Genomic DNA, 41,802 nt, shown 5'->3' on the forward strand with positions numbered 1-41,802 from the left:
CCCATCGGTACCCGGGTGACGACCCCGGCACCGACCACCGAGCCCACCGGATCACTGGCGAGGATCAGCCCGACAACGAAGGCTCCCGCGGGGAGCTCGGCGGCGTACGGAGCGGCCAGGCCCTCGGGGATCACCTACAGGCCAGCCAGCATCTTGAACCCGAACAACGCGAGCGCGCCCGGAGCCGCCCGGATTGCCCCAGGTCCAGCCCCGAGCCAGACCGCCAGGCGAGTGGTGGCAGGCTTGCCGAGCCCGGCCGCGGCCTTCCGCTTCTTGACGCCGAACCGCACGGGAGCAAGAACGTCACCGCGTCGATTGCCATGCCCCAGTACGGGCCCGGTCAGAGCGATCGCCAGTCCCCCGGCGCCGAAGCCCACCACCTGGGCGGACTGCACGGTGATGTTGCGGACGCCGAGGGCGGCCAAGCATCGACAGCTGCGCGGCGCGTAACGGTCCACCAGCGATAGTGAGTACCACCAGGAGTCGACAAAGGACCACGAACGGGACGCCGGGAATCGCCATCGGCAAGGCGATCGCGGCCCTGAGCAGGTCGCAGACGACCATCACGGTCCGGCGCGGGTACCGATCGGCGAGCCCGGACAGCAGCGTCCCCCGATGAGGGTGAGCAGGAACGTCAACCCGTACTCCAGACCGGTGAGCCCCACCGAGTTGGTGCGCTCGTAGACCTGGGCGGACAGCGCGACCCTGGCCCGCTGATCTCCGGCCTGGGACAGCGCTTCGGCGGCCCACATCGCCCGGAATTCGCGCACGGCCAAGGCCGACGACAAGGATCCCCGCCTGGCCGCTCGTCCCATCCCGCCCCAGCCCCCTGGCCCCAAGCGGATTCGCCCAGGGTAACCAGTTCGAGTCAGACTGTCGGCAATTCCGGCGAAATGCCGGGCTTCGGGGTGGGGACCCGGTGCGGGCAGCGCGTGCGCGGCCGTCCGCACCGGGTGGTCGTTGCCTACTTCGCGACCGCGGTGATCAGTTCGCCACCGGTGGTGTCACCGGAGAGCTCCCAGAACATCGCGCCGCCGAGCCCCTGGCTCTTGGCGTAGCTGATCTTGCCCGCGATGGTGCTCGGAGTGTCGTAGCTCCACCAGTTGTTGCCACACTTGGCGTACGCGGTGCCCGCGACGGTGCCGGTGGCCGGGCAGGTGCTCTTGAGCACCTTGTAGTCCTCGATGCCCGCTTCGTAGGTGCCCGGGGCCGCGCCCGTGGCCGTGCCGCCGGGGGCCGCCTGCGTGACGCCGGTCCAGCCGCGGCCGTAGAACCCGATGCCCAGCAACAGTTTGTTCGACGCGACGCCCTTGCTCTTCAGCTTCTGGATGGCCGCGTCGGTGTAGAAGCCCGCGGTCGGGATGCCCGAGTACGTGCTCAACGGCGAGTGCGGGGCCGTCGGGCCCTGTGCCGCCCAGGCGCCGAAGTAGTCATAGGTCATGACGTTGTACCAGTCGACGGACTTCGCGGCGCCCGCGTAGTCGGCGGCGTCGATCTTGCCGCCAGCGGTGCCGTCCGCGGTGATCGCCGCGGTGACCAGCTTTGAACCGAACTTCGTCCGCAGCGCGGACATCAGCTTGGGAAGCGCCGCCGCGCCGCTGGTGTCGCAGGACAGGCCGCAGGCGTTGGGGTACTCCCAGTCGATGTCGATACCGTCGAAGACCCCGGCCCAGCGCGGGTCGTTGACCAGGTTGTAGCAGGAGTCCGCGAACGCCGCCGGGTTCGCCGCGGCCTGCGCGAAGCCGCCGGACCAGGTCCAGCCGCCGAACGACCAGATCACCTTGAGCCCGGGGTGCTTGGCCTTCAGCTTCTTCAGCTGGTTGAAGTTGCCGCGCAGCGCGCCGGCGTCCCAGGTGTCCGCGCCACCGTCGACGCTGCCCGCCGCGTCGTAGGCCTTGTCGTAGTCCGCGTAGGAGTCGCCGATCGCACAACCACCGTTGGTGACGTTGCCGAAGGCGTAGTTGATGTGGGTCAGCTTGCTCGCCGAGCCGGACGTCTCGATGTTCTTGACGTGGTAGTTCCGGCCGTAGACACCCCACTCCGTGAAGTAGCCGACGACCTTGCCGACCGAGGCGTTGACCTGCGCGACGCCGTCCGCGGCCGCCGGGGCCGCGAGGGCCGGATTGGTGGCCGAGGCCGGAGCGGCGAGCGCGAACGCCATCAGCGCCGCGACCGCGGTGCTACAGATGGCGGCGAAGCTTCGCCTGTTCAGCTTGGACATGCCTACTCCCTTCGGGATCACCATGGGTGACCTGTCGGGTACGGAGGGGACAACGTCAAGTTAAATGGACTAGACCAATGAGTCAATGGTTCGGACCGACTAAAGTAGGGCGAATCGGACCAATATGCCTTGACAGCAATATGCTCGATAGAGCATCTTTCCAGGGTGATGCAGACTTTCGACGTGCTCGCGGAACCCCGGCGGCGCATGATTCTCGACCTCCTCCGCACCGGCGAACGCTCGGTCGGCGAGCTCGTCGAGCAGATGGACCTCAGCCAGCCGGCGGTCTCGAAGCACCTCCGGGTGCTGCGTGAGGCAGGCCTGGTCACGGTCCGTGTCGCGGCCCAGCGGCGGTGCTACCGGCTGCGTCCCGAGCCGCTCGCGGAGGTCGACGCGTGGCTGGCGCCGTACCGCGAGTTCTGGGAGGGCCGCCTCGACGCGCTGGAACAGCGCCTGGACGCGACCGAGTAGGCGGCCCTGGATCGCAGCTCCGTGAAGGCTGGTTCAAGAGCAGCCATTCCCAGGGCGGGGCGGAGAGCAACTGCCCGCGCGGCTCTCATCTCGTGCCCGATTCCCGGCTCAGCCGGCGGGCAGGGGCTCGAACGTCACGCCGGTTTCGGCGGCCCGCCGTTCGCCCCATTCGTACAGCGCCGTCAGCGCGGGGCGGAGGCGGTCCCCCTCCTCGGTGAGGCGGTATTCGACGTGCGGGCGACGACCTTCGAGGCTTTCGCGGCGGACCAGGCCGTCCGCTTCGAGTTCGCGCAACTGCTGGGTGAGCATCTTCTCGCTGATCGCGGGCACGCGGCGGCGCAGTTCGCCGTAGCGGTGCACGCCCTCCTTGAGGTGCGCGAGGATGACAGGCTTCCACTTGCCGCCGATGACGTCCACGGCCAGCTCGACAGCGCAGTAGTAGCGCTTCACCACGTCCTCCTTGTCACGCACCCTTGTTACGCACCCTTTGTCACGCACCCTTTGTCACGCACCGAAAAGTACGTGGTTGCCCGCCCGCGCGGCCGGTGGTTGCCTTGCCAGATGATCGTCGAATACCTGCGCTACACCATCGCCGAGGACAGGTCCGTCGAGTTCGAAACCGCGTACGCGCTGGCCGCCGAGTCGCTCGCGAAGGCGTCCCAGTGCGCGGGCTACGAGCTCAGCCGCTGTGCCGAAGACCCTACGCGCTACATCCTGCGGATCACCTGGACTTCGGCCGAAGACCACCTCGAAGGTTTCCGCCAGGGGCCCGAGTTCGCGGCCTTCTTCGCGGCCATCCGGGCATACGTGTCCGATATCGAGGAGATGCGCCACTACGAGGTGACGGCCGTCGCCGGGGAGGGTGGTGCGCGGCCGCCGACGTTGTACGACTGGGCCGGTGGCCGTGCCGCGCTGGAGAAGCTGCTGGCGGTCTTCTACGGCCACGTGCGCGAAGATCCGCTGCTGGAGCCCGTTTTCCGCGGGATGGACGCGCACCACGCCGAGCACGTCGCGGCCTGGCTCGGTGAGGTGTTCGGCGGCCCGGCGGACTACAGCGCGGGCCACGGCGGGCATCCGCACATGATCGGGCGGCATCTGGGGCGCGGGATCACCGAGCCGCAGCGGCGGCGCTGGGTCACGCTGCTGCTGGACGCGGCCGACGAGGTGGGGCTTCCCGCGGATCCCGAGTTCCGCGCCACTTTCGCGGGTTACGTGGAGTGGGGCAGCCGTCTGGCGGTGCTGTTCTCGGCGCAGGGCGCCGAGCCGGACGTGCACGAGCCCGTGCCGCACTGGGACTGGGTCCGGCCGCCTTGGCAGCCCGCGACCTGACTGCCCCTGAAGGCCACCATGACGGCGTTAGACGCCGTCATGGTGGCCTAATGGGCATTTGACAAGCTCAGCCGAAGAAGACTTCGGCCTCTTTGTAGCGCTCGAGCGGCACGGTCTTGAGCTCGGCCGTGGCCTCCGCGAGCTTGACGCGGACGATGTCGGTGCCGCGCAGGGCGACCATGACGCCGAAGTCGCCGTCGGCGACCGCGTCCACCGCGTTCAGGCCGAACCGGGTCGCGAGCACGCGGTCGTACGCCGTCGGCGTGCCGCCGCGCTGGACGTGCCCGAGCACGACGGCGCGGGACTCCTTGCCGGTGCGGTGCGCGATCTCGTCGGCCAGCCAGGTGCCGATACCGCCGAGCCGGACATGCCCGAACGCGTCCTTCTCGCCGGTGAGCAGCCGCTCCTCGCCACCCTCGGGCAGCGCGCCTTCGGCGACGACGATGATCGGCGCGTACTCGCGCTCGAACCGGCGCTCGACCCACTTGACGACCTGGTCCACGGAGAACGCGCGCTCCGGGGTGAGGATGACGCTGGCGCCCCCGGCGAGGCCGGAGTGCAACGCGATCCAGCCCGCGTGGCGGCCCATGACCTCGACCACGAGCGCGCGGTGGTGCGACTCGGCCGTGGTGTGCAGCCGGTCGATCGCCTCGGTGGCGATGGAGACCGCGGTGTCGAAACCGAAGGTGTAGTCGGTCGCGCCGAGGTCGTTGTCGATGGTCTTGGGGACCCCGACGACGCCGATGCCGTCGTCGGTCAGGCGCTTCGCGACGCCGAGGGTGTCCTCGCCGCCGATCGCGATGAGCGCGTCGACACCCTGTTCGGCGAGGTTCGCCTTGATCTTCTCGACGCCGCCCTCGACCTTGTACGGGTTCGTCCGCGAGGACCGCAGGATGGTGCCGCCGCGGGTGAGGATGTCCTCGACGTCGTCGAGGACGAGCGGCCGGCTCTCGCCGTTGAGCGGGCCTTGCCAGCCGTTGCGGAATCCGACGATCTCCCAGCCCTGGACCTCGATGCCCTTGCGCACCACAGCGCGGATCACCGCGTTGAGCCCCGGGCAGTCGCCGCCGCCGGTCAGCACACCGACACGCATCAGAAAGACCTCCGTCTGTGTTCCGTGGAGATGACAGTCACATTCCAGGCCAGCGTAGCGGGAGCTCTCTGGATCGGTGCAGGGCGTACCACCTGCCGGATCGGTCCGTCCGGCGGTTGTGCTAGCTTGACTCTCGTGCAGCGCTATTACTGGTTTACGGAGCCGGCCCCGGGTGGGCACGGCGGCGTGAACCTGCGCTGATCCCACCCCGAGCCGGAATCTCCACACCGGCTCGAGGCGTTTCGCGGGTCGGTTCATCCCTGAGAGGAACCCACTCCGCATGTCGCCCTCAGCCGAAACCCTGATCGCCCTCGACGGTCAGCGGACCCAGGCCATCAATCCCCTGCTGTCGCCCGCGATGCTGCGGCACGAGCATCCGATGACCTCCCGGGTCGCGGAAACCGTGCTCAGTGGGCGCGCCGGCACCGTCGACATCCTCGAAGGCCGTGACGACCGGCTGCTCGTGGTCGTCGGCCCGTGCTCGGTGCACGACGCCGAGGCGGCGCTCGACTACGCCCGCAAGCTGGCCGCGAAGGCCGGTGAGTTGCGCGGCGAACTACACGTGGTCATGCGTGTCTACTTCGAGAAGCCGCGCACCACGCTGGGGTGGAAGGGGCTCATCAACGACCCCGGTCTCGACGGGTCCTACGAGGTCAACAAGGGCCTGCGGCTCGCGCGGCAGCTGCTGCTCGACGTCTCCGAGCTCGGCCTGCCGGTCGGCTGCGAGTTCCTCGACCCGATCACCCCGCAGTTCATCGCCGACACCGTGACCTGGGGCTCGATCGGCGCCCGGACCGCCGCCAGCCAGGTGCACCGTCAGCTGTGCAGCGCGCTGTCGATGCCGGTGGGGATCAAGAACTCGACCGAGGGCGACGTCCAGGTGGCCGTCGACGCCACCCGCGCGGCGGCGGCGAGCCACGTGTTCCCCGGGATCAACCCCGACGGGCTGGCCGCGCTGCTCACCACGACCGGCAACCCCGACTGCCACGTGATCCTGCGCGGCAGCGCCGCCGGGCCGAACTACGACGCCGCGACGATCTCGGACACCCTCGCCCGCCTGCGCGAGCAGGGCCTGCCCGAGCGCGTGATCATCGACGCGAGCCACGGCAACAGCGCGAAGGACCACGTCCGCCAGGCCATTGTGGTGCGAGAACTCGCCGCCCGAATCGCCGGGGGCGAACAGGGCATTTCGGGCCTGATGCTGGAGAGCTTCCTCGCCGCCGGCCGCCAGGACCTGACCCTCGGCCGGTCCGAGGACCTCACCTACGGCCAGAGCATCACCGACGCCTGCATGGACTGGGACACGACGTCCGAGCTGCTGGACACGCTGGCGGCCGCGGTGGTCACCCGCCGCTGACACCCTCGCGCGTGGGAGGGTGTCAGCGGGACTCGGGTGTCATGAAAGGGTCTTTGAGGACAAAAAGTGTCCGGAAAGACCCTTTCATGACACTCACGAGCGCGCCGAGCGGGGTCAGCCCCGGCGCCAGACCTCTTCGATGACCTGCCAGCGCTCGAGGTTGTGCTTCGCGTCGGCCAAGGCGTCGTGGGCGTCGGTCGGGGCCGCGGGGAGCTTTGGTTTGCCGGTGTCTTCCCAGCGCTGGCGGAGGTCGCGGGTGAACCGGGGCAGCTGCCTCGGCAGCGCGGGCATCGGGCCCCACAGCTGGGCCAGCGCGACGTGGTCGTATGCGGCGAACCAGGCCCAGAGCTCGATGCCGCCGGGGGGCTTGCCGAAGAACTCCAGCAGGTCGGCGCGGATGCGCTCGCGGCTACGCCAGGACGGGTCGGCGGGCGAGGGGAGCTTGGGGAGGACGTTCTCGCGGACCCAGGGACCGGCCTTGCCGGGGTCGAAATCGGTGGAGACCGCGTAGAACTCGCGGCCCCGCTCGTCCACGACACCGATCGAAACAAGATCGATCGTCAGGCCGTCCTCGATGAATTCGGTGTCGTAGAAAAAGCGCACTGCGGCACCCTAGTGGGCTAGCCGACCTTGCTTTCGGGCACCCGGGCGGCGTCGCGGGCCGAGGGCTGGGCCGGGACCTTCGGCCGGAGGCCGGCAGCGTCCGCGGCCAGCAGTTCCTTCGCCTTGGCCGCGTAGATGTCGACGTACTCCTGGCCCGACAGCTCCATCAGGGCGTACATGATCTCGTCGGTGATGGACCGCTCGATGAACCTGTCCCCCGCCAAGCCGTCGTAGCGGGAGAAGTCGAGCGGCTCGCCGAAGCGCATCTCGAGGCGGCGCGGCCACCACATCTTCGAGCCGATCGGGTTGACCTTGTCGGTGCCGATCATCGCCACCGGAACGACCAGGCCACGCGACTCCAGGGCGATCCTGGCGACGCCGGTCTTGCCCTTGTACAGGCGGCCGTCGGGCGAGCGGGTGCCCTCGGGGTAGATGCCGAGCAGGTGTCCCTCGCGGACGAGCCTGGTCGCGGTGTCCAGCGCGGCCTGCGCGGCGTTGCCGCCGGACCGGTCGATCGGGATCTGGCCGATGCCGCTGAAGAACCACTTCTTCAGCCTGCCTTTGAGGCCCTTCTCGGTGAAGTACTCGGACTTGGCGGGGAAAGTGACCTTCCGCCTGACGCGCAGCGGCATGAAGAACGAGTCGGCGACGGCCAGGTGATTGCCTGCCAGGATCACGCCGCCGGTCTCCGGGACGTTCTCGGCGCCGACCACCTTCGTCGGCCAGAGCAGCTTGAGCAGCGGCCCCAGAAACACGTTCTTCATCAGCCAGTACAGCACCGCGCTTTGTCCTCCCGGCAGCTCAGCCCATGTTCAGCAATGGACAAGCCTACGAAGGACCACCCTCCGCGCACAACGGGAGTCGCCCGGTTACGCGCGGCCAGCGATCGATCTCACACCGGGTCCACCACGATTCCGGTGCCGGGGACACGCCCACAACGTCCCCCGGTCGTGCGAACATAGGGGACCTACGCCAAGCACACGGAAGGCGATCGCAATGAGCGTGCTCGCCGGCGCGGAACCGTTCACGCACACCGGTTCGACCGAAGTCGGGTTCCTGCTGTGCCACGGGTTCACCGGAACCCCGGACAGCCTGCGGGCCTGGGGGGATCACCTGGCCGAGGCCGGTTTCACGGTCCGCTGCCCCCTGCTGCCCGGACACGGCACCACCTGGCAGGAAATGAACCGCACGCAGTGGACGGACTGGTACGGCGCCGTCCGCGAAGAGCTGCTCGCCCTGTTCACGACCTGCGAGACCGTGTTCGTCGCCGGGTTGTCGATGGGCGGGACGCTGACACTGCGCCTGGCCGAGGAGTTCGGCGACCGGATAGCCGGGATCGTGCTCGTCAACCCCTCGGTGACCACCCTGCGCTGGGACGCGAAGCTGCTGCCGGTCCTCGCCAGGGTGCTGCCGTCGGTGCCCGGCGTCGGGAACGACATCGCCAAGCCCGGGGTGACCGAGCTGGCATACAGCCGCACGCCGGTCCGGGCGGCGGCGAGCCTGAGCAAGCTGTGGCGCCTGGTGCGCGACGACCTGCCGAAGGTGACCCAGCCCGTCCTGCTGCTGCACTCGAGCGTCGACCACGTCGTGGAGCCGGTGAACTCGCGGCTCATCCTCGACGGCGTCGGCAGTACGGACGTCACGGAAGTCCTGCTGGAGAACAGTTTCCACGTCGCCACCCAGGACAACGACGCCGAGGAGATCTTCACGCGTAGCGTGGACTTCGCCCGGACGGTGCGCCGGGCAGGACAGGTGGACGCGGGATGAGCCGGGGCAAGGGCGCTGACGGGCCCGAGGACGTCGACGCGACGTTCGCCGAAATAGTCGCCGACCTGCGGGCCGAGGGGGTCGGCCTGTTCCCGGACGAGGTCGGCGACGAGCCCACCGCACGCGCGCCGGAAAAGGTCTCGCGGCCCGAGCCCGCCGAGCAGGAGTCCGGCTGGCGCGGCGGCGGCGGCGCCTGGGAGAAGACCCTTTTCGAGGACGACCCGGCCGCGGACGAAGAGCATTACGTGCCCCCGGAGCCGCCTCCGCTGCCCCGTCCCCGCAAGGGCGCGTTCGTCGTGCTGCTGTTCCTCTTGGTGGGCCTGCTGCTGCTGATCGCGCCCGCGGTGGTCGGGCTCAGCAACGCGCTGGGGACCCCGCTGGGCATCCTCGCGCTGGCCACCGGCATCGCCCTGCTGCTGCTCCGGGTCCGCCAGGGCCCGCCGCCCGGCGCCGACCCGAACAACGGCGCCCAGGTCTGAACACCCGCGCGACCATGCACCTCGAGTTCACCCCATCGCGCCGTTCGACCGTCGGTGTCGAATGGGAACTGGGGCTGGTCGACCGGCGCAGCGGCGAGCTGGCCTCGATCGCCGAGCGGATCCTCGAGACGGTGCGCCCGGACGGGGTGGACGAGCATCCCAAGATCAAGCAGGAGCTGCTGCTCAACACCATCGAGGTCATCACCGGTGTCTGCACGACGATCGCCGAAGCCAAGGCCGACCTGGCGGAGTCACTCGACCACCTGCACAAAGTGATCGACCCGCTCGGCGTCGAGCTGTTCTCCGCCGGGACGCACCCGTTCTCGAACTGGTACCAGCAGAAGGTCACCGACAAGGCGCGCTACGCGAAGCTCATCGACCGTACCCAGTGGTGGGGCAGGCAGATGCTGATCTACGGCGTGCACGTCCACGTCGGGCTCGACCACCGCGACAAGGTGCTGCCGGCGCTCGACGCGCTGCTCAACTACGCGCCGCACCTGCAAGCGCTTTCGGCCTCGTCGCCGTACTGGGGCGCGGAGGACACCGGGTACGCGTCGAACCGCGCGCTGATGTTCCAGCAGCTGCCCACCGCGGGGCTGCCGTTCCAGTTCCGCAAGTGGTCCGAGCTGGAGACCTACACCGAGGACATGTTCACCACCGGAGTCATCGACCACTTCTCGGAGATCCGCTGGGACATCCGCCCGGCGCCGCACTTCGGCACCATCGAGATGCGCGTGTGCGACGGGCTGCCGACGCTGGAGGAGGTCGGCGCGATCGCGGCGCTCACCCAGTGTCTCGTCGACGACTTCAGCGAGCGCCTCGACGACGGCGAGATCCTGCCGGTGCTGCCGCCGTGGCACGTGCAGGAGAACAAGTGGCGCGCGGCGCGCTACGGCGCCGAAGCGATCGTCATCGTCGACTCGGCGGGCACCGAGAAGCTGGTCACCGACGATATCGTCCTCCTGCTGGACCGGCTCGAGCCCGTGGCGCGGCGGCTCGACTGCGTCGACGAGCTCCGCTCGGTGGAGACGATCCTGCGGCACGGCCCGAGCTACCTGCGCCAGCGCGCGGTGGCCCGGCAGCACAACGGCTCGCTCAAGGCCGTCGTCGCCTCCCTGGTCACCGAGCTGCGCGACGGCCTCCCCCACCTCTGACCCGCCCCCGCAACCCCCGCGCCCCTCGCGACTGGATCCGTGCCCCTGAAGGCCACCTTCACGGCGTTTTACGCCGTGAAGGTGGCCTTCAGGGGCAAGCGGGGAGGGTCAGGTGAGGGCGTCGAGGGTGGCGAGGAGGGTGGCGGGGCCGAGGGTCATGGCGCCGAGGGTTTCGACGCGGGTGCGGAGCTCGCGGTCGGCGGTGACCACCAGGACGTGGTCGTCCGGGCGCGCGGTGAGAGCCGACTGAGCGGTCGCGACGATCGTCGCGTCGCCGTCGGCCGGGGCCGCGATCACCTCGACCCCCGGGACGGGGTCCAGGCCGCGGGCCTGGCCCTCGACGACGAGCCGGACGCGCGGCCACCAGGACCATTCGGGCCCGGCCACGCCGGTCAGCGCGGTGTCCTGGCGGGACAGGGCGGCGAGTTTGTCGCGCAGGCGGGCAGCGGCGGCGAGGCGGTCGCGCCACCAGCCGTCCGGGCGGGAGCCGACGACGTTGGCGCCGTCCACGATCAGGACCAGCTCACGGCCCAGCTGAGATCGCAGGCCTGGCCAGGCGGACGCGAAGTCGCTGTGCAGGCGGAAACCCGCCACCTCGTCCGGCGGCACCCAGCGCAGCTCGGCGCTCTCCGCGTTCGCGACCCGCTCCCCCACCGGACCGGTCACCGCGGCCAGGACAGTGGTGTAGCGCCAGTTCCCGTGATCGACGAGCGACGCCGACAACGTCCGCACGGCGTCGAGCGGGACGGCGGCTTCTTCACGCGCCTCGCGGGTCGCCGCCTCACGCGGGGTCTCGCCCGCTTCGACCGCTCCGCCGGGCAACGCCCAGGTCCGGCCGTGGTGGACCCACCAGGCCCGGCGCTGCAGCAGCACGCCGCGCTCGGGGTCGGTCAGCAGCAGTCCGGCCGCACCGTTGAGGCCCCAGTGCCGATGCCCGTACACGCACCTGACGAAGCCGTTCCCGTCCTTGGGCGTCACGGTTCTAGCCTGTCACACCGACTTCGGCGCCGGGAAGCTTCGCCGCGTCCATGGCCAGCGCCGCCGCGCCGACTATCGCGGTGTCGTCACCAAGGTGGGCGGTCCGGATCCGGGCGAGCGGACGATGCCCGGCGCCGGTGATCGCGCCCGCGTAGTGCTCGCGCGCCTCGTCGAGGAACAGCGGCGCGGACTCCGAGACCCCGCCGCCGATCACGATGATCTCCGGGTCGAACACGTCCGCGACCAGCGCCAGGCCCTTGCCGAGCCACTTCGCCAGCTCGGCCATCGCCCGCTGGGCGATCGGGTCGCCGTCCCGCGCGGCGCCGGCGACCCGGCGGCCGGTCACCGAGCCCGGGTCGCCCGAGGTCTCCCTGGCCAGCACCGTCGACCGGCCGGGGTGGCTGGCCAGCAGCTCGACCGCGGTCGCCGCCAGCGCCGTCCCGCTGCAGTAGCGCTCCCAGCAGCCGTACTTCCCGCACGGGCAGGCCCGCCCGCCGGGCACCACGGTCAGATGTCCGAGTTCCGGCGCGACGCCGTGCGCCCCGCGGTAGATCCTGCCGTCGAGCAGCAGCCCGGCGCCGATGCCGGTGCCGAGCGCGACCAGCGCGGCCACGTTCGCGCCCCGTGCCGCGCCGAACCGGTGCTCGCCGACGGCCGCGGAGTTGGCGTCGTGCTCCAGCGTCACCGGCAGGCCGACGCGCTTTTCGATCCGCTCGGCCACCGGCGCGTCGCGCCAGGACAGGTGCGGCGCGAACATCACCGTCCGGCGGTCCGTGGCCACGAACCCGGCGACGGCGAGGCCCACCGCGACGACGTCGTGTCTGTTGCGCAGGTCCTCCACCACCCCGGTGATGGCGTCCTCCAGGGCGTTCTCCTCGCCCGGGGTGCCGACCCTCGCCGTGTCCAGCAGTGATCCCTGCTCGTCCACCACGCCGGCGCGCACACTCGTGCCGCCGACGTCCACTCCTATCGCCAGCACTCAGCTCTCCCGATCCGGCTGCCACTCGCCTCGCCTGAGCACGGGAATGTGCTGCACGCGGGCTGATGTCGTAGCCCCCACGGCTTCTTCACGTTCTTCACGGGCGGGCCGCGGCGCGGGCTGGAAACCCGGCATGTGCACCCCGCCTTCCGGCTCCCAGCGGTCGGCGAGCACGGCGCGCAGCAGGGCGACCAGCTGCGCGGCCTGCTCCATCAGCCGGGCCGCGAACTCGGGCCGCTCGCCCCGCACCACGGCGACGATCGCGCAGAGCGGGCACCAGCCACAATTTTCCATCGACGCGTCGTCGGGGAGCTGGTCCGCCGTCTTGCCGTGCCCGGCGGCGACGACGCCCTCCAGCCACGGCGCGGCGCGCTCGACGACCATCTCGACCAGCAGCCGGATCTCTTCGGTCAGGCTGGGTCCTTCGTGCTGTTCGCTCACCCGTGTCCCCGGTTCCCGGCCAGGCTCACGACCAGGCCGTGCGCGTCGGACTCCGCACCGGTGATCCGGCACGGACGCAGCAGCTCCGGCAGGGCGATGAGCCTGCGGAAGCCGTCCACGGTGATCGCCAGGTCATCGTCGACGCGGGCGAGATCGACTTCGGCGTCCTGGCCCAGCGGGACCGCGACCCGCAGCTGGTACCCCTCGCCGGACTCGGTCACCTGAAGCAGGGGCGAGACGCCTTTTCCGTTTCCGGCCAAGGGATCCTGCCCGTGGTAGAGCTCCTGCGCGATCTCCAGCAGCGCGGCGAGGCCGACCGGCTCGACCGCCCGATGCTCCACGCGCCGCACGAGGCCGGAGCCGAAACCGGCCTCGGTGAGCTCGGCGAGCACGGCGTTCTGCTGGGTGCGTCGCGTGCGCATCCAGGACGCGGCCGCACCGCGCCAGAAGCCGGGCGCGGGCATCAGCCGGTTGGCGATCAGGCCGTCGACGCGGATCCCGCGCAGCGCCAGCGAGCTGAGCGTGCGCCGCGACTCCGCGACGACCATGCGCTCCGGTGTCAGCACGAGCCGCACGGTGGTCACGGACGGATCGGTGAGCAGCGTGCGCAGCGACTCCAGATGCGTCCCGAGCCGGTGGACAGACTCGACGACACGACTGCGCTTGCCCAGCTTCGGCTGCCAGCCGAACACCCTGGTCAGATAGCCGGAGATGGCCTCCGGCAGCGCGAGCAGCCGCAGGGTCTCGGCGGTGGGCCCGCAGTCGACGACCACGACATCCCAAGGGCCGCCCTCGGCGAGCCGCTGGACCTCGGTCAGCGCGAGGAGCTCGTCCACCCCGGGCAGCACTGTGAGCTCTTCGGCGTCGAGCGAGTCCAGGCCCGCGCCCGCCAGCGACGAGCGCAGCTCTCGGCGCAGCTCGTGCCAGGTGCTGTCGACCAGACCGCGGGAATCCACCTGCACGGCGGAGAGCAGCGAATCCACTTCGGACGGTTCCGCGCCGAGCGGGCGGCCGAAGGCGTCGCCGAGGGAGTGGGCGGGGTCGGTGGACACGACGAGGGTCTTCCTGCCGCGGCCGGCGAGGGCGGCGGCGGTGGCCGCGGCGAGCGTGGTCTTCCCGACACCCCCCTTGCCGGTGAACAGCAGGATCCGCAAGGTGCTAGCCCTCGACCCGGCGCTTGAGCTCCTTGAGCGCGGTGTCCATGACCATCTTCTCCGCCTTGCGGCGCAGCAGGCCGATCATCGGCAGCGCGAGCTCCACCGAAAGGGTGTACGTGACCTTGGTGCGGCCGCCGGACAGCGCCTCGAGTGCGTACCGCCCGTTCTGCGCCTTCTGCATCTGGCCCTTGACCAGGTGCCAGCTGACGCCACCGCCGTCGGCGTCCCACTCGTACTCGAGTGTGTAGACGTCCTTGATCGGGCCGGCGTCCAAGGTCAGCTTGACCTGCTTGGCGCGGCCTTCGGCGTCTTCGGCGAGCACCTCGGTCTGCCGGACGGCCTTGGCCCATTCCGGGTACGCGGGGAAATCGGCGATCACCGCCAGCACGCGCTCGGGCGCGGCGTCGACCTCGATGGACTGTGTGGACTGCTCGGCCATGGGTCGAAGCGTAGCCGGAGCGGTTGGTTACCAGCGCAGCACGTACGGCTGCCCGGTCTCCTTGAAGTGACCTACGTTACGGCACTCGGTCCGCCCGAGGCGGGTGCGCGGCGCGAGCGGCTGGTGGACGTGGCCGAAGACGGACCATCTCGGCTGGTCGCGGCGGATCAGCTCCAGCAGCGCCGACGAGCCCATCTCGGAGCGCCGGGCGACGACGTCGTAGGTGAGGTCGGGCACCGCGGGCGGGATGTGCGAGCACAGCACGTCGATGCCGGTCAGGGCGCCGACCGCGCCGTCGAACTCCTCGCGGGTGCGCAGGTACGGCCGCCAGGCGCCGTTGCGGCGGGGCACGACGCCGTCGGGCAGCAGCGCGCCGCCGACGAAGCCGAGGCGGAGGCCACCGACCTCGACACTCTCGCCGTCAAGGATCCGGATGCCCTCGCCGGCGAACTCGGGCCACAGGGCGGGCGTGTCGACGTTGCCGGGGGTGGCGTAGGTCGGCACCGTCATGGCCGAGAACAGCGTCGCGTACTGGTTCCGGATGGCTTCGTCGACCGCCGCTCCCGGGTCTTCCAGGCCCGACCAGAGCTGACGGGCGAAGGCGACCGTCTCGTCACGGGTGCCTTCACGGCGCAGGCGGGCGAACACGCCGACCTGCTCAGCGCCGAACAGGGCGCCCATGATGCCCTTGTCGTGCTCGCGGTAGTCGACGAAGTCCAGCAGGTCACCCAGGACGATCAGCGCGTCGGCGCCCTCACCGGCCCGCTTCAGCGCGTCGGCGTTGCCGTGCACGTCGGACACGACGTGAACCCGCATGCCAGCTCTCCCCTATTCGGCTCGCGGGGCGACACCGGGTTCGCGCCCGTCCTCGAGGATCTCCTTCAGGCCGAGCGCGATCGCCTTGGCCGCACGGGCCCGCTTGTCGAACTCCCGGCGCAGCTCGCGCGGCGTGACCGCGCGGGGCTCACCGGAGGGCCCAGCCGGGGTGGCACGCAGGAAGTAGTGCAGCAGCGTGCCGTCCAGGACGGGCTCCAGCCAGATCTCCATCGTACCGACGAGCGCGCCGCGCACGGTCCAGCGCAGGCCCTCGTCGCCGCGGTCGGTGTACACCTCGAGCACGAGGTCCGGCCAGTAGCGCGCCCACGCGCGTGGATCGGCGAACGCGGCGGTTACCGTGCCGGGCGGTACCACTATGAAGGTCTCGTCGACAAGGTCGAGAGCGGGTGGCGCCTGATTCACACCGGGCAGAATCTCATGCCCTCGCCCCGGGTGGGCGATCAGCATGGTCTTAAGGTGCACATCACGCTAAGTTGACTGGCGGGTAACACCGGATGACCGCACAGCACGCGTTAGACACGGAGGTCCACGTGCGCGAATACAGCGCCCCCGCCGCCAAGCCGGTGCCGGACGAGGAAAACCTCGCCGACGTCGTCTGGGCGAACGCCGAGCGGTTCTCAGACGTGGTGAGCTTCCGCCGCCAGGTCGACGGCACCTGGCTCGACGTCACCGCCAAGGACTTCGCCGCTCAGGTGCTGGCCGTGGCCAAGGGCCTGGTCGCCGCCGGGATCGGCAAGGGCGACCGGATCGGGCTGATGTCCAAGACCCGCTACGAGTGGACGCTCGCCGACTTCGCCATCTGGGCGTCGGGCGCGGTCACCGTGCCGATCTACGACACGTCCTCGGCCGAGCAGGTCCACTGGATCCTGTCCGACTCGGCCGCGAAGGGCGTCTTCGTCGAGACCGACGAGCACCGCGCGACGCTGGAGAGCATCGCGGGCAGGCTCGAGGTGCTGGAGCACACCTGGCAGATCGAGACCGACAAAGCGCCCGCGATCGACGCGCTCACCGCGGGCGGCGCCGAGATCACGGACGACGACCTGCACACCCGCCGACGCTCGGTCGGCGCGGGCGAGCTGGCGACGATCGTCTACACCTCCGGCACCACAGGCCGCCCGAAGGGCGTCGAACTGACCCACCGGAACCTGCTCTCGGAAATCCGCGGCGCCATCCTGGCCTTCCCGCAGCTGATGGAGCAGGGCAACTCACTACTGGTGTTCCTGCCGCTGGCGCACGTACTGGCCCGCGCAATCGCGGTGACGGCACTGAGCGCACGCGTAACACTGGGACACACCTCGGACGTAAAGAACCTGGTAGCCGACCTGGGCACGTTCCGCCCGACTTTCGTGGTCGCGGTACCCCGCGTGTTCGAAAAGGTCTACAACTCGGCCAAGCAGAAGGCCCACGGCGACGGCAAGGGCAAGATCTTCGACGCCGCCGAAGCCACGGCGGTCGAATACAGCCAGTCCCAGGACAAGGGCGGCGCCGGCTTCGCTTTGAAGGTCAAGCACACCCTGTTCGACAAACTGGTCTACGGCAAACTACGCGCGGCCTTGGGCGGCCGCTGCATAGCCGCAGTCTCAGGCGGCGCCCCACTGGGCGCCCGCCTGGCGCACTTCTTCCGCGGCATCGGCGTCCCGGTCTTCGAAGGCTACGGCCTGACCGAAACCTCGGCCGCGGCGAACGTCAACACCCAGGACGCCTTCCGCGTGGGCACGGTCGGCAAGCCGGTGGCGGGCACCTCGGTCCGCATAGCCGACGACGGCGAAGTCCTCCTGAAGGGCGGAGTCGTCTTCGCCGCCTACTTCAACAACCCACAGGCAACGGCCGAATCCCTGACAGACGGCTGGTTCCACACAGGCGACCTAGGCGAACTGGACACCGACGGCTTCCTGAAAATCACCGGCCGCAAGAAAGAAATAATCGTCACCGCCGGAGGCAAGAACGTAGCCCCCTCCGGCCTGGAGGACTCGATAAAGGCCAGCCCCCTGATCAGCCAGGCCATGGTGGTGGGCGACCAGCGCCCCTTCATCGGCGCCCTGGTCACGATCGACGAAGAGTACTTCCCCACCTGGAAGTCCCAGCACAACAAGCCCACGGAAGCGACAGTGTCAGATCTCGCAAACGACACAGACCTCCGAGCCGAGATCCAGCGGGCAGTGGACGAGGCCAACAAAGCGGTCTCCCACGCCGAAGCGATCAAGAAGTTCACGGTCCTGCCAAACGACTTCACCGAAGCAGGCGGCGAAATCACCCCAAGCTTAAAACTAAAGCGAAACGTAGTAAACAAAAACTACGCCACCAACATAGACGCCCTCTACCAAAAATAGCGCCACCCCAACCCCAAAACACGACACAAACGGACCCTTCAAGGCAGAAACGCCTCAAAAGGCCCGTTCATCCCACCCGCCCCACCCCCACCCCACCATCAACCATCACACAAAACCCACCACAACACCCCCAACAAAAACCCAACCCCAGCAGTCCGCCCCAACCACAGCGTCTCCCCGAGCCCTGCGAGGGGAGACTTCACCGCCGCGCGCCCTCTTTCAGGCCCGCCAGGGCCTCCCAACTCGCGACGGCAGGTCGCCCCCCTAAAAGCAAAAGCCGCACTTACGCTGGAAGCCGGGGCGACCTGGCGGCGCGAGTTCGTGAGCGCGCTGGCCAAAAAACACAGGCTTCTAACCGCACCTCACGACGCAACCAAAAACCCGCACCGCCGCTGAGCACCAGTAACGACCCAGCGGCGCACGCAAGCCCGCTAACCGCACCTCAGGACTAAACCAAAACCCGAGCATCCCAGTCAATGTGGTGGTTATACAACCACCCACGCTCACCGTCGGCATCCCGCCCGCCGCTGGCGGCGACCAACCGCTCAACCCGCCCCCGTCGCAATCCCTCATAGGCAGCAAAAGCCCCGGCCGTATCCGGCAGATCCCGCAGGCATTGCGCGAGCACAACACTGTCCTCAAGCGCCATCGAAGCCCCCTGCCCAGCAGCAGGCGAAGCCGCATGCGCGGCATCACCCACCAGCACCAACCGCTCCCGCCACCACAAGCGGGTACTGGGCACCTCGTAGGAATGCCCCCCGAAAACCTCATCCCCGGTGGAAGCAATAATGTCGGCAGCCGGAATCGGCTCCCCCTCGAAAGCGGCAAAAGCCTGCTCACGCCACCGATCAGCGGTCAGCGGACCGTCCCGATCCCCGTCAGCAGCAGGAAGCCGCGCAAACCAGTAGGTCGACTCATCGGGAGCACTCGTATACCCAAAGGCAGCATTCCGTCCCTGAACCATCCGATAGATCCCCGGCGCCAGCGGAAAACCACCGCCGCGGGTGTACCCATAGACAACGTTCAAGCCGGTAGACCGCGGCTCAAGCGCGTCAGGATCGATAAGCGTCCGCACCACAGACCGAAGCCCATCGGCCCCGACCAGCAGCTCCCCCTCAGCCGATCCCCCGTTGGCGAACCGCGCCACCACCCCACCAGAAGAGACATCGGCAGACACAAGGCGCTTACCCGGATAGAACGAGACCCCCCGCCGCCGAGCCTCCTCCTGAAGCACCCGATAGAGCACGGACCGAGTGAGCGTCCGAGGCCCGTCAGGCCCCAGCTTGTCGAAAGCCCGCGCACGGAGCACCTGATTATCCGGCGAGACCAGCTCCACCCCGGTCGCGGCGAAGGAGTTCTCGACGACGGGCCTATCAGCACCGATGGCCCGCAGCGCGTCCATCCCGTTGTGCATGATGGTGAGAAAAGCGCCCTTGTCCTCACCGCCGGACTCGTACGCCTCGTACACGCCGACGTCAAAACCCACCTGCCGTAGCGCCATCGCGGTGACCGTGCCCGCGATCCCGCCACCGATGACCAGAATTCCCACCGAGACTCCCTAGATCGTCCGTCCCCATCGAACCTACCCAGAAAGCCCCTGAAGGCCACCATGACGGCGTTTAACGCCGTCATGGTGGCCTTCAGGGGCAGTGGCCTGAACTCGGCGGCCGGGCAGGAACGTCGTCAGGCCGGTTCGCGCGCCGGGGCAGCGGCGGCGAGCCGTTGACGCGGCGCCAAGGCTTGACCAGCTCCTGACGTTGGATGCCGTCGGCGTCGGTGGGCTGGATGTTGGCGCGTCCGTGCGTGACGACGCCCTGGTCGTCGTCCGTGCTGCCATCGAGGCTGTCGCGAGCGTCAGAGATCTTCGCGCGCTGCGGTGGATCAGCTGCCGTACGAAGGGTTTCCGAACACGAGTGGTTCCTCTCGTCGTTGCCGAAAAGTTGCCCGATCGCAGGGCTTTCGGAACCACTCGTGCTCAGGGTTGGGCCACTTGGTGGACTAGACCACTTACGCCCCGCCGCTGGTGTTGATGTCGCCGTTCACCCCGTGCGGGAAGAACCCGCCGGACTTGACCGAGGCCGGGTTGAGGTAGACGACGTTGAGCACGCGGTCGGCCGTGCGGCTGAAGGCGATGCCGTTGGCGTCGGTCGGCTGGATGTTGGCCCGCCCGTTGAGCACGGCGCCCTGGTCGTCGTCGGTCGGCCCGTCGAGGCTGTCACGCGCGTTGGAGATCTTGACCGAGGCGTCCGCCAGGTCGCGCTCGAACAGCTGGGACCGGATGAGCCCGGCGTGGTACGCCTCCACGGCCAGGATGCCGGCCGCGGCTTCGAGATAGGTCTTGTTGCTGATCAGCGGGGCCGCGCCCTTGTACGCGGTGACGCCGACGTCCTCGAAGATGAACGCCGCGAGCAGGAAGTTGTTCTCGTTGGCGTACGGGTCGAACGTCTGGTTGGCCTTGATGAGCCCAGCCGCGCGCGCGGCCGCGGTGAAGCTGTTCTTGATGTCGATCTGCGGGCGGGACACGGCCGAAGCGCCGAGCGCGGTCCGCAGGAACTTCACGTGCGCGAGCTCGTCACCGGCGATCTCCTGCGCGAACTGGCGCAGCGCCCTGCTCCGGAAGGGCACCCGGCGGCCGCCGGTGACCCCGCCACGGGTGCCCGTGCCGGTGGTGAGCTTGTCATCGAGCCCGCAGCCGTTCACGGCGTACGAGTAGAACTCCGCCTCGAGGTACTCCAGGTTCAGTGCGAAGTTGAGCACGGCCCCGTCGCTGGGGCCGTCCGCGGCTGCGGTCGCCACCTTGCCGGCCGCCATGGCGGATGAACCGACTCCGCCGAGGTACCCGGCGCCGACGACGCCGAGACCGACAGCTCCCGCGCTCTTCAGGAAGCGGCGGCGGTCGCTGTCGTTCTCGGCACTTCGGCTGATCAGTTCACGAACGAACGGCTTTCCGAACACGAGTGGATCCTCTCGTCGTTGAGCAACTCGGACGCCCGGCCTCAGGGCGTTCGGAGCCACTCGTGTCCCGGCTTGCCACGATCGACTGAAGATCTTGGTCGCTACCGCTCAGGCGGTCTGGGCCGCCGCGAGCCGCACGCAGACGACGAGCCCGCGGATGGCCTCCTCGACCTCCGCCAGCTCCGGGTAGGTCGGCGCGATGCGGATGATCCGGTCTTCCGGGTCGTCGCCGTACGGGTGGGTGGCGCCGGCGGGCGTCAGCGCGAGCCCGGCCTCCTTGGCCAGCCGGACGATCTCCTTGGCGGTGCCCGCGGGCACGGTCAGCGAGATGAAGTACCCGCCCGACGGCTTCGTCCACGACGCCAGCCCGCTGTCGCCGAGCTCCTCGGTGAGGATGCGGTCGACGGCGTCGAACTTCGGTCCGATCAGCTCGCGGTGCTTGCGCATGTGCGCGCGGACGCCGTCCTCGTCCTTGAGGAAGAGGGCGTGCCGCAGCTGGTTGACCTTGTCGGGGCCGATGGTCCGCTTGCTGATCTTGCCGATCCACCAGGCGAGGTTCGCCTCGGACGAGCCGAGGAAGCCGACCCCGGCACCCGCGAAGGTGACCTTCGAGGTCGAGCCGAAGACGAACGCGCGGTCGGCGTTGCCGTTCTCGGCGCACAGGGCGAGCACGTCGGCGATCTCGGCCTCGGTGTCGGTGAGGTGGTGCACCGCGTAGGCGTTGTCCCAGAAGATCCGGAAGTCGGGAGCGGCGGTGGTCATGGCGGCGAGGCGGCGGACGGTCTCGTCGCTGTAGGTGACGCCGGTGGGGTTGCTGTACTTCGGCACGCACCAGATGCCCTTGACGGCCGGGTTCTCGGCCACGAGACGCTCGACGACGTCCATGTCCGGGCCGTCGCCGGTCAGCGGGACCTGCACGAGCTCGATGCCGAACCGCTCGGCGAGCGCGAAGTGCCGGTCGTAGCCGGGGACCGGGCAGAGGAAGACGATCCGCGGCTCGTCGGCCCAGCGGCGCCCGGCGCCCGGCATCGGGCTGAGCAGCGCCTGCACGATCGAGTCGTGCATGAGCTCGAGGCTCGAGTTGCCCGCGGCCAGCAGCTGGGCGGCGGGGACCTGCAACGCTCCGGCGAAGATGCGGCGGAGTTCGGTCAGGCCCTTGAGGCCGCCGTAGTTGCGGACATCCGTGCCGTCCTCCGCCTTGTAGTTGCCTTCCCCAGGCAACGTCAGGAGCTCGTTGGAGAGGTCCAGCTGCCGTGGGGACGGCTTGCCGCGGGTGATGTCCAGGGAGAGGCCGCGGTCGACGAGGGCCGCGTAGTCGCGGCGGGCGCTGTCGACGTCGACAGGAACAGTGGTCATGGCGTCCACGCTAAACCCGGCGCCCGAAACGCTTGACACGTGGTCCACGTCACCCTCCGTGCAGGCGCTAGCCTGAGCCATGCTCAGCACACCGCCGGAGAGCCGCGTGCTCGTCGTTCTCGCCGATCACGGACAGTTCTACCTCCAGGACCTCGACGCCCACGACCGGTGGATGCGGACCACGGGCGCCCACGCGGACCTGCCCCCGGCGGGCTGGACGGCCGAAGCCGTCAACGTTCACCGGATCGGGGTGGAGCCGCATTCGCTCTCGATCGGCACCGCCCGCTCCGACCACGTCGAGACGACGCTGCGATTCTGCGAGTCCGCGCCCCCGCTCGACCCGGAGGCCGAGCACAGCGTCGAGGCCGATCTCGAGCTGCTCGGCGACGACCTCGCGATCTACGGCCCGGCCGACGATCCCGGCCGCGAGCAGCACGTCCCCGCCACGGCGGGTGGCTACCGCGTCCGCGTCTCCTACGTGCCGTCGGAGCCACCGGCGCTGCGGAACGAACACGAGGCCGGGGACTACTTCCACTACGCGATCGACCTGTGGCCACGTGTGACGCCCACGGCGCTGGAAGTGCTCAAGCAGGGTCCCGACCCTTGGTGACGTTCACAGCGCGGTGAGCCCAGAGATCCTCCACCGCCCGTCGACGCGCCTCGCGGTGACGGCCAGCTGGGCGCCCGCCGACTCTGGCGCGCCTCCGCCGGGCTTGAGCGTCTGCTGGTCGAGGAACAGCAGCAGGGTCGCGTCGTCACCACGCAGCTCACGGACCCCGATCGAGCGCACGGTGGTGGTGCGCACCAGCTTCTGGTCCTCGGCCCGTTTCCGCGCGGCCGTGAACTCGTCGCGGTACTGCCCGACCGCCTCGCCGGTGAGCACGTCCGCGGCGGCGCGATCGGTCCTGGCGAGGTTGGCGTAGTCGTAGGAGAAGATCGCCTTGACCCCGGTGCCGACCTGGTCGGACACCTCGGCCGACTCGGCGGCGTCGACCAGCGCGGTGTTGTCCCCCGAGCTCAACGCCCGCGCCTGCAGTCCGGACCACACCGCGAAACCGAGTGCCAGCACGATCACCCCGACGAGCGCGGGCAGCAGGTTCGCCCGGAGGTTCATCGCCCGGCCGCCTGGACCGCGGTGACCTTCCAGCCCCCTTCGCCGCGCCGCAGGTCGACGGTCAGCCTGCTGACGTTCGGGGCGGGCGCGCCACCGCCGGTGCTGACCCGCACGTCGAGCACGGCCATCAGCCGGGCGGTGCCCGCGTTCGGGTCCAGCTCGGTGACCGCCGCCTGCTTCAGCTCGGCGGTCGCGATGGTCTTCGTCGACGTCGCCCGGTCGAGCTGCGACTGCCGGTCACCGGTGAGGTCCTGGCCGAGCTGCCCGGCGGTGGCGGCGATCCAGCGGTCGACATCGCGGGCCCCGGCGCGGTAGTCGAGGGTGTTGAGCACGACCAGCTCGTCGGAGGCGGCCGCGACCACGGCGTCCCGCTCGCGGCCGCGCGACGACGCCTCGTCGTGCGCCGCGCGCCACCATGACCAGCCGAACCAGGCGGCGGCCGCCACCGACACCACCGCGAGCGCGATCAGCCCGCGCACCAGGGGATCCCGGCGCATCACGACCCGCCGAGCAGCTTGCCGAGACCGCCGGGCGCGCCGCCGGTGAGCAGGCTGAGCACGCCGGGAAGCTGGCTCTGCTGAACGGTTTGCGGTGTCTGCTTGGGCTGCTCCGGCACCGCGGCGGGTTTACCCGCGTAGGGCGCGTTCTGCGAGCCGCGGACCCCGGTCGCGCTACCCGGCGGCTCGGCGCAGTAGGCGTTCAGGTTGACCGGAGCCTCGGTGAGATCGTTGGCGGGCCGCTGTTTCGTGCCCTCGTAACCCTTGGTGCATGAAACCGGGTCGAAGAAATTGAGCACCACGCCGAGATGTCCCGTGCCGTCCGGCGAGGTCGACGGCGCGAAGGCCGAGATGATCGGGTACGCCACCAGCAGCTCCTCGACGGCGTCCGTGCGCGCCGAGGTGATCTGGGCCGTGGTCAGCGCGTTGGCGAACAGGACACCCAGGTCGGTGCCGGAAACCGCGAGGACGTCGCTGATCTGGCGGCTCAGCTTCGGCGCTTCGTCGAGCACCCGCCGCAGGTCCGGATCGGACGTCTTCAGTTGCCCGGCGAGGGTTTTCAACCCGCTGGAGAACGCCCGGATGTTCGCGCCCTGCCGTTGCTGGGTGTCGAGCACCGTGTGCGAATTCGACAGCAGGCCCTGGGTCTGCGGCAGGTACTGGGTCGCCGTCACGGTCAGCGAACCCGTGCTGTCCAAGAGCTTCCGCAGGTCCGGCCCGGCTCCGGCGAAGGCGTCGTACGTCTCGTCGACGACCATGCGCAGCGAGTCCGGGTGCACACTGGACACCAATTTGTCCAAATTGGACAGTACGGTGTCCGGGGAGAGCGGGATGGACGTCCGGTCGGTGCGGATCACCGAACCGCCGGCGAGGTAGGGCCCGTTCTCGTGCTGGGGCCGCAGGTCCACGTACTGCTCCCCCACCGCCGAGCGGTTCGCCACCGCGGCCTGGGTGTCGGCGGGGATCGGCGGCGCGCCCGGGTCGATGTCGAGGCCGACGTCGACGCCGTGCTCGGTCAGGGTCAGCGAGGCGACCCGGCCCACCGCGACCCCGCGATAGGACACCTCCGAGTTGACGAAGACTCCCCCGGAGTCGACGAGTTGCGCGGTGACCACGTAGCCGCGTGAGCCGAACAGCCGGTCGAGTCCCGCGTACTTCCCGCCCGCGTACCCCACGGAAACCACCGCGATGAGCACGAAGACCAGCAGCTGGATCCGGGTCTTCCTGGTGGTCATCCGCCACCTCCGAGCAGCGTCCCGAGCACGGTGCCGAGCCCGCCCAGCAGGCCGCCCGGGGCCGTCGGCGTCCCCGGCAGCGGGGTCAGCGGCGGCGCGATGTTCGGCAGCGGGAGCGGCGGGGCCGCGCTGCCGTTGGTGAGCGGCACCGCGCCGGGGGTGCCGGTGCCCTGGCCGCCGGGCAGGCCGATGATCGGCTGCGACGAGTTGCCCAGGTTCTGCAGCAGGGTGTCCAGATCGAGGTCGATGGTCGCCTCGACGTTGGCGTAGTCGCCCTTGATCACGTTGCCCGCGTAGTCAGGGAACGGGTAGGTGAGCAGGATCTGCAGGGCGTTGGGCAGGTTCTGCCCGGCCTCGCCGAGTTTGCGCAGCGTCGGCTGCAGTGCCTTGAGGTTGGCGACCAGCTGGTCGCGGCTCTTGTTCACGGTGTCGACCGCGACCCCGGACAACGTGTTCAGCGCCTGCAGCATGCCGACTAGCTGGTCGCGCTGGTCGGTGACGACCTTGAGCCCGGGGGCGAGGTTGTCGAGTGCGTTGGTGAGGTTCTGGGTCTGGCCGTTCAGCGTGCGGGACAGCCTGTCGAGCCCGTCGATCGCGCGCAGGATCTCGCCCTTGTGCGCGTCGAGCTGGGTGGCCAGTTCGTCCACATGGGACAGCAGCGCGCGGACCCCGGTCTCGTTGCCGGCGAGCGCGTCGTTGAGTTCGTGGCTGATCTTCTGGATCTGCTCGACGCCGCCGCCGTTGAGCAGCAGCGAAAGCGCGCCGAGCACCTCCTCGACCTCGGGGTTGCGGTTAGTCCGCGCGAGGGGGATCTTCGCGCCGTCGGCGAGCTTTCCGGCTGCCTTCTCCGCCGTCGGGGCCCGCAGCTCGACGAACTTCTCCCCCAGCAGGCTGGACTGACGCAGCTCGGCGGCCGCGTTGGCGGGCAGCGGGATGTCGCCGTTGACGACCAGGCTCACCCAGGCCGTCTTGGTGTCGGGCGCGAGGTCGATCTTGTCGACCCGCCCGACCGGGACGTCGTTGACCTTGACGCTGGCCTGCGGGACGAGGTCGAGGACGTCGGAGAACTGCGCCGTGACGTGATACGGATGGTCCCCGACGTCCGCGCCGCCGGGCAGCGGCGTGTTGTACAGCCCCGAAAACCCGCCGTCACTGCACGCCGCGAGCGCCAGCACCCCGGCCAGCACCCCCGCCAGCCTTTTTCGACTGCCCCTGAAGGCCACCATCACGGCGTCTAACGCCGTGATGGTGGCCTTCAGGGGCAACTGAACGCTCATTTGGGGGCTCCCGAGAGCTGGGTGAGGACGCCGACCAGTGGCAAGGGCAGGGGTGGGAGTTCGCCCTGCTGGAGGGACGAGAGGACTTGGGGGACGGACGGGAGTTTCAGGGTGCCGTCGAGGATCGGGGCGAGCTGCTTGCAGATACTGCCGAGCGTGTCCGGGACCTGCTTCGGCGTGCCCGCGCTGATCAGGCGGCACACCGTGAGGATCGGCGGGTTGGTGATCTCGTTGAGGTTGTCGCGCACCGCGATCGTGCCGGACGCGGCGTCGTAGGAGTTGATGAAGTTCGTCGCCCCGACCGGCGCGATGTCGAGCACCTCGGCGAGCGACGCCCGCTGGTCCACGAGCACCTTCGTCAGCCCGGCAAGTTTGTCCACATTGGATTCGAGCAGGTCCTTGTTCTCAGCCACGAACGACTGGACGTCTCCCAGCGACGTCGCCAGTGAGCTCAGCGCGGCCCCGACGTCGGCCGAGTCGTCGGCGAGGAACCCGCTGACGTCGGCGACCCGGCCGTAGAACTCGTTGAGCTGCTGGTCGCTCTCGGCCAGCGCGCCGGTGAAGGAGTTCAGATTGGACACTGTCGCGAACAGGTCGCCCTTCGAACTGTCCAGGGTCCGCGCCAGTTCGGCCAGCCGGGTGACCGTGGTGTTGAGGTTCTTGCCGTTGCCGTCGAGGTTCGCCGCCGCGGTATCGAGCACGCCGGACAACGCGCCGTTCTTGTTGGCGCCGTTGGGTCCCAGCCCGGTAGCGAGCTTGTCGAGGCTCGTGTAGAGGTCGTCCAGCTCGGCGGGCGTCGCCGTGTGGTCCTTCGCGATCACCGTCCCGGTCGCCATCTGCGGGCCCGAGTCGTACGCCGGGGTCAGCTGCACGTACCGGTCGCTGACCAGGCTCGGCGCGACGACCACCGCGCCCGCGTCGGCCGGGATCGGCACGTCGGAGTCGACGCGCATGTCGACCTTCACCGCGTCGCCGTGCGGGGTGACGCCGGTGATCTCGCCGACCTTGATCCCCAGCACCCGCACCGAAGAACCGGCGTACAGCCCGACGGTCTTGCCGAAGTACGCGCTGACGCGGGTCCCCCCGGCGTCACGGAACACGAGCCACAGCCCGGCGGTCAGCAGCAGCGCCAGTACGCAGGCGAACCCCAGCCAGGTCACCAGGCTCCGGCCCGCCCTGGTCTCGATGGTCATCGTCCACCCACCCCTTGGTTCGGCGCGGCGATCGGCGGCGTGCAGCCCTCCGGGTTGATCGACAGGCCCAGCGGCGTCAGCGTCGGCGGCAAAAGCCCGCACAGGTAACCCTCGAACCAGCGGCCGTTGCCGGTGGCGTTGGCGCCGACGCGGGCGAACGGCGCCATCAGCTGGAGGCTCCGGCCGAGGTTGTCCTGGTTGCGCTGCAACACATCGGTGACCTTCCCGAGTTTTTGCAGCGTCGGCTTGAGCTGCTGCCGGTTGTCCGCGACCAGCCCGGACAGCTGCGCCGAAAGCTGCTGAGCGCCCTTGAGCAGCCTGCTGATCGCGTCGCGCCGGTTCCGCAGCTCGGTGAGCAGCAGGTTGCCGTCGTTGATGATCTTCCGCAGCTGCGCGTTGCGATCGGACAGCGTCTTCGACACCTTGCTCGTGTTGGCCAGCAACGTCTTCAGGTCCCCGTCGCGTGAGGACACCGTCTTGGACAACGACGAAAGCCCGGTGAGCGCGTCCTTCATGTACTGCGGGCTGTCCTTGAGACTGTCCGACAGCACGGTGAAGCTCTGCGCGAGCTGCTGGGTGTCGATGTCGCCGACCGTGGTCGACAGCTGCTGGAACGCGTCCTGCAGCTCGAACGGGGTCCTCGTACGCGCCAAGGGAATCGTCGTGCCCGGGTCCTGCGTGCCGGTGCCCTTCGGCGACAGCGCCAGGTATTTCTCACCGAGCAGCGTCTTGATCTCGATCGACGCCGAAGTCGCGTCCCCGACCCGAGTGCCCTTGACGCGGAACTTGACCAGCACCTTCTTGCCCGCCAGCTCCACAGAGGACACTTGACCGACCTTGACCCCGGCGACCTCGACCTCGTTGTCCGGCGCGAGCCCGGCCGACTCGCCGAAGTACGCGGAGTACGTCGTGCCGTTGCCGAACAGCGGGATCTCGTCGGAGAAATAGGTCGACACCACGATCAGCACGATGAGCACCAAGGTCACGCCGCCGACGGCGGCCTGGTTGCGGTCCTTGAGCCGTTCGCGGGGGGTCCAGGGGGGCTTGCCCCCAGGCCGGGGCCTGGGGTTCGACCCCAGACCATCGAGCCGTTTGCGGGGGGTCCAGGGGGGCTCGCCCCCAGGCCGGGGCCTGGGGTTTGACCCCAGAAGATCGAGCCGGGTCACGGGCCGCACCTCTCCGGTCGCTGCGTGGTCGGCAGCGGCACGACCGGCACCTCGATGTTGAGCGACGAAATGCCCACCCGGCCGGTGATCCCGCACAGGTAGTAGTTGAACCAGCTGCCGTAACTCAACGTCCGGGTGAACTTCCGCAGGTTGCCCGGCAGCACTTGCAGCAGGTGGTCCAGCAGCGGCTCGGAATCGCCGAGGTTCCGCGACAGCGTCCCCAGCTGCGCGACGTCGTCCTTCAACGCGGGACGCGCGTCCGCGAGCAGCCCGGACGTCGTCACCGCGAGGTCGCCGAGCGCGGTCACCGCGTCGCCGATCGGCTTGCGCTGCTCGGCCAGCCCGGTGACCAGCGCTTGCGTCTGCTCGATCAGGTTCCCCAGCTGCGGGCCGTGCGCGTTCACCGTGCCGAGCACCGAGTTGAGGTTCGTGATGACGTCACCGATCACCTTGTCCTTGCCCGCGATCGCCGAAGTCACCGACGCGGTGTGCGCGAGCAGGCTGGCGATCGTGCCCCCCTCGCCCTGGAACACCTGGATGATCTCGTAGGACAGCTTGTTGACGTCCTCGGGGTTCAGCGCCCGGAACAGCGGCTTGAACCCGTTGAACAGCACGGTCAGGTTGAGCGCGGGCTTCGTCCGTTCGGGTGGGATCACCCCGCCCTCGGGCAGCGCCTTGTCGTCGCCGATGTCGGTGTTCAGCGCGAGGTACCGCTGGCCGACCAGGTTGCGGTACTTGACGACCGCGGTCACCGACGCGGGCAGCCGGTGCGCGGACTCGACGTCGAAGTGGATCTCGGCGAGGTTCTGGGGATCGACGGTGATCCGGTCGACCTGCCCGACCTTGACCCCGACGATCCGGACGTCGTCGCCATCCTTGAGCCCCGACGCGTCGGTGAATTTGGCGGTGTAGCCGGAAGTAACGCCGAAGTTGGTGTTCGCGATCGTCGCGCCGAGGATGCCGGTGAGCACGATGGTGACCACGGCGAACGCGAGGATCTTGAGCAGCGCGGGAACGAAGCTCCTCATTTGAGCTCCACCTCCGCGCCCCGGTACAGCGGCCCGACGAGCAGGCTCGCCCAGTTCGGCACCTGCCCGGGGTCGGCCCCGAAAACCGGGGAGGCCAGCAGGTCGATCAGCTGCTTCTCGTCCGTCGAGTTCACCAGTGACGGCGCGCCGCCGGACGCTCCGCTGCCGGCGGTCACGGGCCCGGGGAGAGTGCCGTTGGGCGAGCGCGGCGGCGCGGGTTTACTGGAGCCGTCCTGGATCGCGCCGTCCGGCGGGTACTGCGGCCAGACGCCCGGCTTCGGCACCTGCGGGTAGCAGCGCGGGCCGCGTTTGTCCTCGTACTTCGGCTCGTCGACGCCGGGCAGGTACTTGCCGCGGCTGGGGGTGAACTCGATGGTGACCCGGCTGACCTCCGGATGCGCGGTGCCCTTGCCGAAGGCGAGTTCCGCGTTGGGGACCGAGTCGGCGAGCTGCTTGAGCAGGCACGGGTACTCGGGCGCGTACTTCGCCAGGACGTCGAGCGTGGGCTGGACGGCCGTGGTGAGGCGGATCAGGTTGTCCTTGTTGACCTGCAGGAAACTCGTCAGGTCGAGCGAGGCCGTGGTCACCGTGGAGAACACGTCCGCGAGGCCGCGCTGCTTCTCGACGAGGGTCTTGCTGGTCGTGGTGAGGTCCGACAGGGCGGTGAGGAGATCCGGCGCGGCCTTGTCGTAGATGTCCGCGGTGTTGGCCAGCCCGGTGATGTCGGCCTTGAGGTCGGGTAGTGACGGGTTCAGCTTGCCGAGGTAGTCCGAAAGCTGGGAAAGCGTCTGCCCGAGCTGCTTGCCACGCCCGTCCAACGCCGTCGACACCGCCGTCAGCGTGCTCGACAGCTTCTCGGGCTGGACAGCCTGAAGCAGCGGCATGACGTCGCCAAGCACCTTCTCGAGCTCGATCGCGCTGGAGCTGCGGTCCTGCGGGATGACGTCGCCCGCCTCGATGTGCTTCGCGGGCTTCTCGGGCAGCTGCAACGCGACGTACCGCTCGCCGAACAACGTCTTCGGCAGCAGCCGGGCCGAGACGTTCGACGGGATGACACCGACCTTGTCCGGCTCCAGCGCGAGGTTCAGCGCCGCGTGGTCCCCGAGCGACTCGATCGAGCGGACCTCGCCGACGACCATCCCGCGCACCTTGACGTCCGCGCCCGCGCGCATCTGGTTGCCGATGTGGTCGGTCTCCAGCCGCACGCTCGTGATCGGGGTGAACTGCTTGGTGTAGAAGGCGATCGTGGTGACGAAGAACAGCACGACCACGACCAGGAACGCCAGGCCGAGTGCCTGGTGGCGCAAGCGCAGGAGCAGCAGACGACGGCTCACCCGGAGATCCTCACTGTCGTCGTCGCGCCCCAGATCGCCAGGCTGAGGAAGAAGTCCAGCACCGAGATCAGCACGATCGAGGTCCGCACCGCGCGGCCCACCGCGACGCCGACGCCCGCGGGCCCGCCGCTGGCGGTATAGCCGTAGTAGCAATGGGAAAGGATCACGATCACGCTGAACACGAGCACCTTGGCGAACGACCAGAGCACGTCTTCGGGGGGCAGGAAAAGCGTGAAGTAGTGGTCGTAGGTCCCGGCGGACTGGCCATAGAGCCAGATGGTGATCTGCCTCGACGCCAGGTACGACGAGAGCAGCCCGACGGCGTAGAGCGGGATGACCGCGGCGACCCCGGCGAGCACGCGCGTGGTCACCAGGTACGGCAGGCTCGGCACGCCCATCACTTCGAGCGCGTCGATCTCCTCGGAGATCCGCATCGCGCCGAGCTGGGCGGTGAACCCGCAGCCGACGGTCGCCGAAAGCGCCAAACCGGCCGAAAGCGGCGCGACCTCGCGGGTGTTGAAGTACGCCGAGATGAAGCCGGTCAGCGCGGCGGTGCCGAGCTGGTTGAGCGCGGAATAGCCCTGCAGGCCGACGATCAGCCCGGTGAACATGGTCATGCCGATCATCACGCCGAGCGTGCCGCCGATGACGGCCAGCCCGCCGGAGCCGAACATGACCTCGGTGAGCAGCCGCAGCGTCTCGCGGCTGTAGCGGCGGATTGTCCGCGGGGCCCAGGCGAGCGCGCGGAAGTAGAACGAAAGCTGCTTGCCCAGGCCTTCGAGGCTGGCGCCAGGGCGCGCGATGATCTCGAGCGTCCGGTCGGCCGCCCGGCGCTCCTCCATCGGGTCCGCGGTCACTAGAGCGCCTTCGGGGGAATGATCTTCAGGTAGATCGCGGTCAGCACGACGTTGATCAGGAACAGCAGCAGGAACGTGATCACCACGGCCTGGTTCACCGCGTCGCCGACGCCTTTGGGCCCGCCCGCCGGGTTCAGCCCGCGGAACGCCGCGACCACTCCGGCCACGAAGCCGTAGAGCAGCGCCTTGATCTCGCTGATCCAGAGGTCCGGCACCTGGGCGAGCGCGTTGAAGCTCGCCAGGTACGCGCCGGGCGTGCCACCCTGCAGGACGACGTTGAACACGTATCCGCCGAGCACGCCGACCACACTGACCAAGCCGTTGAGCAGCACCGAAACCACGATCGCGGCGAGCACCCTCGGCACGATGAGCCGCTGGATCGGGTTGACGCCGAGGACCTCCATGGCGTCGATCTCTTCGCGGATCTTGCGGGCCCCGATGTCGGCACAGACGGCGCTGCCGCCCGCGCCGGCGACGAGCAGCGCGGTGATCAGCGGCGCGGCCTGCTGCACGATGGCGAGCGCGCTGGCCGCGCCGGTGAACGACTGCGCGCCGATCTGCTGGGTCAGCGAGCCGAGCTGCAGCGCGATGACCGCGCCGAACGGGATCGCGACCAGCGCTGTCGGCAGGATGGTGACGCTGGCGAAGAACCAGCACTGCTGGATCCATTCGCGGAACTGGAAGGGCCGTTTGAAGATCGCCCGCAGCACTTCCCAGGACAGGGTGGCGAGCCTGCCGACCTGGGTCAGCGCCGCGGCGCCCGGGATCGTGTACGAGCCACTCGTGCCGCCCACCCACGCCTCCCAGTCGTCACCGCCGAGTCTTACGCATCCGGTCCCGCCACTTTCCGTTAGCGGTGTTCACTCACACTTTCAGGGCATGCGTCGCCGTGGCACCACCATCGGCGGCGAACTCGGCGCCGGTGCAGTACGAGCTTTCGTCGCTCGCGAGGAACAGCACCAGCTTCGCGATCTCCTCCGGCCTGCCCACCCGGCCGAGCGCGAGTTTCTTGCCGATCCGTGACAGGTCCACCTCGACGCCCCCGATCGCGGTGGACACCATCTTGGTGTCGATCGCGCCGGGGTGCACCGAGTTGACCCGGATGTTCTTCGAGCCCAGCTCCAAGGCCGCGACCTTGGTCATCCCGCGGATCGCGAACTTGCTGGCGGTATAGGCCACGAGGTAAGGCATCCCGGCGAGACCCTCCACAGAGGACACGTTCACGATGGAGCCGCCACCGGCCCCGGACATGGGTTCAACGACCGAACGCATGCCGAGAAACGCCCCGATCTGATTCACTCTGATAACACGTTCGTAATCGGCTAGGGTGGTCTTCGCGAGCTCCGAGAAATGCAGGATCCCGGCGTTGTTGACCAGCACCGTCGGCGGCCCGAACTCTTCGACGGCGCGCTTCACCGCGGCTTCCCAATCGGCCTCGTCGCCGACGTCGAGATGCTGGTAGAGGGCCGCTTCGCCGAGTTCGTCCGCGAGCGCTTCGCCCGCGTCGTCGTTGAGGTCGGCGATCACCACCCGCGCGCCCTGAGCGACGAACTCGCGCGCTGCGGCCTCGCCCTGTCCCCGTGCGGCGCCGGTGATCAGGGCGACCTTGCCGTCGAGCCTGCCGGTCACATGAGCTCCTCACCGAGCGGCATCAGGACGGTCTTGAGTTCGGTGAACGCCTCGAACGCCGACTGCCCGCCCTCACGCCCGAGCCCGGACTGCTTGAACCCGCCGAACGGGAGGTGCGGCTCGACCTGGAAGCCGTTGATCCCGATCGTGCCCACGCGCAGCCTGCGGGCGACCCGGAACGCGCGCTGGACGTCGGCGGTGAACACCCCGGCGCCGAGCCCGTACTCCGTGTCGTTGGCCAGTGCGACGGCCTCTTCCTCGGTGTCGAACGGAACGACCGCGAGCACCGGGCCGAAGATCTCCTCCTGCGCGATGGTCGCGGAGTTGTCGACGTCGGCGAAGATCGTCGGCTGCACGAAGTTCCCGTTCGCGAGGTCGCCGCCGAGCCGCTCACCACCGGTGACGAGCCTGCCCTCGGTCTTCCCCTTTTCGATGTACCCGAGCACGCGTTCGAGTTGCCGCGCGTTGATCAGCGGGCTGGAGATGACGCCGGGGTCGAACGGGTCGCCGTAGGTGATCATGCCCGCCATCCCCTGTGCCGCGCCGAGGAACTCCTCGTAGACGTCGCGGTGCACGAGCGCGCGGGTGTTCGCGACGCACGCCTGGCCGGACAGGCCCATGGTGACCGCGCCCATCGTGGTCATCGCGGCGAGGCCGACGTTGGGTGCGTCCTGGAAAACGAGCGCCGGGCTCTTGCCGCCGAGCTCCAGCGAGACTCGCTTGAGGGTGCCCGCGGACGCCTCGACGATCCGTTTGCCGACCGCGCGGCTGCCGGTGAAGCTGACCTTGTCGACGTCCGGATGGGTGATCAGCCGTTCCCCGGTGGGGTCACCCGGACCGGTGACGAGGTTGAGCACCCCGGCCGGGAGACCGGCCTCCCCGAGCAGTTCGACCATGCGCAGCACGGAGAACGTCGCGAACTCGCTCGCCTTGAGCACCACCGTGCAGCCCGCCGCGAGGGCGGGCGCGATCTTCTGCGCGAACAGCAGGAAGGGCGCGTTCCAGGGGAGGATCGCCGCGACCACGCCGATCGGTTCGCGGAACGTCATCGCGAGGTGGTCGCCGCCCTGGTACGGCGGCAGCGTCTGCCCGCCGATCTTGTCGACCCAGCCCGCGTGGTGGTCGAACACGTCCGCGGCCGCGCCCACCGACGTCGCGTAGATGGCCCCGAACGACAACGGGACGCCGTTGTCCAGCGCTTGCAACGCACGGAGTTCGTCGGCGTGTTCGCGCAGGAGATTCGCGTAGCGGTGAAGCAGCTGGATCCGCACGGTGGCACGGGAGTACGACCACGCGCCCGAGTCGAACGCCCTGCGCGCGGCGGCCACCGCGTCGTCGACGTCGGCGGCCGAAGCGACGGCGAACTCGCCGATGGCCTCGCCGGTGGCCGGGTGGTGGTGCGGCCAGGTCGCGCCGTCGCGCGCGGGGCCCCACTGGCCGTCGATGAAGAGCTGACCGGCCTTCAGACCGACCGATTCGCGATGCGGTTGCACGGTGAGGGTCATGCCGCTCCTAAGAGAGGATTTCCGAGGCGGCGAACATCCGCTCCGGATCGCGCTCGGCGAAGTACCCGCCGATGCTCGTTTCGAGTTCCGCGGCGTTCCAGACGCCGTTCTCCGTGTCGAATCGCTGCTCGACGGAAGGCGGCCGGAGCAGGGCGACCATGCCGCCGTGCACGACGAAGACCTGCCCGCTGATCCGCTCGGCGGCGGGCGAGGCGAGGAACGCCACGAAGGGCGCGACGTGGTCCACCGACAGCGGGTCGACGCCCTCGGTGGGCGCGTCGGCGCCGAACACGCCTTCGGTCATCGCGGTTCTCGCGCGCGGGCAGATGGCGTTCGCGCGGACGCCGTAGCGGCCCATCCCCCGTGCGGCCGACACGGTCAGCGCGGCGATGCCCGCCTTCGCGGCAGCGTAGTTCGGCTGGCCGGGTGAGCCGATGAGGAAGGCCTCGGACGCGGTGTTGACCAGTCGCGCGTACACTGGCTTACCCTCCACTTTAGACTGCTGGCGCCAGTACGCCCCGGCGTTGCGGGACAACAGGAAGTGGCCGCGCAGGTGTACCCGCAGCACGGTGTCCCACTCGTCGTCGGACATCGAGAAGAGCATCCGGTCGCGCAGCACGCCCGCGTTGTTGACCAGGATGTGGAGGCCGCCGAAGTGCTCCACGGCGGCGGCCGTCAGCGCGTCGGCGGTGGCCCGTTCGGAGACGTCACCGGTGACGGCGAGCGCCTTTCCCCCGGCCGCCTCGATCTCGGCCGCCACCACGTGGGCGACCTCCGAGACGTCGTTGACCACGACCGACGCCCCGGCCGCCGCGAGCGCGAGGGCCTCCGCGCGGCCCAGGCCCGCCCCGGCGCCGGTGACGATCGCCGTCTTGCCCGCCAAACTCACCGGAGGCCTCCTCGCTGAAGCACGGCGGACCGGTCCCGGTCCGCCTCTCCCGGCCCACACTAGAATCTGTTCTTGCCGGAAGCAAGGGCTAGATAAACGGTGCTAACTGGTCATGAACAGGGCATTCTTCGGGCAGCCCGTGACAGCAAGCGAAACACGTTCCACTTTTTCCTCGGTGATCTCGCCCGGGGTGACGACCAGTTCCTCCTCGTCGTCGAGGTCGAAGACCTCCGGCGCGAAGCCGACACAGACCGCGTTGGCCTCGCAGAGCGACCGATCGACGCCGATCTCCATGCTTCCTCCCGTCGCGTGCACCTGGTACAACTAGAACAGGTTCTACTGTAGCGCCGAGTACGGGTACGGCGGAACAGGCACAGCGCCCGGCGGAGGTAACGGATGCGGATCGACTACACGCCCGAGCAACGCGAGCTCCGCGACGAGCTGCGGGCGTACTTCGCCGAGCTGATGACGCCGGAGCGCCGCGACGGGCTCGCGTCGGGCAGCGGCGAGTACGGCGACGGCTTGGCGTACAAGGAAATCGTCCGCGAGCTGGGCCGCAGTGGCTGGCTCGCGCTCGGCTGGCCGCGCGAGTACGGCGGGCAGGACCGGTCGACGCTGGACCAGCTCGTGTTCACCGACGAAGCGGCCGTCGCGGGGGTGCCCGTCCCGTTCCTCACGGTGAACACCATCGGGCCCACGATCATGCGCTTCGGCACCCCGGACCAGAAGGCGTTCTACCTGCCGAAGATCGCCGCGGGCGAGCTGCATTTCTCGATCGGCTACTCCGAGGCCGGCGCCGGGACCGACCTGGCGTCGCTGCGGACCAAGGCCGTGCGGGACGGCGACGAGTACGTCGTCAACGGCCAGAAGATGTGGACCAGCCTGATCGAATACGCCGACTACGTGTGGCTCGCCGTGCGGACCGACCCCGAGGCGCGCAAGCACAAGGGCCTCAGCATGCTGATCGTGCCGACGTCGGCGCAGGGTTTTTCGTGGACGAAGGTCCACACGATGGCCGGGCCCGGCACCAGCGCCACCTACTACGACGACGTCCGCGTGCCGGTGACCTCCCGGGTGGCGGACGAGAACGCGGGCTGGCCGCTCATCACCAACCAGCTCAACCACGAGCGCGTCGCGCTGACCTCGGCCGCGCCGGTCCAGTCGATGCTGCGGGAGGTGCGGGCCTGGGCGCAGGCGACCAAGCAGCCCGACGGCAGCCGGGTGATCGACGCCGAATGGGTGCGGCTGCACCTGGCGCGGGTGCACGCCCAGGCCGAGTACCTCAAGCTGCGGAACTGGAAGATCGCGTCGGCAGGCGAACTCGGCCCGGCGGAGGCGTCGGCGACGAAGGTGTTCGGCACGGAGTTCGCCATCGAGGCCTACCGCCTGCTGATGGAGGTCCTCGGCGCGGGCGCCGTCGTGCGCGAGGGCTCCCCCGGCGCACTGCTGCGCGGACGGGTCGAGCGGCTGCACCGGTCCTCGCTGATCCTGACCTTCGGCGGCGGCACGAACGAGGTCCAGCGCGACATCGTCGCCGCCACCGCCCTCGGCCTGCCCGTCACCCGCTAGGAGCGACCATGGACTTCACCCTGACCGACGCCCAGCAGGACCTCGCCGCGCTGACCCGCCGGATCCTCACCGACAAGGTCACCCCGGAGCTGCTGGGAGCCCACGGTTCCGGTGGCCACGACGCTCCCTTATGGACGGTGCTGGCCAAGGCCGGCGTGGTCGACGCCGCCCTGCCGCAGCAGGTCGGCGGCGGCGGTTTCGGGCTGCTGGAACAGTGTTCGGTCCTGGCCGAGATCGGCCGCGCGGTGGCGCCGGTGCCGTATCTGACGTCGATCACGATGGCGGCCTCGGCGCTGGCCGAGTTCGGCGACGCCGAACTGGCCGAACGCTGGACGGTCCCGGCCCTGCGCGGGGCGCGCGTGCTCACCGTCGCACTCCCGGACTTCGGCTCCCCCTGCGGCTTCACCGCCGAGCCGTCGCCGGACGGCTGGCGGCTGACCGGCACGCAGACAGCCGTGCCCTTCGCCGCGTTCGCCCACGGGCTGCTCGTCGAGGCGGACCTCGACGGCGAGCGGGCCGTCTTCGTGCTCGACGCCGACGCCCCCGGCGTCGCCGTGTCACCCCAGCGGACGATCGACCACGCCGACGCGGCGCTGGTCGAGCTCTCCGGTGCGACGGCCGCCGCGTCGCTGGGCGACGTCGGCGAGTGGATCCGGCAGCGCGGCACCGTGGGCCTGTGCGCACAGCAGCTCGGCGTACTCGAACGAGCTTTGGAGCTCACCGCGGCCTACGCCCGCGAGCGCGAGCAGTTCGGCCACGTCATCGGGAGCTTCCAAGCCGTACGGCAGCGGCTGGCCGACGCCTACCTCGACGTCGAAGCCGTCCGGCTCACCCTCTGGCAGGCCGCCTGGCGCCTCAGCGAAGGCCACCCAGCGGCCGAGGAGGTCGCGACCGCCAAGTTCTGGGCGGCCGAAGCCGGGCACCGTGTCGCGCACACCGCGGTGCACGTCCACGGCGGCGTCGGCATCGACGTCGACGGCCCCCTGCACCGCTACTTCGCCGCCGCCAAACGCCTGGAGTTCACCCTCGGCGGCGCGACCGCCCAGCTCCGCGGCCTCGGCACCCTCCTCGCCACCACCCCGGCCTGACCATGCCGTGTCCACGAGCCGTGTACATCGCCGTCCGCGACACAGCGGCGACGCGGCAGGCTGGCTGGCTGGCTGGCAGGCTGGCAAATGCGCACAGATCGTGGACGCGGGTGCGCGGACGGCGGAAACGGGGAGGTCGGATGGGTGACGTGCCGACGGTGACGGAGCTCCTGCTCGCGCGCGCCGACGACCCGGGTGACGGGCTCAAGTTCGAGGACAGGCGGTGGTCGTGGGCCGAGCACGTGCGGGCCTGCGCGGAGCGTGCGGAGTTGCTGCACGGGCTGCTGAGGCCGGGCTCGCCGCCGCATTTCGGGGTGCTCGCGGACAACGTCCCGGAGTTCTCGTTCCTGCTCGGCGGCGCGGCGCTGTCCGGCAGCGTGCTGACCGGGCTCAATCCCGGCCGCCGGGGCGCCGCCCTGATCAGGGACGTCCGGCTGGCGGACTGCCAGGTGGTGCTCGCCGAGCAGCGGTACGCGTCCCTGCTCGAAGACGGTGACGTCGACGTCCTGGTCATCGGCGGCGAGGAGTACGAGGACCGGCTGCGCGCGTGCCGGGGTGCCCGGCCGCGGCCGGTCCCGTCCACGCCCGAGGACCTGCTGATGCTGATCTTCACCTCCGGCACCAGCGGCGAGCCGAAGGCCGTCCGGTGCACGCACGGCAAGATCGCCTTCCCCGGCCGGATGCTCGCCGACCGGTTCGGACTGTCCACTCAGGACACCACCTATGTCGCCATGCCGCTGTTCCACTCCAACGCCGTGATGGCGGGCTGGTCCGTCGGCCTCGCCGCGGGCGCGGCGATCGCGCTGCGGCGGAGGTTCTCCGCCTCGGGTTTCCTCGACGACGTGAGGAAGTTCGACGCGACCTTCGCGAATTACGTTGGCAAGCCGCTCTCGTACGTCCTCGCCACCCCGCCCCGGCCCGACGACGCCGACAACCCGCTGAAGATCGTTTACGGCAACGAAGGCGCGGAGGCGGACCTGACGAAGTTCGGCGAGCGCTTCGGCTGCCACGTGCTCGACGCGTTCGGCTCCACCGAGGGCGGCGTCAACTTCGCGCGGGACGCCCTGACCCCGCCGGGCTCGCTGGGACGACTGCTGGACGGAATACGGATCCTGCACCCGTCGACGGGGCTGCCCTGCCCGGCGGCGAAGTTCGACGACACCGGACGGCTGCTCAACGAGGCCGAAGCCGTCGGCGAACTGGTCAACACCACCGGCGCGGGCTGGTTCGCCGGGTACTACGGCGACCCCGGCGCGGAGGCCGACCGGTTGCGCGGCGGGATGTACCACACCGGCGACCTCGCCTACCTCGACGCGGACGGCTTCTGCCACTTCGCCGGGCGGCTCGGCGACTGGCTGCGGGTCGACGGCGAGAACCTGGGCACCGCGCCGATCGAACGGGTGCTGCTGCGCCATCCCGGGATCACCGACGCGGCCGTGTACGCGGTGCCCGATCCCGCGGTGGGCGACCAGGTGATGGCCGCGCTCGTGCCCGCCGACGGCTTCGACCCGGCCGGATTGGGCAATTTCCTCGCCACCCAGCCGGATCTGGGGCCGAAGCAGTGGCCGCGCTATGTCCGGCTGGTGACCGAACTGCCCCGCACGGCCACCCACAAGGTGGTGAAACGGACCCTCGCCGCCGAGGGCCTGACGTGCCCGCGGCCGATCTGGCACCGGCCCGGCCGCGGGCACGACTACCTGCCGTTGACCTGAAACCCGGGTCAGGCGAAGCGTTCCCACTTCTTCGACAGCGCGACGGCCAGCAGGACCGCCAGCAGGATCCGGACCAGGATGATCGGCAGCGTCCCCGCCGTGGCACTGACCAGGTTGATGATCGTGCCCAGCGCGAGCACCGGGTAAAGGACCCCGACGGCGAACCTGCGCCACAGCCACACGCCGAGCACGGCGAAGATCTGCACCGCGTCCAGGACCATCGCCAGCACCACCGGGATCGGGAGGTCCCGCCCGCGGCCGGAAACGACGATCAGCGAGCCGACCTCCAGCACCACGGTGAGCACCGCGGCCAGCCCGTACACGAGCAGGAGGGTGGTGAGAAGGCCGCCCCGGCGGCGGTCTTCGGTTCTGCGGGACGCGGGGTTCGTACTCATGGGACGAGACGTTGCCCGATCTGTCCGGATCACGTCAGGCCAGAATTACCCCCGGATTTGTACCGTCGGGCTCAGTCGCCGGGCGCGGTAATGGGGCGCAGGCGGCGCGGCCCGGTGTCGGGGCGCGAAGGCGTCGGGCCGAGCATGACCCGGGCGTTGGCCACGAACGCGCCCTCCGGCGAGGCGAGGATCGGGTCCAGCGCCAGCGAACGGACCTCGGGGTTGTCCTCGGCGAGCGCGGCCACCCGCAGCACGATGTCCTGCAGGGCGGCGAGGTCGGCGGGCTCGTCACCGCGATAGCCGGTGAGCAGCGGCGCGGTGCGCGGCTCGCCGAGCAGGGTGGCGGCGTCGACGTCGGTGAGCGGCACCGCGCGGTACGCCCGGTCCCCCAGCAGGTTGCTGACCAGACCGGACAGCCCGAACGACACCAGCGTGCCGAACGAGGGGTCGTCCTGCAGGCCGATCACGCACGAGATCCCCTTGGGCGCCATCTGCTGGACGTAGACGTCGACCTCACCGGAGACCTCGCACAGAGTGCGATAGGCGGTGCGGACAGACTCCTCGGACGACAGGTCGAGCCGGACGCCCGCCAGGTCCGGGCGGCCGCGCAGCCGCTCGTCGACGGCCTTGAGCGTCACCGGGTAGCCGAGTTCCGCGGCCGCCGACACCGCTTCGCCCGCGGTGGAGGCGACCTGGAACGGGACCACTTCGACGCCGTAGCAGCCGAGGAGGCGGACGACGTCGGCGTCGGAAAGCACGGTGGTCTTGCCGTCCTCGGCCGACAGCAACTCCCGCACGATCTCCTGCGCCTTCTCCACGTGCAGCCCGCCCGGCCGCACGAAAGTCCCTTGTGGACGCTGGCGCCACGCGGCGTATCGGATCACCTTCGCCAGCGCGCTCACCGCCCGCTCCGGGCTGGGGTACGAGGGCACCGAACCCCGCGTCGGGGCGCCGTCCTCGGACAGCACCGCGAGCTCGGCCGGGACCCCTTCGGCGGCGAGGAAGGTGGACACGATCGGCTTGTCCTTGGCCAGCTCGACGACGGCCTCCCGCAGCGCGCGGGCGTAGGCGGTGCCCGGGATCGCCAGCGGGGGCACGAAAACCACGACGAGCGCGTCGGCGTCCGGGGAGTTGAGCGCCTCGCGCACGGCGGCCGCGAACTCGTCAGGACCGGCCTGCGGGCCGACGTCCACCGGGTCGAAGGCGAGCTTCAGCCCCTGCGCCCGCGCGGTGTCCGCGGCGAGCAGGCCGATCGCGCTGGAGTTGCCGACGATGCCGCCCCGCGGCCCGGCGGGCAGCGGCGGGGGGGCGACCACGCGCGCGGTGTCGAACAGCTGCGCCAGCGACTCGACCCGGACGACGCCTGCC

Annotated in this window: 44 protein-coding genes; 11 read left to right on the forward strand and 33 right to left on the reverse strand. The window is 69.8% G+C overall.

Going from position 1 to position 41,802, the window contains the following annotated elements:
- Positions 1-134: 134 nt before the first annotated feature.
- From QMK34_RS01300 to QMK34_RS01310, 3 genes are all read right to left on the reverse strand, one after another.
- Complete coding sequence (locus QMK34_RS01300) at positions 135-425, reverse strand: hypothetical protein (RefSeq protein ID WP_326410376.1); 291 nt, start codon at positions 423-425, stop codon at positions 135-137.
- Between the two features lie 138 nt (positions 426-563).
- Entirely contained in the window at positions 564-788 is a 225-nt protein-coding gene (locus QMK34_RS01305; protein WP_326410378.1) for a hypothetical protein, read from the reverse strand.
- Positions 789-964: 176 nt separating this feature from the next.
- Positions 965-2,221, reverse strand: a complete 1,257-nt coding sequence (locus QMK34_RS01310; RefSeq protein ID WP_326410380.1) for a glycoside hydrolase family 18 protein — start codon at positions 2,219-2,221, stop codon at positions 965-967.
- Positions 2,222-2,386: 165 nt separating this feature from the next.
- Between QMK34_RS01310 and QMK34_RS01315 the strand changes: the two genes are divergently transcribed.
- A complete protein-coding gene (locus QMK34_RS01315; protein WP_326410382.1) occupies positions 2,387-2,692 on the forward strand; it encodes an ArsR/SmtB family transcription factor in 306 nt (101 codons plus the stop codon).
- A 108-nt stretch (positions 2,693-2,800) separates the two neighbouring features.
- Here the strand turns inward: QMK34_RS01315 and QMK34_RS01320 are convergent, their stop codons facing one another.
- The gene (locus QMK34_RS01320; RefSeq protein WP_326410660.1) at positions 2,801-3,142 is read right to left on the reverse strand and encodes a winged helix-turn-helix transcriptional regulator; all 342 of its coding nucleotides are present in this window, start codon (positions 3,140-3,142) and stop codon (positions 2,801-2,803) included.
- A 111-nt stretch (positions 3,143-3,253) separates the two neighbouring features.
- Between QMK34_RS01320 and QMK34_RS01325 the strand changes: the two genes are divergently transcribed.
- Positions 3,254-4,021 (forward strand): globin domain-containing protein, encoded by a 768-nt coding sequence (locus tag QMK34_RS01325; RefSeq protein ID WP_326410384.1) that lies wholly within the window; start codon positions 3,254-3,256, stop codon positions 4,019-4,021.
- A 67-nt stretch (positions 4,022-4,088) separates the two neighbouring features.
- Here the strand turns inward: QMK34_RS01325 and QMK34_RS01330 are convergent, their stop codons facing one another.
- A complete protein-coding gene (locus QMK34_RS01330) occupies positions 4,089-5,114 on the reverse strand; it encodes a 6-phosphofructokinase (protein WP_326410387.1) in 1,026 nt (341 codons plus the stop codon).
- Positions 5,115-5,394: 280 nt separating this feature from the next.
- Between QMK34_RS01330 and QMK34_RS01335 the strand changes: the two genes are divergently transcribed.
- A complete protein-coding gene (locus QMK34_RS01335; RefSeq protein WP_326410390.1) occupies positions 5,395-6,471 on the forward strand; it encodes a 3-deoxy-7-phosphoheptulonate synthase in 1,077 nt (358 codons plus the stop codon).
- Between the two features lie 114 nt (positions 6,472-6,585).
- On the opposite strand, the gene QMK34_RS01340 is transcribed toward QMK34_RS01335, so the two are convergent.
- Positions 6,586-7,074, reverse strand: a complete 489-nt coding sequence (locus tag QMK34_RS01340; protein WP_326410393.1) for a polyadenylate-specific 3'-exoribonuclease AS — start codon at positions 7,072-7,074, stop codon at positions 6,586-6,588.
- Positions 7,075-7,091: 17 nt separating this feature from the next.
- Positions 7,092-7,853 carry a lysophospholipid acyltransferase family protein gene (locus tag QMK34_RS01345; protein WP_326410396.1) on the reverse strand — a complete coding sequence of 254 codons (762 nt, stop codon included), beginning with the start codon at positions 7,851-7,853 and terminating at the stop codon, positions 7,092-7,094.
- Positions 7,854-8,070: 217 nt separating this feature from the next.
- Here QMK34_RS01345 and QMK34_RS01350 point away from each other — a divergent pair, with 217 nt between their 5' ends.
- Genes QMK34_RS01350 through QMK34_RS01360 form a run of 3 tightly spaced genes read left to right on the forward strand, consistent with a single transcriptional unit; the run spans position 8,071 to position 10,474 of the window.
- Positions 8,071-8,841: an alpha/beta hydrolase gene (locus tag QMK34_RS01350; RefSeq protein WP_326410398.1), complete on the forward strand. Its 771-nt coding sequence runs from the start codon at positions 8,071-8,073 to the stop codon at positions 8,839-8,841.
- Positions 8,838-9,320 carry a hypothetical protein gene (locus tag QMK34_RS01355; protein ID WP_326410400.1) on the forward strand — a complete coding sequence of 161 codons (483 nt, stop codon included), beginning with the start codon at positions 8,838-8,840 and terminating at the stop codon, positions 9,318-9,320. The genes QMK34_RS01350 and QMK34_RS01355 overlap by 4 nt, the downstream gene beginning before the upstream one ends.
- Before the next feature lie 14 nt (positions 9,321-9,334).
- Positions 9,335-10,474, forward strand: a complete 1,140-nt coding sequence (locus QMK34_RS01360; protein ID WP_326410403.1) for a glutamate--cysteine ligase — start codon at positions 9,335-9,337, stop codon at positions 10,472-10,474.
- 108 nt (positions 10,475-10,582) lie between these two features.
- Here the strand turns inward: QMK34_RS01360 and QMK34_RS01365 are convergent, their stop codons facing one another.
- Genes QMK34_RS01365 through QMK34_RS01395 form a run of 7 tightly spaced genes read right to left on the reverse strand, consistent with a single transcriptional unit; the run spans position 10,583 to position 15,707 of the window.
- Positions 10,583-11,452, reverse strand: coding sequence for an NUDIX hydrolase (locus QMK34_RS01365; RefSeq protein WP_326410405.1), 870 nt, complete (start codon positions 11,450-11,452; stop codon positions 10,583-10,585).
- A gap of 4 nt (positions 11,453-11,456) precedes the next feature.
- Complete coding sequence (locus tag QMK34_RS01370) at positions 11,457-12,416, reverse strand: ROK family protein (protein WP_326410662.1); 960 nt, start codon at positions 12,414-12,416, stop codon at positions 11,457-11,459.
- A 15-nt stretch (positions 12,417-12,431) separates the two neighbouring features.
- Positions 12,432-12,815 (reverse strand): hypothetical protein, encoded by a 384-nt coding sequence (locus tag QMK34_RS01375; RefSeq protein ID WP_326410664.1) that lies wholly within the window; start codon positions 12,813-12,815, stop codon positions 12,432-12,434.
- 53 nt (positions 12,816-12,868) lie between these two features.
- Positions 12,869-14,026 (reverse strand): ArsA family ATPase, encoded by a 1,158-nt coding sequence (locus QMK34_RS01380; RefSeq protein WP_326410407.1) that lies wholly within the window; start codon positions 14,024-14,026, stop codon positions 12,869-12,871.
- A gap of 4 nt (positions 14,027-14,030) precedes the next feature.
- Entirely contained in the window at positions 14,031-14,468 is a 438-nt protein-coding gene (locus tag QMK34_RS01385) for an SRPBCC family protein (protein WP_326410410.1), read from the reverse strand.
- Positions 14,469-14,495: 27 nt separating this feature from the next.
- Positions 14,496-15,284: a metallophosphoesterase family protein gene (locus QMK34_RS01390; protein WP_326410412.1), complete on the reverse strand. Its 789-nt coding sequence runs from the start codon at positions 15,282-15,284 to the stop codon at positions 14,496-14,498.
- A 12-nt stretch (positions 15,285-15,296) separates the two neighbouring features.
- Positions 15,297-15,707 (reverse strand): polyketide cyclase / dehydrase and lipid transport, encoded by a 411-nt coding sequence (locus QMK34_RS01395; protein WP_326410414.1) that lies wholly within the window; start codon positions 15,705-15,707, stop codon positions 15,297-15,299.
- Between the two features lie 128 nt (positions 15,708-15,835).
- Here QMK34_RS01395 and QMK34_RS01400 point away from each other — a divergent pair, with 128 nt between their 5' ends.
- On the forward strand, positions 15,836-17,635 hold the full coding sequence (locus QMK34_RS01400) for an AMP-dependent synthetase/ligase (RefSeq protein ID WP_326410666.1): 1,800 nt from the start codon (positions 15,836-15,838) through the stop codon (positions 17,633-17,635).
- Positions 17,636-18,083: 448 nt separating this feature from the next.
- Here QMK34_RS01400 and QMK34_RS01405 read toward each other — a convergent pair whose 3' ends face one another.
- The 3 genes from QMK34_RS01405 to QMK34_RS01420 all read right to left on the reverse strand — a co-directional run bounded on the left by QMK34_RS01405 (position 18,084) and on the right by QMK34_RS01420 (position 21,946).
- On the reverse strand, positions 18,084-19,184 hold the full coding sequence (locus tag QMK34_RS01405; protein ID WP_326410416.1) for an FAD-dependent monooxygenase: 1,101 nt from the start codon (positions 19,182-19,184) through the stop codon (positions 18,084-18,086).
- 458 nt (positions 19,185-19,642) lie between these two features.
- A complete protein-coding gene (locus QMK34_RS01415; RefSeq protein WP_326410419.1) occupies positions 19,643-20,590 on the reverse strand; it encodes a ferritin-like domain-containing protein in 948 nt (315 codons plus the stop codon).
- 108 nt (positions 20,591-20,698) lie between these two features.
- Positions 20,699-21,946 (reverse strand): aminotransferase class I/II-fold pyridoxal phosphate-dependent enzyme, encoded by a 1,248-nt coding sequence (locus tag QMK34_RS01420; protein WP_326410421.1) that lies wholly within the window; start codon positions 21,944-21,946, stop codon positions 20,699-20,701.
- Positions 21,947-22,025: 79 nt separating this feature from the next.
- Between QMK34_RS01420 and QMK34_RS01425 the strand changes: the two genes are divergently transcribed.
- Positions 22,026-22,556 (forward strand): hypothetical protein, encoded by a 531-nt coding sequence (locus QMK34_RS01425; RefSeq protein ID WP_326410424.1) that lies wholly within the window; start codon positions 22,026-22,028, stop codon positions 22,554-22,556.
- Between the two features lie 3 nt (positions 22,557-22,559).
- Here QMK34_RS01425 and QMK34_RS01430 read toward each other — a convergent pair whose 3' ends face one another.
- The 14 genes from QMK34_RS01430 to QMK34_RS01495 all read right to left on the reverse strand — a co-directional run bounded on the left by QMK34_RS01430 (position 22,560) and on the right by QMK34_RS01495 (position 35,964).
- Positions 22,560-23,060, reverse strand: coding sequence for a hypothetical protein (locus tag QMK34_RS01430; protein ID WP_326410427.1), 501 nt, complete (start codon positions 23,058-23,060; stop codon positions 22,560-22,562).
- Positions 23,057-23,557: a hypothetical protein gene (locus tag QMK34_RS01435; RefSeq protein ID WP_326410430.1), complete on the reverse strand. Its 501-nt coding sequence runs from the start codon at positions 23,555-23,557 to the stop codon at positions 23,057-23,059. The genes QMK34_RS01430 and QMK34_RS01435 overlap by 4 nt, the downstream gene beginning before the upstream one ends.
- Entirely contained in the window at positions 23,557-24,792 is a 1,236-nt protein-coding gene (locus tag QMK34_RS01440; RefSeq protein WP_326410433.1) for an MlaD family protein, read from the reverse strand. Before QMK34_RS01440 ends, QMK34_RS01435 begins: the two co-directional genes overlap by 1 nt.
- Positions 24,789-26,018, reverse strand: a complete 1,230-nt coding sequence (locus tag QMK34_RS01445) for an MCE family protein (RefSeq protein WP_326410668.1) — start codon at positions 26,016-26,018, stop codon at positions 24,789-24,791. Before QMK34_RS01445 ends, QMK34_RS01440 begins: the two co-directional genes overlap by 4 nt.
- 47 nt (positions 26,019-26,065) lie before the next feature.
- Entirely contained in the window at positions 26,066-27,262 is a 1,197-nt protein-coding gene (locus tag QMK34_RS01450) for an MCE family protein (RefSeq protein ID WP_326410436.1), read from the reverse strand.
- On the reverse strand, positions 27,259-28,248 hold the full coding sequence (locus tag QMK34_RS01455) for an MCE family protein (RefSeq protein WP_326410439.1): 990 nt from the start codon (positions 28,246-28,248) through the stop codon (positions 27,259-27,261). The genes QMK34_RS01450 and QMK34_RS01455 overlap by 4 nt, the downstream gene beginning before the upstream one ends.
- Positions 28,249-28,424: 176 nt before the next feature.
- Complete coding sequence (locus QMK34_RS01460) at positions 28,425-29,456, reverse strand: MCE family protein (protein WP_326410442.1); 1,032 nt, start codon at positions 29,454-29,456, stop codon at positions 28,425-28,427.
- Positions 29,453-30,790 (reverse strand): MCE family protein, encoded by a 1,338-nt coding sequence (locus QMK34_RS01465; protein WP_326410444.1) that lies wholly within the window; start codon positions 30,788-30,790, stop codon positions 29,453-29,455. The genes QMK34_RS01460 and QMK34_RS01465 overlap by 4 nt, the downstream gene beginning before the upstream one ends.
- Positions 30,787-31,632: an MlaE family ABC transporter permease gene (locus QMK34_RS01470; protein WP_442785078.1), complete on the reverse strand. Its 846-nt coding sequence runs from the start codon at positions 31,630-31,632 to the stop codon at positions 30,787-30,789. Before QMK34_RS01470 ends, QMK34_RS01465 begins: the two co-directional genes overlap by 4 nt.
- Before the next feature lie 14 nt (positions 31,633-31,646).
- Entirely contained in the window at positions 31,647-32,441 is a 795-nt protein-coding gene (locus QMK34_RS01475) for an MlaE family ABC transporter permease (protein WP_326410448.1), read from the reverse strand.
- A gap of 70 nt (positions 32,442-32,511) precedes the next feature.
- Complete coding sequence (locus tag QMK34_RS01480; RefSeq protein WP_326410450.1) at positions 32,512-33,276, reverse strand: glucose 1-dehydrogenase; 765 nt, start codon at positions 33,274-33,276, stop codon at positions 32,512-32,514.
- The gene (locus QMK34_RS01485) at positions 33,273-34,781 is read right to left on the reverse strand and encodes an aldehyde dehydrogenase family protein (protein WP_326410453.1); all 1,509 of its coding nucleotides are present in this window, start codon (positions 34,779-34,781) and stop codon (positions 33,273-33,275) included. Before QMK34_RS01485 ends, QMK34_RS01480 begins: the two co-directional genes overlap by 4 nt.
- Before the next feature lie 7 nt (positions 34,782-34,788).
- A complete protein-coding gene (locus tag QMK34_RS01490) occupies positions 34,789-35,670 on the reverse strand; it encodes a 3-oxoacyl-ACP reductase (protein ID WP_326410455.1) in 882 nt (293 codons plus the stop codon).
- Between the two features lie 102 nt (positions 35,671-35,772).
- Positions 35,773-35,964: a ferredoxin gene (locus tag QMK34_RS01495; RefSeq protein WP_326410458.1), complete on the reverse strand. Its 192-nt coding sequence runs from the start codon at positions 35,962-35,964 to the stop codon at positions 35,773-35,775.
- Positions 35,965-36,066: 102 nt separating this feature from the next.
- Here QMK34_RS01495 and QMK34_RS01500 point away from each other — a divergent pair, with 102 nt between their 5' ends.
- From QMK34_RS01500 to QMK34_RS01510, 3 genes are all read left to right on the forward strand, one after another.
- Entirely contained in the window at positions 36,067-37,239 is a 1,173-nt protein-coding gene (locus QMK34_RS01500; protein WP_326410461.1) for an acyl-CoA dehydrogenase family protein, read from the forward strand.
- A gap of 8 nt (positions 37,240-37,247) precedes the next feature.
- Positions 37,248-38,327 carry an acyl-CoA dehydrogenase family protein gene (locus QMK34_RS01505; protein WP_326410463.1) on the forward strand — a complete coding sequence of 360 codons (1,080 nt, stop codon included), beginning with the start codon at positions 37,248-37,250 and terminating at the stop codon, positions 38,325-38,327.
- A gap of 140 nt (positions 38,328-38,467) precedes the next feature.
- Complete coding sequence (locus QMK34_RS01510; RefSeq protein ID WP_326410466.1) at positions 38,468-40,039, forward strand: long-chain-fatty-acid--CoA ligase; 1,572 nt, start codon at positions 38,468-38,470, stop codon at positions 40,037-40,039.
- 8 nt (positions 40,040-40,047) lie between these two features.
- Here the strand turns inward: QMK34_RS01510 and QMK34_RS01515 are convergent, their stop codons facing one another.
- Entirely contained in the window at positions 40,048-40,434 is a 387-nt protein-coding gene (locus tag QMK34_RS01515) for a hypothetical protein (protein ID WP_326410469.1), read from the reverse strand.
- Between the two features lie 71 nt (positions 40,435-40,505).
- On the reverse strand, positions 40,506-41,802 hold a 1,297-nt coding region (locus QMK34_RS01520), incomplete at its 5' end, for an acetate--CoA ligase family protein (protein ID WP_326410472.1).

It is taken from the genome of Amycolatopsis sp. H20-H5, from assembly GCF_035828755.1.
Classification (GTDB): domain Bacteria; phylum Actinomycetota; class Actinomycetes; order Mycobacteriales; family Pseudonocardiaceae; genus Amycolatopsis.

What these genes read in the sequence shown, in the direction of transcription:
- QMK34_RS01310 (WP_326410380.1), bottom strand. Translation starts at nt 2,221, where the DNA reads ATGTCCAAGCTGAACAGGCGAAGCTTCGCCGCCATCTGTAGCACCGCG.
- QMK34_RS01325 (WP_326410384.1), top strand. Translation starts at nt 3,254, where the DNA reads ATGATCGTCGAATACCTGCGCTACACCATCGCCGAGGACAGGTCCGTC.
- QMK34_RS01330 (WP_326410387.1), bottom strand. Translation starts at nt 5,114, where the DNA reads ATGCGTGTCGGTGTGCTGACCGGCGGCGGCGACTGCCCGGGGCTCAAC.
- QMK34_RS01335 (WP_326410390.1), top strand. Translation starts at nt 5,395, where the DNA reads ATGTCGCCCTCAGCCGAAACCCTGATCGCCCTCGACGGTCAGCGGACC.
- QMK34_RS01350 (WP_326410398.1), top strand. Translation starts at nt 8,071, where the DNA reads ATGAGCGTGCTCGCCGGCGCGGAACCGTTCACGCACACCGGTTCGACC.
- QMK34_RS01355 (WP_326410400.1), top strand. Translation starts at nt 8,838, where the DNA reads ATGAGCCGGGGCAAGGGCGCTGACGGGCCCGAGGACGTCGACGCGACG.
- QMK34_RS01360 (WP_326410403.1), top strand. Translation starts at nt 9,335, where the DNA reads ATGCACCTCGAGTTCACCCCATCGCGCCGTTCGACCGTCGGTGTCGAA.
- QMK34_RS01375 (WP_326410664.1), bottom strand. Translation starts at nt 12,815, where the DNA reads ATGGTCGTCGAGCGCGCCGCGCCGTGGCTGGAGGGCGTCGTCGCCGCC.
- QMK34_RS01385 (WP_326410410.1), bottom strand. Translation starts at nt 14,468, where the DNA reads ATGGCCGAGCAGTCCACACAGTCCATCGAGGTCGACGCCGCGCCCGAG.
- QMK34_RS01390 (WP_326410412.1), bottom strand. Translation starts at nt 15,284, where the DNA reads ATGCGGGTTCACGTCGTGTCCGACGTGCACGGCAACGCCGACGCGCTG.
- QMK34_RS01420 (WP_326410421.1), bottom strand. Translation starts at nt 21,946, where the DNA reads ATGACCACTGTTCCTGTCGACGTCGACAGCGCCCGCCGCGACTACGCG.
- QMK34_RS01425 (WP_326410424.1), top strand. Translation starts at nt 22,026, where the DNA reads ATGCTCAGCACACCGCCGGAGAGCCGCGTGCTCGTCGTTCTCGCCGAT.
- QMK34_RS01430 (WP_326410427.1), bottom strand. Translation starts at nt 23,060, where the DNA reads ATGAACCTCCGGGCGAACCTGCTGCCCGCGCTCGTCGGGGTGATCGTG.
- QMK34_RS01435 (WP_326410430.1), bottom strand. Translation starts at nt 23,557, where the DNA reads ATGCGCCGGGATCCCCTGGTGCGCGGGCTGATCGCGCTCGCGGTGGTG.
- QMK34_RS01440 (WP_326410433.1), bottom strand. Translation starts at nt 24,792, where the DNA reads ATGACCACCAGGAAGACCCGGATCCAGCTGCTGGTCTTCGTGCTCATC.
- QMK34_RS01445 (WP_326410668.1), bottom strand. Translation starts at nt 26,018, where the DNA reads ATGGTGGCCTTCAGGGGCAGTCGAAAAAGGCTGGCGGGGGTGCTGGCC.
- QMK34_RS01450 (WP_326410436.1), bottom strand. Translation starts at nt 27,262, where the DNA reads ATGACCATCGAGACCAGGGCGGGCCGGAGCCTGGTGACCTGGCTGGGG.
- QMK34_RS01460 (WP_326410442.1), bottom strand. Translation starts at nt 29,456, where the DNA reads ATGAGGAGCTTCGTTCCCGCGCTGCTCAAGATCCTCGCGTTCGCCGTG.
- QMK34_RS01470 (WP_442785078.1), bottom strand. Translation starts at nt 31,632, where the DNA reads ATGGAGGAGCGCCGGGCGGCCGACCGGACGCTCGAGATCATCGCGCGC.
- QMK34_RS01485 (WP_326410453.1), bottom strand. Translation starts at nt 34,781, where the DNA reads ATGACCCTCACCGTGCAACCGCATCGCGAATCGGTCGGTCTGAAGGCC.
- QMK34_RS01495 (WP_326410458.1), bottom strand. Translation starts at nt 35,964, where the DNA reads ATGGAGATCGGCGTCGATCGGTCGCTCTGCGAGGCCAACGCGGTCTGT.
- QMK34_RS01500 (WP_326410461.1), top strand. Translation starts at nt 36,067, where the DNA reads ATGCGGATCGACTACACGCCCGAGCAACGCGAGCTCCGCGACGAGCTG.
- QMK34_RS01505 (WP_326410463.1), top strand. Translation starts at nt 37,248, where the DNA reads ATGGACTTCACCCTGACCGACGCCCAGCAGGACCTCGCCGCGCTGACC.
- QMK34_RS01510 (WP_326410466.1), top strand. Translation starts at nt 38,468, where the DNA reads ATGGGTGACGTGCCGACGGTGACGGAGCTCCTGCTCGCGCGCGCCGAC.
- QMK34_RS01515 (WP_326410469.1), bottom strand. Translation starts at nt 40,434, where the DNA reads ATGAGTACGAACCCCGCGTCCCGCAGAACCGAAGACCGCCGCCGGGGC.